Consider the following 55,526-nt stretch of genomic DNA (forward strand, 5'->3'; position numbering starts at 1 on the left):
ACCCAGGCTTCGTTATAGGTATCGCCTTTTTTGGTCGTCGAACAGGAGATGAGCAACGGCGCAATCAAAGCCAGCGCGAGATATTTTTTCATCATTCCGGGTGCGTGTTGTGTTTGTTTTTATGCAAGTTGCCGGAGGTGACCTCCGGCTCTGTTTTTATTTTTTATCTTCCGGCGTATAGCCCTCGATATGTACCTCTTTACCCTCGAACAGGAAGTTGACCATCTCCTGCTCCAGCAGCTTGCGGTGCTCAGCATTCATCATGTTGAGTTTCTTTTCATTAATCAGCATGGTTTGTTTGTGCTGCCACTGCGCCCAGGCTTCTTTGGAGATCTCGTTATAGATGCGTTTTCCCAGCTCGCCGGGGTACAGCTGAAAATCCTGACCTTCTGCTTCACGTTGCAGGAAAGTACAAAAAATCGTTCTGCTCATAAATCATCCTCTTTATCGACTCACGCGCTAAACCGGCGCGCCAGTGCGTAACTGCTGTAACAAACGCTCCACGGGAGCCGCCAGGCCAACTGACGGCGGTTGCGCTAAGTTATACCAGAGCGCATTGCCTTCATCCATGCAGCCGGTGAATGACGACACGGGAAGCCACATAGGCACAATATCTAAGTGGAAATGGCTGAAGGTATGGCGAAACGCGGTCAGCTGCGTCAGGTTATCGGCAGCAATCTGCCGTTGCGCCAGCCATTGCCGCAAACTTTCTTCATCGGCAAACTGCGGGAAACAGTATAAACCGCCCCACAATCCGCTCGGCGGACGCTGCGCCAGCAATACTTCATCTTTGTGCTGTAACAGCAGAAAGTAGCCGGTGCGCTCCGGTAGCGTCTGTTTCGGTTTTTTGCCCGGATAAAGCGACCAGCTATTGTTGGCGGCGGCAATACATCCGTTTTGTAGCGGACAGAGCGAACATTTCGGCTTCGAGCGCGTACAAATCATCGCGCCCAAATCCATCATCGCCTGGTTAAACCGTTCCACGCCAACCGCGGGCGTCACCTGCTCGCTTAAACTCCATAGTTTGTTCTCGACCTCTTTTTTCCCAGGCCAGCCGCTTACAGCATAGCAGCGCGCCAGCACCCGTTTGACGTTACCGTCGAGAATCGGAAAGTGCTTACCCAGAGAAAGCGAGAGAATCGCGCCTGCGGTGGAACGCCCGACGCCCGGTAACGCGGCAACCTCATCAAAGGTTTCCGGGAATTTACCGCCGTGTAAGGTGGCAACTTGCTGTGCCGCTTTATGTAGATTGCGCGCGCGGGCGTAATAGCCCAGTCCGGTCCACAAGTGGAGAACTTCGTCCAGCGGCGCATTGGCGAGATCGGTCACCGTTGGGAAGCGCGCCATAAAGCGTTCAAAATAGGGGATAACGGTCGCAACCTGAGTTTGTTGCAACATCACTTCTGAGAGCCATACTTTGTAGGGCGTCTTGTCAATTTGCCAGGGCAGAGTTTTTCGCCCGTATTTATCGTACCAGTCCAGAACCTGGGCTGAAAATTGCGACGCTTGCATGGTCACCGAATTCACTGTTGTTGGGGGCAAGATTGCAGCACAGCGACGGCAGGGTGTAAACCGGAACTTTCCGCAGCCACGGCCTTATCATGCTTGCATCCGGCAACTAACTTTGGATAATGCCCGTTTTCAGAACACTTTCACAAGCGACTAAATCTTTATGAAAAACGACGTCATCTCACCGGAATTTGATGAAAACGGCCGCCCACTGCGCCGTATCCGTAGTTTTGTGCGCCGCCAGGGGCGACTGACCAAAGGCCAGGAACATGCGCTGGAAAACTACTGGCCGGTGATGGGCGTTGAGTTCAGCGAAGATATGCTGGATTTCCCTGCGCTTTTTGGCCGTGAAGCGCCAGTGACGCTTGAGATTGGTTTCGGCATGGGGGCGTCGCTGGTGGCAATGGCTAAAGATCGCCCTGAGCAGGACTTCCTCGGCATTGAAGTGCATTCACCAGGCGTTGGTGCGTGCCTGGCTTCTGCGCATGAAGAGGGCTTAAGCAACCTGCGCGTGATGTGTCACGATGCGGTTGAAGTGCTACACAAAATGATTCCTGACAATTCATTGCGCATGGTACAGCTCTTTTTCCCTGACCCGTGGCACAAAGCGCGCCATAATAAACGCCGTATCGTTCAGGTGCCGTTTGCCGAACTGGTAAAAAGCAAACTGCAACTGGGGGGCGTATTCCATATGGCGACCGACTGGGAACCTTATGCGGAACATATGCTTGAAGTGATGTCTTCGATTGACGGTTATAAAAACCTGTCAGAGAGCAATGATTACGTACCGCGTCCGGCATCACGTCCGGTGACGAAATTTGAACAACGTGGTCATCGTCTTGGTCACGGAGTATGGGACTTAATGTTCGAGAGGGTGAAATAATGGCAAAGAACCGTAGCCGTCGTCTGCGTAAAAAAATGCACATCGACGAATTCCAGGAATTAGGATTTTCGGTGGCATGGCGATTCCCGGAAGGTACATCGGAAGAACAGATTGATAAAACCGTTGATGACTTTATTAACGAGGTTATCGAACCGAACAAACTGGCCTTTGACGGCAGCGGATATCTGGCCTGGGAAGGTCTGATCTGCATGCAGGAAATCGGCAAATGCACCGAAGAACATCAGGCGATTGTGCGTAAGTGGCTGGAAGAGCGCAAACTGGATGAGGTACGCACCAGCGAACTTTTCGACGTTTGGTGGGACTAAGAAAGCATACGGGCGATGACAAATGCAAAACTGTCTGATGCGCTACGCTTATCAGGCCTGGAAAGATGCACAATCGAGTAGGCCGGATAAGGCGTTTACGCCGCATCCGGCATGGATAACGTGTACTTTGTTATCAATCTGGGGCCAGCAAATGCTGGCCTGATTTGTTCTTGAGGGAAGACTATGATGCGCAAAATGCTGCTGGCGGCAGCACTTTCAGTGACGGCAATGACCGCTCACGCCGACTACCAGTGCAGCGTCACGCCGCGTGATGATGTGATTGTCAGCCCGCAAACCGTGCAGGTGAAGGGCGAAAACGGCAATCTGGTGATCACGCCAGACGGCAACGTGATGTATAACGGTAAGCAATATTCCCTGAACGCCGCCCAGCGCGAGCAGGCGAAGGATTATCAGGCTGAACTGCGTAGTACGCTGCCGTGGATTGATGAAGGCGCGAAAAGCCGCGTCGAGAAAGCCCGTATCGCGCTGGATAAAATCATCGTTCAGGAGATGGGCGAAAACAGCAAAATGCGCAGCCGTCTGACCAAACTTGATGCGCAACTGAAAGAGCAGATGAACCGCATTATCGAAACGCGCAGCGATGGCCTGACGTTTCACTATAAAGCCATTGATCAGGTTCGCGCCGAAGGCCAGCAATTAGTGAATCAGGCAATGGGCGGAATTTTACAGGACAGCATTAATGAAATGGGCGCGAAAGCGGTGCTGAAAAGCGGTGGTAACCCATTACAGAATGTGCTGGGAAGCCTGGGCGGTCTGCAATCCTCAATCCAAACCGAATGGAAAAAGCAGGAAAAAGATTTCCAACAGTTTGGCAAAGATGTTTGTAGCCGCGTTGTGACTCTGGAAGATAGTCGCAAAGCCCTGGTCGGGAATTTAAAATAATCCTCTATTTTAAGACGGCATAATACTTTTTTATGCCGTTTAATTCTTCGTTTTGTTACCTGCCTCTAACTTTGTAGATCTCCAAAATATATTCACGTTGTAAATTGTTTAACGTCAAATTTCCCATACAAAGCTAAGGGATAATGCGTAGCGTTCACGTAACTGGAGGAATGAAATGGAGTTTTTCAAAAAGACGGCACTTGCCGCACTGGTTATGGGTTTTAGTGGTGCAGCATTGGCATTACCCAATATCACCATTTTAGCAACCGGCGGGACCATTGCCGGTGGTGGTGACTCCGCAACCAAATCTAACTACACAGCGGGTAAAGTTGGCGTAGAAAATCTGGTTAATGCGGTGCCGCAACTGAAGGACATTGCGAACGTTAAAGGCGAGCAGGTAGTGAATATCGGCTCCCAGGACATGAACGATAATGTCTGGCTGACATTGGCGAAAAAAATTAACACCGACTGCGATAAAACCGACGGCTTCGTCATTACTCACGGTACCGACACGATGGAAGAAACCGCTTACTTCCTCGACCTGACGGTGAAATGCGACAAACCGGTGGTGATGGTCGGCGCAATGCGCCCGTCCACGTCCATGAGCGCAGACGGTCCATTCAACCTGTATAACGCGGTAGTGACCGCAGCTGATAAAGCCTCCGCTAATCGTGGCGTGCTGGTGGTGATGAACGACACCGTACTGGACGGTCGCGATGTCACCAAAACCAACACCACCGACGTAGCGACCTTCAAGTCTGTTAACTACGGTCCTCTGGGTTACATTCACAACGGTAAGATTGACTACCAACGTACCCCGGCACGTAAGCATACCAGCGACACGCCGTTCGATGTCTCTAAGCTGAATGAACTGCCGAAAGTCGGTATCGTTTATAACTACGCTAACGCATCCGATCTTCCGGCTAAAGCACTAGTAGATGCGGGCTATGATGGCATCGTCAGCGCTGGTGTGGGTAACGGTAACCTGTATAAATCCGTGTTCGACACTCTGGCGACCGCCGCGAAAAACGGCACTGCAGTAGTGCGTTCTTCCCGCGTACCGACGGGCGCTACCACTCAGGATGCCGAAGTGGATGATGCGAAATATGGCTTCGTGGCCTCTGGCACGCTGAACCCGCAAAAAGCGCGCGTTCTGCTGCAACTGGCTCTGACGCAAACCAAAGATCCGCAGCAGATCCAGCAGCTCTTCAATCAGTACTAATCACCTCGCCCCGGTATCGTGCCGGGGTTTTTCACTTCAGACTCACGTCCATTGCCAATTTTCATCACCCTAATGATAATCACCGGAATAAATTATTCCGCGCGAGGGTTTTCGGGTGAAAAAGCAATGGATTGTTGGCACGGCGCTGCTTATGTTGATGACTGGTAATGCCTGGGCAGATGGCGAACCGCCAACTGAAAATATCTTAAAAGATCAATTCAAAAAGCAGTATCACGGCATTCTCAAGCTTGATGCCATCAGCTTAAAAAATCTTGATGCTAAGGGTAATCAGGCCACCTGGTCAGCGGAAGGCGATGTCTCTTCCAGTGACGATCTCTATACCTGGGTCGGTCAGTTGGCAGATTACGAACTGCTCGAACAGACCTGGACGAAAGATAAACCGGTAAAATTCTCGGCGATGTTAACCAGTAAAGGAACGCCCGCGTCTGGCTGGTCGGTGAACTTTTACTCTTTTCAGGCGGCAGCCAGCGATCGTGGGCGGGTGGTCGACGATATCAAAACGAATAATAAATATCTGATCGTGAATAGCGAAGATTTCAATTATCGCTTTAGTCAGCTTGAATCAGCGTTGAATACCCAGAAGAACTCGATTCCTGCGCTGGAAAAGGAAGTGAAAGCGCTTGATAAGCAAATGGTGGCGGCGCAGAAAGCAGCGGATGCATATTGGGGAAAAGATGCAGACGGTAAGCAAATGACCCGCGAAGACGCATTTAAAAAAATTCACCAACAGCGTGATGAGTTTAATAAACAGAACGATAGCGAGGCGTTCGCGGTTAAATATGACAAAGAGGTTTATCAACCGGCGATTGCGGCATGTCATAAACAGAGTGCAGAGTGTTATGAAGTGCCGATTCAGCAGAAGCGAGATTTCGATATCAACGAACAACGGCGACAGACTTTTCTGCAATCACAAAAACTTAGCCGTAAATTGCAGGATGACTGGATAACGCTCGAAAAAGGGCAATATCCGTTAACGATGAAAGTTTCAGAAATAAACAGTAAAAAAGTCGCGATTTTGATGAAAATTGATGATATCAACCAGGCTAATGAACGCTGGAAAAAAGATACCGAACAATTGCGGCGCAATGGGGTGATTAAGTAATTTTTGCGATGACGCAAGAGTTGTAGCCGGATGTTGCGTACACGCCGCATCCGGCAATACAAATTTACTCAGCCAGAAAAAGCTCCAGCAGCGAATTTAAAAACAACTTCCCATGTTCCGTTATCTGCCAGTAATCCGCACATTCTGTGAGATAACCCTGAGCAATAGCCTCGTCTAACTGAGGGCGAATAACCTCTTCTGAAAGGCCAGTATACTGGCTAAACTCCACGCGCGGCGCGGCTTCCAGCAGACGGAAGCGATTCATAAAGAACTCAAACGGCTTATCTGCGGCTTCGACATCACGCTGGCTTTCCAGATACCGCCCCTGCATAAAACCACGCGGATGACGCGTTTTGGTGGTACGCAGAATGCGCCCATCCGGGAAGGTGACTTTGCCGTGCGCGCCGCAGCCAATACCGATGTAGTCACCAAATCGCCAGTAGTTGAGATTGTGCTGGCACTGATAACCTGGTTTGGCGTAAGCGGATGTTTCATATTGCTGATAACCCGCAGCCGTTAATAACTGATGCCCTTGCTCGAAGATATCCCACAATGCATCGTCGTCCGGCAGTACAGGAGGGCGTGAGCCAAACAACGTATTAGGTTCGATGGTCAGTTGATACCAGGAAAGGTGCGGCGGATTCAGTTCAATGGCCTGGCGTAGATCGCCAAGCGCCTCTTCCAGTGATTGATCAGGCAACCCATGCATCAAATCGAGGTTAAAACTGCGTAACCCTAAACCGCTCGCCAGCTTCGCAGCTCGTTTCGCTTCTTGCGGGCCATGAATGCGCCCAAGTCGTTTCAGCTTTTCTTCGCTAAAACTCTGCACACCAATAGAGATGCGATTCACGCCAGCACGCTGATAATCAACAAAGCGATCGGCTTCTACCGTGCCTGGGTTCGCTTCCATGGTGATTTCTGCATCCGCTGCCAGCGGCAAACGCGCACGCACGCCGTCCAGCAGCGTTTGCATCGCCGGGCCAGAAAGCAGGCTCGGCGTACCGCCGCCAATAAAGATTGTCTGCACTTCACGGCCCTGAGCGTAAGCCACATCGTTGTCCAGATCGTTAAGCAGATGCTGAACATAATCGTCGTGCGGCACTTCTCCTTTCAACGCGTGAGAGTTGAAATCGCAGTACGGGCATTTCTGCACGCACCACGGGATGTGAATGTAGAGACTCAGCGGCGGTAATTTAACCATTTCGTAAAGCGTCCAACAGCAGTTTCATTGCCTGACCACGGTGGGAAATAGCGCTCTTTTCTTCGCGGGTCAGTTCGGCAGCGGTTTTACCTTCGGAAGGCACGAAGAAGATTGGATCATAACCAAAGCCGCCAGTACCCGCCGGTTCACGAGTAATCACGCCCGGCCAGCTACCGTGGCACACCAGCGGAGTCGGATCTTCCGCGTGGCGCAGATATACCAGCACGCAGTGGAAACGCGCTTGACGTTGGTTGTCCGGTACGTCTTTTAGAGTTTCCAGCAGTTTTTGCAGATTTTTTTGATCGGTCGCGTCTTCACCGGAATAACGTGCGGAGTAAATCCCAGGCGCGCCGCCAAGCACATCTACCGCCAGACCAGAGTCGTCGGCAATTGCTGGTAAACCGGTCACTTTTGCCGCGTGTCGTGCTTTCAGAATCGCGTTTTCGATAAAGGTCAGGCCGGTTTCTTCGGCAGAATCTACGCCGAGGTCTGTTTGGGCCACGATATCAAGACCGAAGTCGCTAAGCAGCGACGCCAGCTCACGCACTTTACCGGCATTGCCGGTTGCGAGGACAACTTTTTGCATAGGATACCTAATTAATTAACGCCGCGATTTCTGGCGGGATTTGTTGCGGATTAATGATTTTAATTTGTTTGTGGCGGCCAAGTTCGCCTTTCTCAATTACCACCTGGCTTTTGGCTACCCGGAATTGCTTGCCGAGAAACTTCACCAGATGGCTGTTAGCCTGGCCGTCAACTGGCGGCGCGGTAATGGCGACTTTTACTTCGTCGCCATGTAAACCGACAATAGAATCACGGCTGGCTTTCGGCTGAATATAAAGCCGTAAAACCAGACCGTCATCGTTAACTGTTACGGCACTCATAACGCCATCCACAGCCCCGGTAGCAGCATGTTTCCGGTCGCCTGCAGTACTTCTGCGACACCCATATTAATGACATACAGCAGCAGAACGAGGATCATCGGCGAGAAATCAATCCCACCCATAGCCGGCAGCAGGCGGCGAATCGGACGCAGCAGTGGATCGGCCAGCTGAATCAGCACGTATTCAATCGGGCTACGACCCTGGCTTACCCAGCTCATAATCGCCATCACCAGCAGGACCCAGAAAATCAACAGGCCGATGGTTTTCAGCAAAATCAGTAAACCAGCAATCCAGATGATCGGCAGGAAAGTCACGACTTTAAACAGCACGATGGCTTTGATAAAACTGAGAATATAGGCAACCAGCAGCGAGGCGCTGTCAATCGGTCCCATTGCCGGAATAACGCGGCGCAGTGGCCCGATAATTGGCTGCGTTACCTTCACCACAAACTGTGAGAAGGGGTTGTAAAAATCACAATGAGCCCACTGCATCCAGATGCGTAATAACAGCACCATGGTATACAGCTCAATGACCGTTGAAAGCAGGAAAGTCAACGTATTCATGGCGTTCCTTTAATTCCTTATTTTTTAGAGTAATCACGCGCACCAAAAATTGCAGTGCCGATACGAACCATCGTGCTACCTGCCGCAATGGCGGCTTCCATATCGTCCGACATTCCCAGAGAGAGCGTGTCGATATGCGGGTAGCGCGTTTTCAGTCCGGCAAATGCTACAGCCATTTGGCGTGCAACTTCAAACTGCCTTACATATTCTGACTCAGGCGCAGGGATCGCCATCAGCCCGCGTAGACGTAAACGCGGTAGTTCAGAGACCGCTGCTGCCAGCTCGTCCAGTTCAGCCAGTTGAATCCCGGACTTACTGTTTTCATCACTAATATTAATTTGAATCAGTACGTTAAGAGGGGGAAGTTCTGCCGGGCGCTGGTCGTTCAGACGGGTAGCGATGCGCAAACGGTCGATGGTATGACACCAGTCGAAATGTTCTGCTACCAGGCGGCTTTTATTAGACTGCAACGGGCCAATAAAATGCCATTCTAATCCTGTTACGCCCAGTTCCTGAAAGTGGCGAATTTTATCTACCCCTTCCTGAACATAGTTTTCACCAAATTGACGCTGCCCGGCATCAATGGCTTCTGCGATGGCGCTCGCAGGTTTTGTTTTACTGACTGCAAGCAGCGTAATTTCTTCTGGAGAACGACCGCAACGCGTTGCAGCCGCTGAGATTTTGTCCCGGACCTGTGCCAGGTTATGCGCAATATCGTTCATTTTCCGAGGATCTTAGTATGAATATGGAAGAAATTGTGGCCCTTAGTGTAAAGCATAACGTCTCGGATCTACACCTGTGCAGCGCCTGGCCCGCACGATGGCGTATTCGCGGGAGGATGGAAGCTGCGCCGTTTGATGCGCCGGACGTGGAAGAGCTATTGCGGGAGTGGCTGGATGACGATCAGCGGGCAATATTGCTGGAGAATGGTCAGCTGGATTTTGCTGTGTCGCTGGCGGAAAACCAGCGATTGCGCGGCAGTGCGTTCGCGCAACGGCAAGGTATTTCTCTGGCATTACGGTTGTTACCTTCGCACTGTCCACAGCTCGAACAGCTTGGTGCGCCACCGGTATTGCCGGAATTACTCAAGAGCGAGAATGGCCTGATTCTGGTGACGGGGGCGACGGGGAGCGGCAAATCTACCACGCTGGCGGCGATGGTTGGCTATCTCAATCAACATGCCGATGCGCATATTCTGACGCTGGAAGATCCTGTGGAATATCTCTATGCCAGCCAGCGATGTTTGATCCAGCAGCGGGAGATTGGTTTGCACTGCATGACGTTCGCATCGGGATTGCGGGCTGCATTGCGGGAAGATCCTGATGTGATTTTGCTCGGAGAGCTGCGTGATAGCGAGACAATCCGTCTGGCGCTGACGGCGGCAGAAACCGGGCATCTGGTGCTGGCAACATTACATACGCGTGGTGCGGCGCAGGCAGTTGAGCGACTGGTGGATTCATTTCCGGCGCAGGAAAAAGATCCCGTGCGTAATCAACTGGCAGGTAGTTTACGGGCGGTGTTGTCACAAAAGCTGGAAGTGGATAAACAGGAAGGACGCGTGGCGCTGTTTGAATTGCTGGTTAACACACCCGCGGTGGGGAATTTGATTCGCGAAGGGAAAACCCACCAGTTACCGCATGTTATTCAAACTGGGCAACAAGTGGGGATGTTAACGTTTCAGCAGAGTTATCAGCAGCGGGTGGGGGAAGGGCGTTTGTAAATCGCCTTAATATCCCTGCTCGAAATAGCTTTCGAGAATAATAACCGCAGAGGCAGAGTCGACTTTGCCTTTATTAAGCGCCCGGTAGCCACCTTGTTCAAACAGACCGGAACGTGCCTCTACGGTGCTAAGACGCTCGTCATGGAGCTTTACTTCAACACCGAAACGACCATGAATACGGTTGGCAAATTTACGCGCTCTGGCAGTCAACGGCTGTTCTGTGCCGTCCATATTCAGCGGCAAACCGACGATGATTTCGTCCGGCTGCCACTCTTTCAGTAAACGTTCGATGAGATTCCAGTCCGGCGTACCGTCCTGCGCTTTAATTGCAGGCAAAGGGCGAGCGGTGCCGGTAATGCGTTGGCCGACCGCTACGCCAATGCTTTTGGTGCCGAAGTCGAAGGCGAGTAAGGTTCCACTCATCAGGCGTGCCCCGCAACGCCAGGCATGGTGAGAATATCCACACCAATCAGTTTTGCCGCCTCGCGCCAGCGGTCGGCAATTGGCGTTTTGAACAGAATATTCAGATCTGCCGGGGCCGTTAGCCACGCGTTATCGAGAATTTCTTGTTCCAGTTGACCTTTCTCCCAGGAGGCATAGCCCAGAGCCACCAATATATCAGACGGTTGTTTATCGGTGCCGAGCGTTTCCAGCACATCGCGGGAAGTGGTCATCACCGTGTTGTCTGAAATGCGAATGCTGGAAGCAAAATTGGAGGGCGGAGTATGCAAAATAAACCCGCGATCTTCAGCCAGTGGGCCGCCGAGCATAACCGGTTTATCCAGACGGATTGATTCATCACGCGGCTCCGGCGTAATCTTCAGCTTTTCCAGAATCCCTTCAATTTTGAGATTTTCCAGTGGCTTGTTGACGATGATACCCATTGCACCATTGGCATTATGTTCGCAAATGTAGACCACGGAACGACGGAAAATCGGATCCTGGAGAGCAGGCATGGCAATAAGAAAGTGATGCTGTAAATTCATTGTCAGAGGTTCTGTTTCCTGGTTCAAAAAAGCAACAGCGCCCAGTATGCGTGGAAAGAAGGGCGCTGTCACTCAGAGTCTCAACGAGATCCTTCTCGCTAAGGTGGGTTACTGCTGCTGTAAACGTGCTTCGATGGCATCCATTAACATTCCGGTGATCGACACCGGAAACTCTGCTTCAATCTCACGAATACAGGTTGGGCTGGTGACGTTAATTTCAGTCAGACGGTCGCCAATGATATCCAGACCAACAAAAATCAGCCCTTTTTCTTTCAGCGTCGGTCCGATCTGACGGGCGATTTTCCAGTCACTCTCCGTTAGCGGACGAGGTTCACCGCGACCACCGGCAGCCAGATTGCCACGGGTTTCGCCCCCCTGCGGAATACGCGCCAGGCAGTACGGCACCGGTTCGCCATCCACCACCAACACGCGTTTGTCGCCATCTTTAATGGCTGGCAGGTAATTTTGCGCCATGCAGTAGCGAGTGCCATGCTCAGTCAGGGTTTCGGCAATCACGCCGAGGTTTGGATCGCCTTCTTTCACGCGGAAAATCGACGCGCCGCCCATACCGTCAAGCGGCTTAAGAATGATGTCGCTGTGTTTCTCCCAGAACGCTTTCAGCTGTGCTTTATTGCGCGTAACCAGCGTTTCTGGCGTTAAGTCAGAGAACCAGGCGGTAAACAGTTTCTCGTTACAGTCGCGCAGGCTTTGCGGCTTGTTAACGATCAGCGTCCCTTTCTCTTCGGCACGTTCCAGAATATAGGTCGCGTAGATAAACTCGGTATCAAACGGCGGGTCTTTACGCATCAGGATCACATCGAGATCGGCCAGCGGCAGATCCTGTTCACCGACGAACGAAAACCACTCTTCGTAGTTCTGCTTCACGTTCAGCGTGCGGGTATGGGCGCGGGCTTCGCCATTGATCAGATACAGATCGCCCATCTCCATATAGTGAAGTTCGTAACCACGACGCTGTGCTTCCAGCAACATAGCGAAACTGGAATCTTTCTTGATGTTGATGTTTGCGATGGGGTCCATCACGATGCCGAGCTTGATCATTATTCTTCTCCGTTAGCCCAAATCGCCAAATCGTACTTGTAGCGCGGTAATGGCGGTGAGCGCAGTTGTCTCTGTACGCAAAACGCGAGGTCCCAACAGGATATCAGTAAATTGATAGCGAGCAGTCATGGCAATTTCATCTGCCGATAAACCGCCTTCCGGGCCAATCAGCAGGCGGACGCGTTCAACCGGTAACGGCAACGTGTTGATGCTGTTACTGGCGCGCGGGTGAAGATTCAGTTTCAGTCCTTCATCCTGCTCTGCGCACCAGGCTTCCAGATCCATCGCAGGACGGATTTCCGGTACCCGGTTACGACCACACTGCTCACAGGCAGCAATTGCAATCTTCTGCCACTGCTGGAGCTTCTTGTTCAGACGTTCACTATCCAGTTTAACGCCGCAGCGCTCAGAAAAAAGTGGCGTAATGAGGCTTACACCGAGTTCGATCGATTTCTGGATCGTAAATTCCATTTTTTCGCCACGCGACATCACCTGACCGAGGTGAATATGCAGCGGAGATTCACGATCGTCGAGTTGGCCTTCCAGCACTTTCACTTCCACGCTTTTTTTGCTGGCGCTGGTAATTTCGGCGTCAAAGACCTGGTTGCTGCCGTCAAATAATTGCAACGCCTGCCCCGGCCCCATACGCAGTACGCGCCCGATATGGTTGGCGGCATCTTCGCAAAGCGCGATGTGAGAATGGCTGGTCAGTGGTTCAGGATGATAAATGCGGGGGATACGCATAGTTAAAAATCCGCGTCGTCTCCCCACGCGGTTGTACGCGTGGGGTAGGGGTTAACAAAAAGAATCCCGCTAGTGTAGGTTAGCTCTTTCGCGCCTGGCAAGCGCGTTGCACATACGGGTTATGATTGCCCTGCACCTTCGCGATGCGTTCATCGCGCTCGCACTCCCAGTCGGTAACCGGATACATCTTGTTCCATGCGTTAAACAGCTGCGTTTGCTGGCGAGAGAGTGTCAGGTTGTATTGGTCACGCATATAGAAGTAGGTGCGCGCAATGGCACCGCGTGCACGTGCTGGTGGCTCGGCGGCTTTTTCTTTGAAATCGACCTTCATAGCGCATTGACCGTACTGGCCTTCGCCGCCATTCCACTGGCTGTACATAAAGTTGCCGCGATCGCCATTCACCTCGCCGACTGACGGTTGCAGGTTATGCATATCGCTTTCCATCTTGCGATAGACCGGATCTTTGGCACAGTTTTTACGTCCACCGTCCTGCCAGCACTGGCGCTGGTGACCGAATTGCCAGGCGGGAACAACGTGTTCCCACTCTACGCGGCTGGCGCGGTTTTCATTTTTGCGCACCTGATAGCCGCACGATTGCAGATCAACAACGCCTTTTTTGCCCTGCCAGTTAATTTTACATCCGCAATAAAACGTACCGGGCGCGTCAGCGTGGACTTTTACCGCTGCGGCTTTCGCCTGAGAAAAACTATTGATACCTTCGGCCAACGTCGGGCCGGAAAATGCTGCGCTCAGTACCACCGCAGCAATAGACAAATAACGGTACATCACTTACTCCGTGTTAAAACGAGCCAGCAACGTAGCGAAAGTTGTTTTGGTATGCAATCAGCCAGATCAGGAAAGTTCCTGATAGTTCAGGTGGTTATTTTGCAATCAGCTGTTCACCGCAATGAACACAGCGATAGACGGCCTCGCCACGAACTACGCGATTATGGCGGCGTACGGTAAGCTGATGTTCCTGGCACTTGCAGCGGTAGGGGAAGGTGTTGCGACGCACGGATTGCAGTTCAAACTGGTGCGTACGACGAGCGGGAACGCCCAGCACGCTTTCCATCATCCATTTCCACTCTTTGCCATGTGGCGCTACGCGGCCGAAATGTTTCCATACCAGCAAATGTGCCAGTTCGTGTGGCACCACTTCTTCAATAAAGGCTTCGCTGTTTTCCAACAGTAAAACCGGATTGAGGCGAATTTCATAGCTTTCAAGCCAGGCTGTTCCGGCGGAGGTTCCGCGCTGGGTGTAAGAAAGTTTTGGCTCCGGGTAGTTACGCCCCAGCTTCAGGTTGGCCTGGGCGAGCTTTTCCCGCAGGCGACGCATAACGGCCTGTTGGATGGCAATAGGGAGACGGGATGTTTTCATAGCGGCAGAGGATAGAGCGAAGAAAAGATGGCTGCAAGAGGTGGCTTCCTCCACGACGGGAGGAAGCCTGATGAGATTAATCGTGAGCGCCGATTTCGCGCAGTTTACGACCTTTCATCAGATTACGTTCAATATGTTCCAGCGAAACGTGTTTGGTTTCCGGTACCAGCCACAGTGTCAGCAGAATAAACAGTACGTTCAGAGCCGCATACACCCAGAAGGTGTTGGCGTTACCCAGCGTGTTGAGCATGGTCAGGAACGTTGCGCCAACGATCATGTTGGCAATCCAGTTGGTGGCGGTAGAGCAGGTGATGCCAAAATCGCGGCCTTTCAGCGGCTGAATTTCGGAGCACAGTACCCAAATCAGCGGACCGGCACTCATGGCAAAGCCGACAATAAACATCAGCAGCATGGCGATAGCGAAATACTGCGCCGACGGAGAGTGGATACCGATATGCATCATTGTACCGAGTATGCCCATGCCAGCAGCCATCACTAGGAAGCCCAGCGTTAGCGTTGGTTTACGTCCCCAGCGGTCAACAAGGCCTATTGCGATAAAGGTGGCGAGTACGTTGGTGAGACCGACGATCACTGTCCCCCACATTTGCTCGGTGGTGTTGGTATAACCCGCCAGTTCGAAGATTTTCGGCGCGTAATACATGATGACGTTCATCCCGGTGAATTGCTGCATTACCTGCAACAGTACGCCAAGGAACACCGCGCGGCGGAAGTTGCTGTTCTCTTTAAACAGCGCCCAGCCACTCTGTTTAACCTGCAAACTTTCACGGATTTCATCCAGTTCGCGTTTCGCTTCCGCACTGGTGTCGCGCAGGCGCAGCAGCACGCGCTCGGCATCAACAAAACGGCGTTTGGCGGCAAACCAACGTGGGCTGTCTGGCAGGAAGAAAACACCAATCAGCAGCAAAATTGCCGGGATGATAATCACACCCAGCATCCAGCGCCATGCACCGGTGTAGCTGAAGGCGGTATCAGAAAGATAAGCACCGAGGATCCCGATAGTGATCATCAACTGATACATCGAGATCATACTGCCGCGAATTTTTTCCGGCGCAATTTCAGAGAGGTAAAGAGGTGCGGTATAAGAGGCCACACCCACCGCCAGCCCCAGCAGAACGCGGGAAAGAATCAGTACTTCAACGTTTGGCGCAGCCGCAGAGAACAGTGAACCAGCAACAAACAGAATTGCGCCGATCATCAGGCTCTTTTTGCGCCCGAGTTTAAAGGAGAGCCAGCCGCTACCCACCGCACCGACTGCCGCACCGAACATCATGGAGCTTACGACCCATTCTTGTGTGTGCGAAGTAATCTGGAATTCATCAGCAATAAACGGCAGTGCGCCAGCAATTACACCGATATCCAGGCCAAAGAGTAATCCCGCCAGAGCGGCAAGGAAGCAGACGAAAAACGTCATTGCCTTGTTTGACCGCCCCTGTTTTTTAGCGTCAGGCATGATGCCCTCCAAAATGGTTATTTTTTATTGTGAATTAAGATAGGTGAGTACGACGTAAAAAGATGTGAAGCAAATCACATCAGTGTAATCGCTTACACTAACATTTATCTTAGTTATGATTTAAGTGCATGAAAATAATTGAGTTATATCATCATAGATTAAACGCAGTTATCTGCAATTAAGACTTTACTGAAAAGAAATGTAACAGCTGTGAAAACTGAATAATAATATGAAAATATTACAAATATTTGGCTGGTGTGGTGGGTGTAATCGGTTTCAGTCGTGGTGATGATTTGAGGGTAAAACGTGTTCAGGAAGAATGATGTTATTGTGCAGGCGGTTTTTTTTGCCGGATGCGGCGTGAACGCCTTATCCACTTACATGTGACAGCGGTTGTGGGCCTGATAAGCGTAGCGCATCAGGCATTTCTCTGGAAAAGAAAAAGGCCAGCGCGAGGCTGGCCTTTGAAAGCAGGTGAAGAAAGATTACTTCAGACCGGCAGCATCGCGCAGCAGCTGCGCTTTGTCGGTTTTTTCCCACGGGAAATGTTCACGACCAAAGTGACCGTATGCTGCGGTTTCTTTGTAGATCGGGTGCAGCAGATCCAGCATCTGAATCAGACCGTATGGACGCAGGTCAAAGAACTCACGTACCAGCAGAGTCAGTTGTTCAGAAGGCACTTTCTCGGTACCGAAAGTTTCCACCATGATGGAGGTCGGTTCAGCCACGCCGATTGCGTAGGAAACCTGAATTTCACAACGATCGGCCAGGCCAGCCGCAACGATGTTTTTCGCGACATAACGTGCTGCGTACGCTGCGGAACGGTCCACTTTTGATGGATCTTTACCAGAGAACGCACCGCCACCGTGACGTGCCATGCCGCCGTAGGTATCAACGATAATTTTACGACCAGTCAGACCGCAGTCACCCATCGGACCACCGATAACAAAACGACCGGTCGGGTTGATGAAGAACTTGGTTGCAGAAGTCATCCATTCAGCGGGCAGAATCGGCTTGATGATCTCTTCCATCACCGCTTCTTGCAGCGATTTCTGGTCGATCTCTTCAGAGTGCTGAGTGGAAAGCACGACAGCATCGATACCAACGATTTTGCCGTCGTCATACTGGAAAGTCACCTGGCTTTTCGCGTCCGGGCGCAGCCACGGCAGAGTGCCGTTTTTACGTACTTCAGCCTGACGCTGAACCAGACGGTGTGCATAGGTGATAGGTGCTGGCATCAGCACGTCGGTTTCATTGGTTGCGTAGCCAAACATCAGACCCTGGTCGCCCGCGCCCTGTTCCAGCGGATCGGCACGGTCAACGCCCTGGTTGATATCAGGGGACTGTTTGCCGATAGCGCTCAGAACCGCACAGGAGTTAGCGTCAAAGCCCATGTCGGAATGTACATAGCCAATTTCGCGAACGGTGTTACGGGTGATCTCTTCGATGTCTACCCAGGCGCTGGTGGTGATTTCACCGCCAACTAAAACCATGCCGGTTTTTACGTAGGTTTCGCAAGCAACTCGTGCTTTCGGATCCTGTTCGAGGATCGCGTCTAAAACGGCATCAGAGATTTGGTCAGCAATTTTGTCAGGATGCCCTTCAGAGACGGACTCGGACGTAAAAAGGTGTTTTGCCATATTTAATATCACCTAAAGAGAATTTGGTTAGCTCAAACTGTTGTGTGGATTTTCTGTGGTAGCGGATCCTACCACGACTCTGCAGGTTAAAAACACTGGCAGTCTGAGTGTTAATCGGTATGGATGGATTAACATCTGGATGGCTATTTTAGGTCAGTTCTTCACCCAATTTCCACTTTTTTTTGAATCGTGTCTCATTCTGTTAAAAACGTGGCTGGAAATTTTTCCTGACAATGCTGGCATTCTGCGTATTTATCTTTTGCAATTTTCTGCCATTGTGGGGTATAAAACGCGGCGCGCGGCTTAAATAAAAAGCACACGACGTTTCTTTCGTGTTGCCACTTCCAGCCGGGTTGAAATCAGAGTTTTGGCTTGTGGGTTCGTCTTAACAGGCGGCCGTGGAGGTGATACGAAATAATGAACCGTTGTCTGCTGCTTAACCTGTCTCACCGTTCTGGTGAAGATTCGTTCCCCGCACTCTGCATCTCTGCTTTGCATACCTGCCGATGTTATACCCATCTCGGCGCTTCTCAGGATTCAAGAGCTGGTTACAGTTACTGAGGACTGAACAAGGGCGCTCTTGTAAAAACAAGAGTTTTCTCGTGGTTTCGCCGAACTGTCACACTTACGTTCGGTTATGTGTTTAATAATGTTATGAAAAAGAAACCGGTTGCGCAGTCGGAGCGTCAGCATACTTTGCTGGAAAATCCGTGTGCTTATGGGTTGTTATCGCAGTCCCAGGCTGCGATAGTCGTTAACTGTTTTACACTTAATAAAATAATTTGAGGTTCGCTATGTCTGACGACATGTCTATGGGTTTGCCTTCGTCAGCGGGCGAACACGGTGTACTACGCTCCATGCAGGAGGTTGCAATGAGCTCCCAGGAAGCCAGCAAGATGCTGCGTACTTACAATATTGCCTGGTGGGGCAATAACTATTATGACGTTAACGAGCTGGGTCACATTAGCGTGTGCCCGGACCCGGACGTCCCGGAAGCTCGCGTCGATCTCGCGCAGTTGGTGAAAACTCGTGAAGCACAGGGCCAGCGTCTGCCTGCACTGTTCTGTTTCCCACAGATCCTGCAGCACCGTTTGCGTTCCATTAACGCCGCGTTTAAACGTGCGCGGGAATCCTACGGCTATAACGGCGATTACTTCCTCGTTTATCCGATCAAAGTTAACCAGCACCGCCGCGTGATTGAATCCCTGATTCATTCGGGCGAACCGCTGGGACTGGAAGCAGGCTCGAAAGCAGAGTTGATGGCGGTGCTTGCGCATGCTGGCATGACCCGCAGCGTCATCGTCTGTAACGGTTATAAAGACCGTGAATATATCCGCCTGGCATTAATTGGCGAGAAGATGGGGCATAAGGTCTATCTGGTCATTGAGAAGATGTCAGAAATCGCCATTGTGCTGGATGAAGCCGAACGGCTGAACGTCATCCCGCGTCTGGGTGTGCGCGCGCGTCTGGCGTCACAAGGTTCTGGCAAATGGCAGTCTTCCGGCGGGGAAAAATCGAAGTTCGGCCTGGCAGCGACTCAGGTACTGCAACTGGTTGAAACCCTGCGTGAAGCCGGACGCCTCGACAGCCTGCAATTGTTGCACTTCCACCTTGGTTCGCAGATGGCGAATATTCGCGATATCGCCACAGGCGTTCGTGAATCAGCCCGCTTCTATGTTGAGCTGCACAAGCTGGGCGTCAATATTCAGTGCTTTGATGTCGGCGGTGGTTTGGGCGTGGATTATGAAGGTACTCGTTCGCAGTCCGACTGTTCGGTGAACTACGGCCTCAATGAATATGCCAACAACATCATCTGGGCGATTGGTGATGCGTGTGAAGAAAACGGTCTGCCGCATCCGACGGTAATCACCGAATCGGGGCGTGCGGTGACTGCGCACCATACCGTGCTGGTGTCTAATATCATCGGCGTGGAACGTAACGAATACACGGTGCCGACAGCGCCAGCAGAAGACGCGCCGCGTGCGCTACAAAGCATGTGGGAAACCTGGCAGGAGATGCACGAACCGGGAACTCGCCGTTCTCTGCGTGAATGGTTACACGACAGCCAGATGGATCTGCACGACATTCATATCGGCTATTCTTCAGGCACTTACAACCTGCAAGAACGCGCGTGGGCTGAGCAGCTTTATCTGAGCATGTGTCACGAAGTGCAAAAGCAGCTGGATCCGCAAAACCGCGCACATCGCCCGATTATCGACGAATTGCAGGAACGTATGGCGGACAAAATGTACGTCAACTTCTCGCTGTTCCAGTCGATGCCGGACGCATGGGGGATCGACCAGTTGTTCCCGGTTTTGCCGCTGGAAGGGCTGAATCAAGTTCCGGAGCGGCGCGCCGTGCTGCTGGATATTACCTGTGACTCTGACGGTGCCATCGACCACTATATTGATGGTGATGGTATTGCCACAACAATGCCTATGCCGGAGTACGATCCAGAGAATCCGCCGATGCTCGGTTTCTTTATGGTCGGCGCATATCAGGAGATCCTCGGCAACATGCACAACCTGTTTGGTGATACCGAAGCGGTTGATGTGTTCGTCTTCCCTGATGGTAGCGTAGAAGTGGAACTGTCTGACGAAGGCGATACCGTGGCGGACATGCTGCAATATGTACAGCTCGATCCGAAAACGCTGTTAACCCAGTTCCGTGATCAAGTGAAGAAAACCGATCTTGATGCTGAACTGCAACAACAGTTCCTGGAAGAGTTCGAGGCAGGTTTGTACGGTTATACCTATCTTGAAGATGAATAATTAAGATTATTCCGCTATCGGGTCGATTTATTTACGTAAATCGGCCCGCTTTCTTTTTATATATTCTTAAAAATAATTTAGCTGCTTTCCTTATTGAATAATCTCCCTACAATCGCTGCATTAATTAAATGCAGAGGGAACGGTTATGAAAAAATGGAAAGTACGTAGCGCGTTGGTGGCATTAGTCGTGCTGCTGGCCGGTTGTTCCAGTAATGCGCAGTATAATAGCAGTGCATCGGGCAATGTCGGCACCGCCTGGGGTGGGGATGTGCACTCAACGGTTCAGGGCGTATCTGCTGAACGAGCCTGGCGCGATCCGGCAGAGATGATCGTTATTAGTTATTCGACTAATGTTCCTTCCGGCTACGACCGCGTTTATAGCATTCGTATTAACGAACTTGAATATGCTATTCGCGATGGTAATTTTAATTCTCTACCTATTACGCGGATTTATAATTCATCAGGTAAAGAACTACGCTATATAGTCCATGCCAGAGTAGGAATGAATTACCAATTATATGTCCGCAATTACAGTCGTAACACCAACTACGAGATCGTTGCGACAGTTGATGGCCTGGATGTTCTCAATGGTAAACAAGGTTCCCTGAATAACAACGGCTATATTGTGAATGCCGGGGATTCGTTGGCGATTAAAGGATTCCGCAAAGATAAACATACCGAAGCGGCTTTTCAGTTCGCCAACGTTGCGGATTCCTACGCAGCCAATTCGGCGCAAGGCGATGTGCGTAATACCGGTGTAATCGGCTTTGCCGCCTTTGAATTACAAGGCCCGGCGCAAAACGCGCTGCCACCGTGCTCTGGACAAGCGTTTCCGGCGGACAACAATGGCTATGCGCCGCCACCGTGTCGGAAATAGTAACCTCGCTTGATGCCTCGCCCATTTAAGGCGATAATTAGCACAAAATTGTGTTTCGCAAATCCAACCCTTCCTCGTCGGGCCTAACGACGCGGAAGGGTTTTTTTATATCGACTTTGTAATAGGAGTCCATCCATGAGCACCTTAGGTCATCAATACGATAACTCACTGGTTTCCAACGCCTTTGGTTTTTTACGCCTGCCGATGAACTTCCAGCCGTATGACAGCGATGCTGACTGGGTAATTACCGGCGTGCCGTTCGATATGGCCACTTCTGGTCGTGCGGGTGGACGCCACGGTCCGGCGGCGATCCGTCAGGTTTCAACAAATCTGGCCTGGGAACACAACCGCTTCCCGTGGAATTTCGACATGCGCGAGCGTCTGAACGTGGTGGACTGCGGTGATCTGGTATATGCCTTCGGCGATGCCCGTGAGATGAGCGAGAAACTGCAGGCACACGCAGAAAAACTGCTGGCTGCTGGTAAGCGTATGCTCTCTTTCGGTGGTGACCACTTTGTCACGCTGCCACTGCTGCGTGCTCATGCGAAGCATTTCGGCAAAATGGCGCTGGTACACTTTGACGCCCACACCGATACCTATGCGAACGGTTGTGAATTTGACCACGGCACTATGTTCTATACCGCGCCGAAAGAAGGTCTGATCGACCCGAATCACTCCGTACAGATTGGTATTCGTACCGAGTTTGATAAAGACAACGGCTTTACCGTACTGGACGCCTGCCAGGTGAACGATCGCAGCGTGGATGACGTTATCGCCCAGGTGAAACAGATTGTAGGTGATATGCCAGTTTACCTGACTTTTGATATCGACTGCCTGGATCCTGCTTTCGCGCCGGGCACCGGTACGCCGGTGATCGGCGGCCTGACCTCCGATCGCGCCATTAAACTGGTACGTGGCCTGAAAGATCTCAACATTGTTGGGATGGACGTAGTGGAAGTGGCTCCGGCATACGATCAGTCGGAAATCACCGCTCTGGCAGCAGCGACGCTGGCGCTGGAGATGCTGTATATTCAGGCGGCGAAAAAGGGCGAGTAAGCGCCAGATGCGATGTCGCCCGTAGGCCGGATAAGATGCGTCAGCATCGCATCCGGCATTGCGGACAGGGTAACAAATGTGCCATTCATGTCAGATGCGGCGTGAACGCCTTATCTGACCTACGTTCGGCACCACCAGGCTTTACTTAATCCCATCCGCGCTCATACGATCGCGAATATGCTGGGCGCGTTCGGCGGATGCCGGATGGTCGTCAAACATTGAGCTTTGGCGGCCTTCTTCCAGTTTCGCCAGTTTTTCAAAGCTGGTGGCAAGACCAGCCGGGCTGATGCCGCGTTGGCGCAGAAGATCGTAAGAATAATCATCGGCTTCTGCTTCCTGGCGCTGGGAGAATTGCGAATTGACTAATTTCTCGCCCAGATCACCAAGTTGCGATTGCGATAAACTGCCGACAATCCCGCCCGCAGAGGCTGCCGCGACTCTCACGGCGTTGGTACCTAATGCAACTTGCATCCCTTTCTTCACATGGCCTAACGCGACGTGCCCCATTTCGTGACCGATCACCGCTTCGACTTCGTTATCCGTCATCATATCCATCAGCCCGCTATAGACGCGGATACAGCCGTTTGCCATCGCAAAAGCATTCACATCCTTCGCCATATACACTTTGTAATTCACCGGCTGACCGTTGATATTGTTGCCTAGCGCATTGGCAATAGTTGTCAGACGTTTAGCGTATTCGCTATTGGCTGGCGCAATCGTCGCCTTGCTGTCCATCTCCTGGCATGCCTGATCGCTCAGGGCTTTCACCTGCGCATCACTCAAACTGTAAGCCTGAAAAGCTTCCGCTCCTGATGAGAGCAGTCCGTTGGAGTCCATATTCTGGCAACCGGTCAGTACCGTTGCCACGCTCATTGCTACCAATAAGGCGCGAATTTTCATGTTTTCTCTTCCGCACAAGGTCAGGATTATTCTAAAAATGCACCGTTTGCAGGTGAATCGACGCTCAGTCTCAGTATAAGGAAAAGCGCAGCGGACGGGCGAGCGTTTGCGCAACATGCGAGCATGATCCAGAGATTTCTGAAGCGGCAAAAGGATGTTCCATGTACATGACGCGCGGCTTGCGGTAAATTGTTGGCAAATTTTCCGGCGTAGCCCAAAACGCGCTGTCGTCAAGTCGTTAAGGGCGTGCCCTTCATCATCCGATCTGGAGTCAAAATGTCCTCACGTAAAGAGCTTGCCAATGCTATTCGTGCGCTGAGCATGGACGCAGTACAGAAAGCCAAATCCGGTCACCCGGGTGCCCCTATGGGTATGGCTGACATTGCCGAAGTCCTGTGGCGTGATTTTCTGAAACACAACCCGCAGAATCCGTCCTGGGCTGACCGTGACCGCTTCGTGCTGTCCAACGGCCACGGCTCCATGCTGATCTACAGCCTGCTGCACCTCACCGGTTACGATCTGCCGATGGAAGAACTGAAAAACTTCCGTCAACTGCATTCCAAAACTCCGGGCCACCCGGAAGTGGGTTACACCGCTGGTGTGGAAACCACTACAGGTCCGCTGGGTCAGGGTATTGCCAATGCAGTCGGTATGGCGATTGCAGAAAAAACGCTGGCGGCGCAGTTTAACCGTCCGGGCCACGACATCGTCGACCACTACACCTACGCCTTCATGGGCGACGGCTGCATGATGGAAGGCATCTCCCATGAAGTTTGCTCTCTGGCGGGTACGCTGAAGCTGGGTAAACTGATTGCGTTCTACGATGACAACGGTATCTCTATCGATGGTCACGTTGAAGGCTGGTTCACCGACGACACCGCAATGCGTTTCGAAGCTTACGGCTGGCACGTTATTCGCGGCATCGACGGTCATGACGCGGCATCCATCAAACGCGCAGTAGAAGAAGCGCGCGCAGTGACTGACAAACCGTCCCTGCTGATGTGCAAAACCATCATCGGTTTCGGTTCACCGAATAAAGCCGGTACGCACGACTCCCACGGTGCGCCGCTGGGCGACGCTGAAATTGCCCTGACCCGCGAACAGCTGGGCTGGAAATATGCACCGTTCGAAATCCCGTCTGAAATCTATGCTCAGTGGGATGCGAAAGAAGCAGGCCAGGCGAAAGAATCCGCATGGAACGAGAAATTCGCTGCTTACGCCAAAGCTTATCCGCAGGAAGCCGCTGAATTTACCCGCCGTATGAAAGGCGAAATGCCGTCTGACTTCGATGCCAAAGCGAAAGAATTCATCGCTAAACTGCAGGCTAATCCGGCGAAAATCGCCAGCCGTAAAGCGTCTCAGAATGCGATTGAAGCGTTCGGCCCGCTGTTGCCGGAATTCCTCGGCGGCTCTGCTGACCTGGCACCGTCTAACCTGACCCTGTGGTCTGGTTCTAAAGCAATCAACGAAGATGCTGCGGGTAACTACATCCACTATGGTGTTCGCGAGTTCGGTATGACCGCGATTGCTAACGGTATCTCCCTGCACGGTGGCTTCCTGCCGTACACCTCCACCTTCCTGATGTTCGTGGAATACGCACGTAACGCCGTACGTATGGCTGCGCTGATGAAACAGCGTCAGGTGATGGTTTACACCCACGACTCCATCGGTCTGGGCGAAGATGGCCCGACTCACCAGCCGGTAGAGCAGGTCGCTTCTCTGCGCGTGACCCCGAACATGTCCACATGGCGTCCGTGTGACCAGGTTGAATCCGCGGTCGCGTGGAAATACGGCGTTGAGCGTCAGGACGGCCCGACTGCGCTTATCCTCTCCCGTCAGAACCTGGCGCAGCAGGAACGTACTGAAGAGCAGCTGGCAAACATCGCGCGCGGTGGTTATGTGCTGAAAGACTGTGCCGGTCAGCCGGAACTGATCTTCATCGCTACCGGTTCTGAAGTTGAACTGGCGGTTGCTGCCTACGAAAAACTGACTGCTGAAGGCGTGAAAGCGCGCGTGGTTTCCATGCCGTCTACCGACGCATTCGACAAGCAGGATGCGGCTTACCGTGAGTCTGTACTGCCGAAAGCGGTTACTGCACGCGTTGCGGTGGAAGCTGGCATTGCTGACTACTGGTACAATTATGTTGGCCTGAACGGTGCTATCGTCGGCATGACCACCTTCGGTGAATCTGCTCCGGCAGAGCAGTTGTTCGAAGAGTTCGGCTTCACCGTTGACAACGTTGTTGCGAAAGCAAAAGCGTTGCTGTAATCGGTAAGATGCTTTGTGAGAAGGGCCGCGAAAGCGGCCCTTCAGATTATTGGCAAAGTGCGCGTTGTTCATATCGGATGCGGCGTGAACGCCTTACCCGACCTACAAGATCGTGCAAATTCAATATATTGCAGGAAGTATGTAGGCCTGATAAGCGTAGCGCATCAGGCAGTTTTGCCTTTGCCATCAGTCTCAAGGGCCGCGAAAGCGGCCCTTTTTTTACTTAGTAGAGATAAACGGAACTGTACTGCCGGGGATCATGGTATCGGGTAGCTTACCGTCCCAACGCTCAGCAGTGGTGAGGGCAACAAGTCCGGGATTATCCCGCAGAGCTTCACCGCGCAGGCGGATCGCTTCTGCTTCAGCCGCACTTTTTAAACGAATAGTTTCAGCCTCTGCCGCGCCTCTTACGCGAATAGTCTCAGCTTCTGCTTTGGCTGCCGCCAGTTTACTGTCTGCTTCTGCCTGGGCCTGAGTTACCGCTATTTGCGCCTGGATTTTCTCTGTTTCCAGATTTTGCTTACGTGTGGCAATGGCGACTTCTGCTTTCATTCGATCTTCAATCGATTTTTCATAAGCGTCAGAAAAATCAATATTTTCAATCTGGACACCATCAATCACCACCGGGCCAACAACGGCTTTACGCATTGCATTTTGCAGATCCTGAACCAGTTTTGTACGATCCTGTACCGCGCTGATGGCGGTATATTGGCCGAAAACGTTCTCCAGTTGAGTTGGCAACTGACGGACAATCAGACGATCTTTTAATGCTTCAATGGTGTTGTAGGTTGTATAAACTGCGCCAGCTTCTGAAGGCTTAATATGAAAACTAACCGACACGGTCATTTGTGCCGGTTGCTGGTCGCGGCTGTAGGCCTGTAATCCCTGATAAACCACAGCCTGATTACGCGTGGAAATTTTCTCTACGCTTTCCATAAAAGGGATCTTAAAACCCAGACCCGGCTCGGCAACTTTTACGATTTTTCCGTAGCGCAGCAAAATGCCGCGTTCACCTTCATTAACGGTGTAATACGAGAGAAATGGCAGCACAACCACGGTAAGCACGCCAATGGCGATAGCAATAGATTTTTGTGGGCGAAATGAGGTTATTGAAACAGGCGCTTTCATGAGAATCTTCCTTGAGTAAAGTGTGGGAATATGTCACATGAGGTGAGGAGAAAACAGCCAACAGGTGAGAATTCAGAATCTATAAAGGGGGAGAGCGAAAAACATCGGCTAAAAAAGTATGTTTTCGAACATTCAATAGATAAATAGAGATATGCATCACAAATACATAGGCAGATAAAACATTGGTTTTGTGATAAACATAACAAACACAAACTTGACTTTATAAGTATAAATTTCATGTTGTTGTTATTTAACATTTTATTATTTTGGTTCATGTTTTTTTTCTTCTCGCGTGCCCAATTGCTTTCATTAAATCGCACGAGTATTTTATTTTTACCGCCGGACGGTACCCTAAAAATAAAATAAGGATAATTTATGCGGCTTATTGATTATTTTCCAGAATCATCAATCTCAGTTATACATTCAGCAAAAAATTGGCAGGAAGCTATCAATTTCTCGATGGCATCATTGCTGGATAAAAACTATATCAGCGAGAATTACATTCAGGCTATTAAAGATTCCACCATTAACAATGGCCCTTATTATATTCTCGCACCAGGCGTGGCAATGCCTCATGCGCGACCGGAATGTGGGGCGCTTAAAACCGGGATGTCTTTGACGTTACTTAAACAAGGCGTTTATTTTCCGGGGAATGACGAACCGATTAAATTACTTATCGGTCTTTCTGCTGCCGATGCCGATTCGCACATTGGTGCTATTCAGGCGTTAAGTGAATTGCTGTGCGAAGAAGAAATACTTGAACAACTCTTAACTGCAACATCAGAAAAACAATTAGCGGACATTATCAGCCGCGAATAATGACTCTCTCCTCTACAGGATAATATTATGGAAAACAAGTCTGCTCGTGCAAAGGTCCAGGCTTTTGGGGGCTTTTTGACGGCAATGGTCATCCCCAATATTGGTGCTTTTATTGCCTGGGGTTTTATTACTGCATTATTTATTCCTACTGGTTGGTTGCCTAACGAACATTTCGCCAAAATTGTCGGCCCGATGATTACCTATTTATTGCCCGTAATGATTGGTTCTACCGGTGGCCATTTAGTCGGCGGTAAACGCGGCGCAGTCATGGGCGGAATAGGGACAATTGGTGTAATCGTCGGCGCAGAAATCCCGATGTTCCTTGGTTCAATGATCATGGGACCGTTAGGTGGGCTGGTCATAAAATATGTTGATAAGGCACTGGAAAAACGCATACCTGCTGGTTTTGAGATGGTTATCAATAACTTCTCATTAGGTATCACCGGGATGCTCCTTTGTCTGCTGGGTTTTGAAGTTATCGGCCCGGCGGTGTTAATTGCCAATACTTTCGTCAAAGAGTGTATTGAGGCGCTGGTACATGCGGGCTATCTGCCTTTGCTGTCAGTCATCAATGAACCGGCGAAAGTGCTTTTCCTCAATAACGCGATAGATCAGGGCGTCTATTACCCGTTGGGGATGCAACAGGCTTCAGTTAACGGTAAATCCATCTTCTTTATGGTGGCGTCCAACCCTGGGCCTGGCTTAGGACTGCTGCTGGCGTTTACTTTGTTTGGTAAAGGGATGAGTAAACGTTCTGCGCCCGGGGCGATGATTATTCACTTCCTCGGTGGGATCCACGAACTGTATTTCCCGTATGTGCTGATGAAGCCGCTGACCATTATTGCCATGATTGCCGGCGGTATGTCTGGCACCTGGATGTTTAACTTACTGGACGGTGGTCTGGTGGCTGGTCCAAGTCCGGGGTCTATCTTTGCTTACCTTGCACTGACGCCGAAAGGCTCGTTCCTGGCGACAATTGCCGGTGTTACGGTAGGTACCCTGGTGTCCTTTGCTATCACTTCCGTAATACTGAAGATGGAAAAAACGGTGGAAACGGAGAGCGAAGATGAGTTTGCGCAGTCCGCCAATGCGGTTAAGGCGATGAAACAAGAAGGTGCATTCTCGTTAAGCCGGGTTAAGCGTATCGCCTTTGTTTGCGATGCGGGAATGGGCTCCAGCGCGATGGGCGCAACCACCTTCCGTAAGCGCCTGGAAAAAGCGGGGCTGGCAATTGAAGTAAAACATTACGCGATAGAAAACGTGCCTGCGGATGTGGATATCGTCGTTACTCACGCTAGTCTGGAAGGGCGCGTGAAACGCGTGACGGATAAACCGCTGATATTGATTAATAACTATATTGGCGATCCCAAACTCGACACTTTATTTAATCAATTAACCGCTGAACATAAAAACTGATTGCCGAGGTAAAAATGAAAACCAAAGTTGCTGCTATTTATGGCAAGCGGGATGTCCGTCTGCGCGAATTTGAACTGCCCGAAATTACCGATAATGAACTGCTGGTGAGTGTAATTTCTGACAGTGTGTGTTTATCGACCTGGAAAGCGGCGTTACTCGGTAGCGAACATAAACGGGTGCCCGACGATTTAGAAAATCATCCGGTCATTACCGGGCATGAATGTGCCGGGATTATTGTTGAAGTGGGGAAAAATCTTACCGACAAATATAAAAAAGGCCAACGTTTTGTATTGCAACCGGCGATGGGGCTACCAAGCGGGTATTCTGCGGGATACAGCTACGAATATTTTGGCGGTAATGCTACCTATATGATTATTCCGGAGATCGCCATTAACCTGGGCTGCGTATTACCCTATCACGGATCTTATTTTGCTGCGGCGTCTCTGGCAGAGCCGATGTGCTGCATTATTGGCGCTTATCATGCCAATTATCACACCACGCAATATGTTTATGAGCATCGCATGGGCGTGAAACCTGGTGGCAATATTGCGCTGCTGGCGTGTGCGGGCCCGATGGGGATAGGCGCTATCGATTACGCTATTCACGGCGGCATACAACCGTCGCGGGTAGTGGTGGTCGATATCGACGACAAACGCCTGGCACAGGTGCAGAAGCTGCTGCCGGTGGAGCTGGCGGCCAGCAAAGGCATTGAGCTGATATATGTGAATACCAAAGGAATGGCCGATCCGGTACAGAAGCTGCGGGCGCTGACAGGAGATGCTGGGTTCGATGACATTTTTGTTTATGCGGCGGTGCCTGCTGTCGTTGAGATGGCTGACGAATTACTGGCGGAAGATGGCTGCCTGAACTTCTTTGCCGGGCCGACGGATAAAAACTTCAAAGTGCCGTTTAATTTCTACAACGTCCATTACAACAGCACGCACGTCGTCGGTACATCGGGTGGTTCAACGGACGATATGAAAGAGGCGATTGCCCTGAGCGCCACGGGGCAGTTGCAACCGTCGTTTATGGTGACGCATATCGGTGGTCTGGATGCAGTGCCAGAAACCGTTCTCAATTTACCGGATATCCCCGGTGGTAAAAAACTCATTTACAACGGCGTTACCATGCCGCTCACCGCCATTGCCGATTTTGCCGAAAAAGGCAAAACAGATCCGCTGTTTAAAGAGCTTGCGCGGCTGGTTGAGGAAACGCACGGCATCTGGAATGAACAGGCCGAGAAATATCTGCTGGCGCAATTTGGCGTTGATATCGGGGAGGCCGCGCAATGATGTCCCTGGCGTGGCCATTATTTCGCGTTACGGAGCAGGCAGCGTTGGCTGCCTGGCCGCAAACCGGATGTGGCAACAAAAATAAAATTGATGGCCTGGCGGTCACCGCGATGCGCCAGGCATTAAACGATGTCGCTTTTCGTGGGCGAGTGGTCATCGGCGAGGGAGAAATTGACCATGCGCCGATGCTGTGGATTGGCGAAGAGGTGGGCAAAGGCGATGGGCCAGAAGTCGATATCGCAGTTGATCCCATTGAAGGCACGCGGATGGTGGCGATGGGGCAGAGCAATGCGCTGGCGGTCATGGCTTTCGCCCCTCGAGATAGCCTGTTACACGCGCCCGATATGTATATGAAAAAACTGGTTGTTAATCGGCTGGCGGCGGGCGCGATTGATCTGTCTTTGCCTCTGGCGGACAACTTGCGCAACGTGGCGAAAGCGTTAGGCAAACCGCTGGACAAGCTGCGTATGGTTACGCTGGATAAACCGCGCCTGAGTGCCGCAATTGAGGAAGCAACACAGCTGGGCGTGAAGGTTTTTGCCCTGCCGGATGGCGATGTCGCCGCCAGCGTGCTGACCTGCTGGCAGGATAATCCTTACGATGTGATGTACACCATCGGCGGTGCGCCGGAAGGTGTTATTTCTGCCTGTGCTGTTAAAGCATTGGGCGGGGATATGCAGGCCGAGCTGATTGATTTTTGCCAGGCAAAAGGGGATTACACGGAAAATCGGCAGATTGCAGAGCAGGAGCGCAAGCGTTGCAAGGAAATGGGCGTTGACGTTAACCGTGTGTACTCGCTCGATGAACTGGTGAGGGGGAACGATATCCTCTTTAGCGCTACGGGCGTGACGGGCGGCGAGTTGGTGAATGGTATCCAACAGACGGCGAATGGGGTGCGGACGCAGACATTACTGATCGGCGGCGCGGACCAAACGTGTAATATAATAAACTCCCTGCATTGATGGTGATCTATCGGAAGACGAATGGCGACGCTGACAGAAGATGATGTGCTTGAGCAACTGGACGCACAGGACAATTTATTGTCATTTATGAAAACTGCACATGTCATTTTGCTCCAGGGGATACGCCAGTTTCTGCCGTCGCTGTTTGTCGATAACGATGAAGAGATCGTGGAATATGCAGTGAAGCCGTTACTCGCTCAAAGCGGCCCGCTTGACGATATTGATGTTGCGCTACGTTTGATTTTTGCACTGGGGAAAATGGACAAATGGCTGTACGCCGATATCACGCACTTTTCCCAGTTCTGGCATTACCTGAATGAACAGGATGAAACGCCCGGATTTGCCGATGACATTACCTGGGATTTTATCAGCAACGTCAATAGCATAACCTGCAATGCGACGCTCTATGACGCGTTAAAAGCGATGAAGTTCGCTGATTTCGCCGTCTGGTCAGAGGTGCGTTTTAGTGGGATGGTCAAAACGGCGCTGACGCTGGCAGTAACGACCACCTTAAAGGAATTAACGCCGTGAAAATTGACTTAACGGTGAATGGTCTGAAGGTACAGGCACAGTACCCGAACGAAGAGATTGAAAATGTGCATAAACCGTTGCTGCGTATGCTGGCAGCCTTACAGACGGTAAATCCGCAGCGGCGTACCGTGGTTTTTCTTTGCGCTCCGCCGGGGACGGGTAAATCTACCCTAACCACTTTCTGGGAATATCTCGCGCAACAAGACCCGGAACTGCCCGATATTCAGACGCTCCCGATGGATGGCTTTCACCATTACAATAGCTGGCTGGATGCGCATCAATTGCGCCCCTTTAAAGGCGCACCAGAGACATTCGATGTAGCGAAACTGGCGGAAAATCTGCGCCAGGTAGTGGAAGGGGATTGTACGTGGCCGCAGTACGATCGACAAAAGCATGAGCCTGTTGAAGATGCGTTGCACGTTACCGCACCACTCGTCATCGTCGAAGGAAACTGGTTGTTGCTGGATGACGAGAAGTGGCGCCAGCTTGCGCAATTTTGTGATTTCTCGATCTTTATCAACGCGCCAGCTACTGCGTTGCGGGAACGACTGGTGGGGCGCAAGCTGGCGGGAGGGTTATCGCTGGCAGACGCAGAAGCCTTTTATGACCGTACCGATGGGCCGAATGTTCGCCGGGTGCTGGAAGAGAGTCTGCCTGCAAATTTGACCTTAATGATGACCGCTACGGGTGAATATCGTCTGGTGGATTAACGTTCCTGATTACACCATCTTCCAGTCGCACCACACGAGAGAAATGACGCCGGGTAAATGCGGCGTCATGACTGATTGCTACGACGCTCGTGCCTCGCTGGCGGCACTTTTCCAGCCAGCTTTCAAACACGCTCATCCAATTTTCGTCAAAATCCCGACTCGGCTCGTCCAGCAGCAATAGCGGCGGAGAGAGTGCTTCCAGGCAGGCGACGGCGACCATCCGTCGCTGCGCACTATGCAGATCTAACGGATGCGCGCTGGCAGTGTCTGCTAACTGACAGCATTGCAGGGCAGCATTGGTACGTTGAGTGATTTCATCCGCCAGGCATTTTTGCAGTTTCAAACCAAATGCGATCTCGTCAGCGACGGTGCTGTGAAAAAGCTGGTTTTCCGCTTCCTGAAACAGTACGCCAATCTTTGCTGCACGTTGGCGGTTTTTCAGGTTTTTCATCGCCTGTTGTTGCAGTATAACCGTACCGGTTGTGGGCGTAAGAAGACCTGCCATTACTCGTAACAGCGTCGATTTTCCCGCGCCATTGTCGCCGGTCAGCGCCAACCATTCACCTTGTTTGAGTTGCAGAGAAATGTCGCAAAGACAATCCGTTGCCGCGCCAGGCCAGCGATAAGATATCTGGTTTAACGTTAACATAGTGGCTGGAGCGCTCCGTTTTGCAATTGCCACGCTTGCTGGCAGTAGTTCAGGAAAGGTGTGCGATGACGTTCAAAAAGAATAATCAGCGAACCACGTTCAAACGCCCAGTGTTGTAAGCGCTGCAACAGCATTTCGCTGGCCTGCGGCGTCAGGCGACTAAAGGCTTCATCAAGAATTAATAGTTTTGGCTGCATCGCGATGGCGCAGGCGATGACCACGCGCTGTGTCTCTCCACCGGAGAGTGTTGCCGGGTGACGATGGCGCAACGGCTGGCACTCGGTCAGAGTCAGGGCGGCATCAATCCGCGCCATAATCTCCTCTTCAGCAAGACACAGATTTTCTGGCCCAAAGGCAACTTCTTCTTCCACGCTAAAGGTACAGCCGGAGAGCTGCAAATAGGGCGATTGCTGAACGAGCTGGATGGTGGCGGATTGTTCATTAAGCGGGAGATACCCAATGGGCGTACCGAGAAGCGTCCCCGTGCCGGTTATCTCTCCTGGCAGAAAGTCCGGATACCAGCCCGCCATCAGTTGCGCCAGCGTACTTTTGCCACTGCCGTTGTCACCAAAGATGGCGACTATCCCCGGTTTGACATAGTGAAAGTCATAACAGAACGGAGGGTGCGTTGAGTGTGTCGGGCAATAGCGAAACTGTTCTAACGTAACCATATCCACGCTCCGAATTCTGCCAGCATCAGCAAGATCATGGCGTAACGTGCCACTTTTTCCAGGTTACTGTCAGGCGGTGCCCATAACGTAGTGCGCCGGTTGTGGATCCGAAATGCCCGCATATCCAGCGCCGCACCACGGATAGCCAGATCGTTTAGCGCATTGTGTGTTAGCGGAATAATTAGCGCGGGTATAGCACGTAAACGCTGATACCAGCCCTCATCCAGCGGCACCCCACGGGCGCGCTGCGCTTCATGAATAATCGCTAATTGCCGTTTTAACTGCTCAACGACCAACAAAGGCCCAGCGAACAGATAAGCGACGCCCGGCGGCAGGCGAGAAGCAAACAAAGCGCGGATAAAACGTTGCACTGGGACGAATTGCATCCACAACTGCGAGGTTGAAACAATCGCCAGAATCCGCAACCAGAGCGTAATAGCATGCGTCCACCGTTCTGGCGAGCGTGGCGTGCCGCTTAGCCATTCTGTCAGCCAGCCACCGTGTACCAGCCACAGTCCAGCCCCCAGCGAGAACATCAGCCAGACAACATATTTTACCCGCCGCCGCGTGGCCTTTAGCGCAATAAGGCAGAAAAAGGTCGCCGCGCTATAGAATGGCAGTATTGTCTGTGTGGGCAGGATAAGCGTGGTGCAGGCCGCCAGCGCCCACAGCGTTAGGGATGTAAACGGATGCATTTAGCGCACGGCAGCCATTGCCGGAAAATGGCGCGTGGTGCGAATCGGCAGCTGACGCAGTAAAAGCCAGACAATCACCGCTGTAAGAATTTTATCGACCAGGTTTGCGCCTATCACCGTAATCGCCACCGACTCCACCAGGTTTTGCCCCATAGAGTGCATCCAGGCAACGAACAAATCGGCTCCGCTACCGGTGACACCGCCGAACAGCGCAGTACGCAGCGGTACAGCGACGACCGTTACTGCAAGCGTAATAATCACGCCGCTGACAACGACTTTTGGCAGGGTGCGAAACCAACCCGCTCGCGCCAGCCAACCGGCGACCAGGCCAATAACCATCGCCACGGGGGCAAAGGCGGCGGCGATCGGGTCGGTGAGCAATCCCCAGAGTAAATTGGTCAGTAAGCCGGTCAGCATCCCGATCACCGGACCAAGCAGTACCGCGCTAATAAGTGTGCCGATGGAGTCGAGAAATATAGGTAATTTGACCATGCTGGCCAGTTGCCCGCCAATCATATTGATGGCGATAGAGATAACAATCAACACCAGTGCTTGACTGGAAAAGTGGCGACGCGCCATAAGAAAACCTCTCTGAAAGTAGTTATTTAACGGGGGAAATATGCAATTCGTCGTAACCAGAAAGCGCGCAAGGTTGGCGGCTAAACGCCAGCTCCTCAAGGCAGCCGATCACCAGTTCAAGCGTGGTCCGCACGGTACAGCCGGGCATCATATGACCGCCAAACATCGTGCCGTGTGGATCGGAAACGCAGAGATGAAGATGTTCACCACTCTGTTCCAGTGTGCCGTTCAATGCGATGACTTCGAACTTACCGCTTAGTAGGGCCGTGTTTTCTTGCCCGGCATAGCGTAAGGCGACGTCAGTCAGACTGCCGGTACAACCTGCAATCCACGCGGCGTGGAGTTGTTGTTGCTGCGCGAAGGCGCGTAATTGGGAGAGAACTTCCTGCCCTGGGAGCAGGCGCAGCGCGTAAAAGCGTGCGGAGGAAGAATATGGGTAGGGCAATGTCATCATTGGAGTACTCCGAAACTCGGACGTATTGCGGATAATATCGACGCTGCATCAGTCATATTCTGATATAAGTCAGGGTTTGTGACGGCACAACGAAAAGATTTTGCTACGCTTATTCGTGATTCTGCAAAGTGGAATAAATTCCACAGGGGCGGGGATGAAAACGTGACGTAAGTCAGATAATTGTCTTCTTTGACTGGACAATCATTCCTTTTATTCCACGTTTCGCTTATCCTAGCTGAAGCGTTTCAGTCGATTAAATGTTCGACAATTAACCAATCAGTCGCAGTTTGCGACAGGTAAGGTTTCCCCGGACGATTTGCTGGATTACTCTGTCTGGCAAATTTGCTCAGGGAAAACCTTGCAGGAGATCTATGACCGTACGCGTAGCGATAAATGGCTTCGGTCGCATCGGGCGTAATGTGGTTCGTGCTTTGTATGAATCCGGACGCCGGGCGGAAATTACCGTGGTGGCAATCAACGAACTGGCGGATGCTGCGGGCATGGCGCATTTGTTGAAATATGACACCAGTCATGGCCGTTTTGCATGGGAAGTACGACAGGAACGCGATCAACTTTTTGTTGGTGATGACGCCATCCGCGTATTGCATGAACGTTCACTGCAATCGCTCCCATGGCGTGAACTGGGCGTCGATGTGGTTCTTGACTGCACCGGCGTATATGGCTCCCGCGAGCATGGCGAAGCGCATATTGCCGCCGGGGCCAAAAAAGTGCTCTTTTCACATCCTGGTAGTAACGATCTCGACGCGACCGTGGTTTACGGCGTCAATCAGGATCAACTTCGTGCGGAACACCGCATCGTTTCTAACGCTTCCTGTACCACGAATTGCATAATTCCCGTCATCAAATTGTTAGATGATGCGTACGGTATTGAGTCCGGCACTGTGACCACAATTCACTCCGCCATGCACGATCAACAGGTTATTGATGCATACCATCCTGACCTGCGTCGCACCCGGGCAGCCAGCCAGTCGATCATTCCAGTCGATACTAAACTGGCCGCCGGTATCACACGATTTTTTCCGCAATTTAACGATCGCTTTGAAGCAATTGCGGTGCGTGTACCAACCATAAATGTGACGGCAATCGATTTAAGCGTGACGGTGAAGAAACCTGTAAAAGCCAATGAAGTCAACCTGTTGCTGCAAAAAGCAGCACAAGGTGCATTTCATGGTATAGTTGACTATACGGAATTGCCGTTGGTCTCTGTAGATTTTAACCACGATCCGCACAGTGCCATTGTCGATGGCACCCAAACCCGGGTCAGTGGCGCACACCTGATCAAAACGTTGGTCTGGTGCGATAACGAATGGGGCTTTGCTAACCGAATGCTCGACACGACGTTAGCTATGGCTACTGTTGCTTTCAGGTAAGACGCAAGCAGCGTCTGCAAAACTTTTAGAATCAACGAGAGGATTCACCATGTCTGTAATTAAGATGACCGATCTGGATCTTGCTGGGAAACGTGTATTTATCCGTGCGGATCTGAACGTACCAGTAAAAGACGGGAAAGTAACCAGCGACGCGCGTATCCGTGCTTCTCTGCCGACCATCGAACTGGCCCTGAAACAAGGCGCGAAAGTGATGGTAACTTCCCACCTGGGTCGTCCTACCGAAGGCGAGTACAACGAAGAATTCTCTCTGCTGCCGGTTGTTAACTACCTGAAAGACAAACTGTCTAACCCGGTTCGTCTGGTTAAAGATTACCTCGACGGCGTTGACGTTGCTGAAGGTGAACTGGTTGTTCTGGAAAACGTTCGCTTCAACAAAGGCGAGAAGAAAGACGACGAAACCCTGTCCAAAAAATATGCTGCACTGTGTGACGTGTTCGTAATGGACGCATTCGGTACTGCTCACCGCGCGCAGGCTTCTACTCACGGTATCGGTAAATTCGCTGATGTTGCGTGCGCAGGCCCGCTGCTGGCAGCTGAACTGGACGCGCTGGGTAAAGCACTGAAAGAACCTGCTCGCCCGATGGTGGCTATCGTTGGTGGTTCTAAAGTATCTACCAAACTGACCGTTCTGGACTCCCTGTCTAAAATCGCTGACCAGCTGATCGTGGGTGGTGGTATCGCTAACACCTTTATCGCGGCACAAGGCCACGATGTGGGTAAATCCCTGTACGAAGCTGACCTGGTTGACGAAGCAAAACGTCTGCTGACCACCTGCAACATTCCGGTTCCGTCTGACGTTCGCGTAGCAACTGAGTTCTCTGAAACTGCACCGGCTACCCTGAAATCTGTTAACGATGTGAAAGCTGACGAGCAGATCCTGGATATCGGCGATGCTTCTGCGCAGGAACTGGCTGAAATCCTGAAGAATGCGAAAACCATTCTGTGGAACGGCCCGGTTGGCGTGTTCGAATTCCCGAACTTCCGCAAAGGTACTGAAATCGTGGCTAACGCTATCGCAGACAGCGAAGCGTTCTCCATCGCTGGCGGCGGCGACACTCTGGCAGCAATCGACCTGTTCGGCATTGCTGACAAAATCTCCTACATCTCCACTGGCGGCGGCGCATTCCTCGAATTCGTGGAAGGTAAAGTACTGCCTGCAGTAGCGATGCTCGAAGAGCGCGCTAAGAAGTAAAAAATCACAGGGCAGGGAAACCTGCCCTTGTTGCAGCGCGCTTTTAGAGCACGCATTTTTTCATACTCTAAATAATTCGAGTTGCAGGAAGGCGACAAGAGAGTGAATCCCCAGGAGCTTACATAAGTAAGTGACTGGGGTGAGCGAACGCAGACGCAGCACATGCAACTTGAAGTATGACGAGTATAAGGCCCGACGATACAGGACAAGAGACATGTCTAAGATTTTTGATTTCGTAAAACCTGGCGTAATCACTGGTGATGACGTACAGAAAGTTTTCCAGGTAGCAAAAGAAAACAACTTCGCACTGCCAGCAGTAAACTGCGTCGGTACTGACTCCATCAACGCCGTACTGGAAACCGCGGCTAAAGTTAAAGCGCCGGTTATCGTTCAGTTCTCCAACGGTGGTGCTTCCTTTATCGCTGGTAAAGGCGTGAAATCTGACGTTCCGCAGGGTGCTGCTATCCTGGGTGCGATCTCTGGTGCGCATCACGTTCACCAGATGGCTGAACACTATGGTGTTCCAGTGATCCTGCACACCGACCACTGCGCGAAAAAACTGCTGCCGTGGATCGACGGTCTGCTGGACGCGGGTGAAAAACACTTCGCAGCTACCGGTAAGCCGCTGTTCTCTTCTCACATGATCGACCTGTCTGAAGAATCTCTGCAAGAGAACATCGAAATCTGCTCTAAATACCTGGAGCGCATGTCCAAAATCGGCATGACTCTGGAAATCGAACTGGGTTGCACCGGTGGTGAAGAAGACGGCGTGGACAACAGCCACATGGACGCTTCTGCACTGTACACCCAGCCGGAAGACGTTGATTACGCATACACCGAGCTGAGCAAAATCAGCCCGCGCTTCACCATCGCAGCGTCCTTCGGTAACGTACACGGCGTATACAAGCCGGGTAACGTTGTTCTGACTCCGACCATCCTGCGTGACTCTCAGGAATATGTTTCCAAGAAACACAACCTGCCGCACAACAGCCTGAACTTCGTATTCCACGGCGGTTCCGGTTCTACTGCTCAGGAAATCAAAGACTCCGTAAGCTACGGCGTAGTGAAAATGAACATCGATACCGATACCCAATGGGCAACCTGGGAAGGTGTTCTGAATTACTACAAAGCGAACGAAGCTTATCTGCAGGGTCAGTTGGGCAACCCGAAAGGCGAAGATCAGCCGAACAAGAAATACTACGATCCGCGCGTATGGCTGCGTGCCGGTCAGACTTCGATGATCGCTCGTCTGGAAAAAGCATTCCAGGAACTGAACGCGATCGACGTTCTGTAAGATATTCCTTTCTGCTTATCTCAAGGCCCGCTCTGCGGGTCTTTTTTTCGCCAAAAGCAAAATTGCCTGATGCGCTACGCTTATCAGGCCTACACGTATCCTGCAATATACTGAATTTACAGGCTTTTGTAGGTCTGGTAAGGCGTTAAAGCCGCATCCAGTATGACAAAGCGCACATTGATATCTGTCTGAGCCCCGCTCTGCGGGTCTTTTTTCGCCAAAAGCAAGGTGATGCAGATGAGAAATCTGTGATCTATTTGGCAAAATTATGCTTTATTGTTTACCCTTGTCAGACTGCCCGTCATAAGGCGGCGGAGTGTATTTCTCCATTTTGAGTCAGTTGAAAAGGAATATTGAATGGAAGATTTGAATGTTGTCGATAGCATAAACGGCGCGGGGAGCTGGCTGGTGGCTAACCAGGCGCTGCTGCTAAGTTATGCAGTAAACATCGTGGCGGCACTCGCGATCATCATCGTTGGTTTGATTATCGCGCGGATGATTTCCAACGCGGTGAATCGCCTGATGATCTCCCGTAAAATCGATGCCACCGTTGCTGATTTTCTTTCTGCATTAGTCCGTTACGGAATTATCGCCTTTACGCTAATCGCTGCACTGGGGCGCGTGGGCGTACAAACCGCGTCAGTCATTGCTGTACTCGGTGCCGCAGGCTTAGCTGTTGGTCTGGCTTTGCAGGGGTCACTGTCTAACCTGGCCGCTGGCGTGTTACTGGTCATGTTCCGCCCGTTCCGTGCCGGAGAATATGTTGACCTCGGCGGCGTAGCCGGTACTGTGCTGAGCGTGCAGATTTTCTCCACCACCATGCGTACTGCAGACGGTAAAATTATCGTTATTCCGAACGGTAAAATTATTGCCGGGAATATTATTAACTTCTCCCGCGAGCCAGTTCGCCGTAACGAATTTATTATTGGCGTGGCGTATGATTCCGATATCGATCAGGTTAAGCAGATCCTGACCAATATTATCCAGTCTGAAGACCGCATTTTGAAAGATCGCGAAATGACTGTGCGTCTGAACGAACTTGGCGCATCGTCGATTAATTTCGTGGTCCGCGTCTGGAGCAAAAGCGGCGATCTACAAAACGTGTACTGGGATGTGCTGGAGCGTATTAAACGTGAATTTGATGCCGCCGGTATCAGCTTCCCGTACCCGCAAATGGATGTGAACTTTAAGCGGGTGAAAGAAGACAAAGCTGCATAATCAACGCTGAGGCCAGATAATACTCTCTGGCCTCTCTCTTATTAGTTTTTCTGATTGCCAATTAATATTATCAATTTCCGCTAATAACAATCCCGCGATATAGTCTCTGCATCAGATACTTAATTCGGAATATCCAACGTGTTTTCTTATTATTTTCAAGGTCTTGCGATTGGGGCGGCTATGATCCTACCGCTCGGTCCACAAAATGCTTTTGTGATGAATCAGGGCATACGTCGTCAGTACCACATTATGATTGCCTTACTTTGTGCTATCAGCGATTTGGTCCTGATTTACGCCGGGATTTTTGGTGGCAGTGCGTTATTGATGCAGTCGCCGTGGTTGCTTGCGCTGGTCACCTGGGGCGGCGTAGCCTTCTTGCTGTGGTATGGTTTTGGCGCTTTTAAAACAGCAATGAGCAGTAATATTGAGTTAGCCAGTGCCGAAGTCCTGAAGCAAGGCAGATGGAAAATTATCGCCACCATGTTGGCAGTGACCTGGCTGAATCCGCATGTTTACCTGGATACTTTTGTTGTACTGGGCAGCCTTGGTGGGCAGCTTGACGTCGAACCAAAACGTTGGTTTGCGCTCGGGACAATTAGCGCCTCTTTCCTGTGGTTCTTTGGTCTGGCTCTTCTCGCAGCCTGGCTGGCACCGCGCCTGCGCACGGCAAAATCACAGCGCATTATCAATCTCGTAGTGGGATGTGTTATGTGGTTTATTGCCTTGCAGCTGGCGAGAGACGGTATTGCTCATGCACAAGCCTTGTTCAGTTAGGCGCTATCTGATGGAAAAATAAAACAGAGGCGCTAAGCTTGCCTCCAGAGGTCCTGAATTTTGGGCAAGTCAATTAACACGGAGAGACTAACGTGAAGTTCAAAGTTATCGCCCTGGCGGCATTAATGGGTATTAGCGGGATGGCAGCGCAGGCTAACGAATTGCCGGATGGACCGCATATTGTCACCTCCGGTACGGCAAGCGTGGATGCGGTGCCAGACATTGCCACTCTTGCGATTGAAGTCAACGTGGCCGCGAAGGATGCCGCTACTGCCAAGAAACAGGCGGATGAGCGCGTCGCACAATACATTTCCTTCCTTGAGCTCAATCAGATCGCGAAAAAAGATATCAGCTCAGCGAACTTACGCACCCAGCCAGATTATGATTATCAGGATGGTAAAAGTATCCTGAAAGGCTACCGTGCTGTGAGAACGGTGGAAGTCACGCTCCGTCAGTTAGACAAACTGAATTCCTTGCTGGATGGTGCGCTGAAGGCGGGTCTTAACGAAATTCGTTCTGTATCGCTGGGCGTGGCGCAGCCGGATGCCTATAAAGACAAAGCGCGTAAGGCAGCGATTGATAACGCGATTCATCAGGCGCAGGAACTGGCGAACGGCTTTCATCGTAAACTAGGGCCGGTATATAGCGTGCGCTACCATGTTTCCAACTATCAGCCCAGCCCAATGGTGCGGATGATGAAAGCCGATGCCGCGCCGGTCTCAGCCCAGGAAACTTACGAGCAGGCTGCTATTCAGTTTGATGATCAGGTCGATGTGGTCTTCCAGTTAGAACCTGTGGATCAACAACCCGCTAAAACACCTGCCGCACAATAATACTTGTAGCCCGACGTATTGGTCGGGCTAATGCCTTTACCCGATATTGCCTCCTTTTTCTGTAATTTTCTGTAAAACCATGACGTAATCACCTATCTTTGCTCGCGGTTTCATCAAGGATAGGCTGACTGAAACGGTTAAGCGGACAAGGATGCGGGGGAGCGGGGATGGACATTTTTATTTCGAAAAAGATGCGCAATTTCATTTTATTAGCGCAAACTAATAATATTGCCCGGGCGGCAGAAAAAATCCATATGACGGCTTCGCCATTTGGCAAAAGCATTGCCGCGCTGGAAGAACAAATTGGCTATACGCTATTTACCCGCAAAGATAATAATATCAGCCTCAATAAAGCCGGGCAGGAACTGTATCAAAAACTGTTCCCGGTTTATCAACGGCTTTCTGCGATTGATAATGAAATCCATAACTCAGGACGTCGTTCACGAGAAATTGTGATAGGCATAGATAATACTTATCCGACCATTATTTTTGATCAGTTGATTAGTCTCGGAGATAAGTACGAAGGCGTGACCGCCCAGCCAGTTGAGTTCAGCGAAAACGGCGTTATCGATAATCTTTTTGACCGTCAGTTAGATTTTATAATCTCCCCACAGCATGTATCTGCACGAGTTCAGGAACTGGAAAACCTGACTATCAGTGAACTACCACCGCTGCGATTGGGCTTTCTCGTTTCTCGCCGTTATGAAGAGCGACAAGAGCAAGAGTTGCTTCAGGAGCTACCCTGGCTACAAATGCGCTTTCAGAACCGGGCCAACTTCGAAGCAATGATTGATGCGAATATGCGTCCTTGTGGGATCAATCCCACCATTATTTATCGACCTTACAGTTTTATGGCCAAAATCAGCGCCGTGGAGCGCGGACATTTTCTGACGGTGATCCCGCATTTTGCCTGGCGACTGGTGAATCCGGCAACGCTGAAATATTTTGATGCGCCGCACAGGCCGATGTATATGCAGGAATATCTTTATTCAATCAGAAATCATCGTTATACCGCCACGATGCTTCAGCATATTGCTGAAGATCGTGACGGGACGAGCCATTAACCCAGCATCGAGCCGGTTGCAATTAAATTACGGTGTAAATCGAAGACGTGGCTAAGATCGTGGTGAATATGTCCGCCGGGCGCATTTTCCAGATAGCGATGCAGATAATCCCGATACATAGGATGTGCACAATTATCAATGATGGTGCGGGCGCGTTGAAGCGGGGAAAGACCACGCAGATCGGCGATCCCTTGTTCGGTGATGATCACTTTGACGCTGTGTTCGCTGTGATCAACATGGCTGCACATTGGCACGACGGTTGAGATCTTGCCTTCTTTAGCAATCGACGGGGCCATAAAGATCGACAGATACGCGTTGCGTTCAAAATCACCGCTGCCACCGATGCCGTTCATCAGATCGACCCCGGCTACGTGCGTTGAGTTGGCATGCCCGTAAATATCAAACTCCAGGCCGACGTTCAGAGCGATGACGCCCAGACGACGGATGATTTCCGGGTTATTGGAAATCTCCTGCGGACGCAACACAATGCGGCTGGCAAAGTAATCCATATTGTCGTAAATCTTGCGCAGGGAATCGGCCGAGATAGTCAGGCTGGAGGCGCTGGCCCCGCTGATTTTGCCCGTTTCCAGTAAATGCACCACCGATTCCTGTAGCACTTCCGAATACATCATGAACGGAGGAATTTCCGGGTTTTCCCCTAGTCGCGCCATGACTGCATTATTGATATTGCCCACGCCACTTTGCAGCGGCAGAAATTCCGGCGGAATACGCCCATGCGCCATTTCCTGCAACAAGAACGTGACCACGTTATCGGCAATCTGCTGGCACATGGGATTTTGCTTATCCAGCATATTACCGGCGTCGGGCAAGTTGGTTTCCACGACGGCGACAATCTTTTTCGGATCGATTTGCACATAGCGGGTACCGACGCGATCCATTGCATGGAAGATCGATACGCTATTGCGCCGCGGTGGCGCGCCAGGAATCACAATATCCGCCAGTTCTGCAACGCGCGGATCGTGATAGTGATTGAGTTCAATGATCACTTTCTTCGCCCGCAGCAGCCAGGTCGGCGCATTACCGATCCCGCTGGTTAACCAGACTCGACCATCCGGTGCCAGTGCCGATGCTTCAATGACGGCAACATCAATTTCGCCGAAGAAACCGTAATTGACCATTTGCGCCACTTCGCTCAAATGCAGGTCAACGAAACTCACCGCGCCCTGATTGATCTTTTTACGTAAACCGGACGATGTTTGATATGGCGCACGCCAGGAAACAGCATCGGCGTCAGAAAGTACATCGTCAGCGGCGGCGCTGATTGACGCCCCCGTCAGTAGGCGGATTTGATACGGCTTTTTGGCCTCATGCTGTTCGTTAGCTCTGCGGGCAATGGCGGTGGGAAGGGCTTTCGGCGAACCCGCCGGGGTAAAGCCGCTAAATGCCACCATGTCGTTATGCTGGATAATTTCTGCCGCTTCATCGGCGGTCATCCTTGTCCACTGAGTTTCCATTTTTACTCCTTCGTTCGCAGGGATTAATGACCAACGAAATTAGGTTTACGTTTTTCGAGGAAAGCGTTCATCCCTTCCTGGTAATCTTCGCTGTCATAAACCGCGCGGCGCATCCCCTGAATACGTTCAAATTCATCGGAGTTCATGGTGTGCGCTTCGCCCAGTACACGCAGTTCTTCTTTGATAACGGCAATGGCTAACGGCGCTTTCTCAGAGATGTGGTGCGCCATTTGTAAGGTGAAATCTTCCAGTTCTTCCACTTCCACAACATGATTGAGGATGCCGACAGCCAGCGCGCGCTGGGCTGTGATTGGCGAAGCGGTAAAAATCAGCTCTTTGACAATGTGGAAGCCCGCGTCGCGGGTCAGGTTGTGAATGCCGACCAGGTTATACGGGACGCCGAGGTTTACAGGCGTCATTGAGAAGGTTGAGGTACTGGCGGCGATGATCAGATCGGAACTCATGATCATTTCAAATGCGCCCCCCCAAACACTACCTTCCACCATCGAAATGATCGGTTTCGGGAATTTTTGGATCATGCGTGTGATCTGACGCAACGGATCATCATAGGAGAGCGGATCGCGACCGCCAGACGGCAGTTCGTGAATATCGTGACCTGCGGAGAAGACTTTGGATCCACTCGGCGCGCGCAAAATGATACAGCGAATTTCCGGCCGGTTGAGATCGCTTAATGCCTGCATAAGATCATCAATAAAGACTTTACTTAAGGCATTAAGTTTTCGGCCATAGTTAAACTCAATGACCGCCACTTTGTTGATAGTGACAACGTTCACATACTGATAAGACATAAAAATTCCTTTAATCAAAATATTGCGTCTGGATAAATTCACTGAGCTGTCGCAGGCCGGTGCGCGGTGAGAGCGTATTGTTTTTGACCGCTAAAAGCGTCTGGCGGTAATAGCGATCGAAATCTTCATTCGCGAACAGGTGATTCAGCACTTCTTCTTCGGTTTGTTTACGCAGCCATTCCACCGATTGTTGTTGCCGCACTTGCTGTAAACGACCACTGGCAGTTAGCGCGGTTTTGAAGTCGATGATGGCGTGCCAGATCTCATCGATTCCACGTTTTTCCAGTGCGCTACAAGTCAGAACTCGTGGCTGCCATTCGTCGTATTTACGTCGCAGAATATGCAGGGCACTCTCGTACATATGCCGGGCAATGGCGACATTGGTATGGTTATCGCCATCGTCTTTGTTGATAACGATCAGATCTGCCACTTCCATCAGCCCCTTTTTAATCCCCTGCAGATCATCGCCGCCACCGGCAATTTGCAACGAGATAAAACAGTCCACCATGCGGGCGACTTCCGTTTCCGACTGTCCGACGCCAACCGTTTCGACAATCACTACGTCATAACCCGCCGCTTCGCATAACAGCATTAATTCCCGCGCTCGCTGACTGGCACCGCCCAGATGGCCGGAGGATGGTACCGGGCGAATAAACGCCGCCTCGGCACGCGCCAGGTCATTCATGCGGGTTTTATCCCCGAGAATGCTACCGCCAGTGACCGGGCTGCTGGGATCGACCGCAATAACCGCAACCTTTAGTCCCTCACGAATCAACAACATGCCAAAGGCTTCAAGAAAGGTACTTTTCCCCGCGCCGGGTGTGCCGGTAACACCCAGTCGCAGGGCGTTACCACAGAACGGCATAATGGCATCAAGCAGTTGCGTACTTAGCGCCTGATGACGCGGGTGACGGCTTTCCACCAGCGTCATGGCCTGGGCGAGCGTGGCACGCTCACCCTGACGTAAGCGGCGAATACTTTCTGCCAGCGTGGCTTCATTAATCATGATGCTGGCTTATCAGATTCAGTACGTCGCGCACGCTGTCGAGCATAGGCGTACCTGGACCATAAATCGCCGCCACGCCGCGCTCCTGCAGGAAGGCGTAATCCTGCGGTGGAATGACGCCACCCGCGACCACGAAAATATCTTCGCGATTCCATTTCTTCAGCGCTTCGACCAGTTCCGGGATCAGCGTTTTATGACCGGCAGCCAGTGAAGATGCGCCCACTATGTGAACGTCGTTTTCTACTGCCAGGCGGGCGATCTCTTCAGGTGTAGAGAACATCGGGCTTAAATCTACGTCGAAACCGAGATCGGAATAGGCGCTGGCGATCACTTTCGCGCCGCGATCGTGCCCATCCTGGCCCATTTTGGCGATCAGAATGCGCGGGCGACGACCATTGTCGGCAAGGAACTGCTCCGTTTGCGCAACAATGGCATCGAACTCGGAGGCCGATTTCTCAGACTGATGATAGCTTTGCGCAATCACGCCGGTAACACACTGGCTTGGCACCAGATAACGGTCGAAAGCGGCTTCCAGCGCATCGGAAATTTCACCCAGGGTGGCGCGAACGCGAGCGGCATTAACAGCGGCAGCCAGCAGGTTTTCGTTATGCTGTGCGGCGTGAGTCAGGGCGTTCAACGCGGCGGTTACGGCGGCATCATCACGGGTGGCGCGAATGCATTCCAGCGAAGCAATTTGCTCGTTACGCACCATCACGTTGTCGATCTCAAGTACATCGGTTTCGTCTTCGTGATCCAGTTTGTACTTGTTGACACCAACGATGACACGTTTTCCCTGATCGATCAGCGACTGTTCACGCGCTGAGGCTTCTTCGATCATTCGTTTTGGCAGACCTGCTTCGATCGCTTTCGCCATGCCACCGGCTTCGTCGATCTGTTGGATAATGGCTCTGGCTTGTTTGACGATTTGATCGGTCAGCGATTCAACGTAATAGGATCCGGCCAGTGGATCGACGGTGCGGCAGAGTTCTGATTCTTCCTGAATGATGATCTGGGTATTGCGGGCAATGCGTGCTGAGAAATCGGTAGGCAAACCAAGCGCTTCATCAAAGGCGTTGGTATGCAGTGACTGAGTACCGCCCAGCGTTGCAGCCAGTGCTTCAATGGTGGTGCGGATAACGTTGTTATACGGATCCTGTTCAGTCAGGCTCCAGCCTGAGGTCTGGCAGTGGGTACGCAGCGCCAGTGATTTCGGATCCTGTGCGTCAAATCCACTGACCGCTTCGCTCCATAAATAACGTGCCGCACGCAACATGGCGACGTTCATAAACAGATCCATGCCAATGCCGAAGAAAAACGACAGGCGAGGAGCGAAGTCATCAATTTTCAGCCCGGCGGAGATTGCTGCTTTGATGTACTCAATCCCATCAGCGAGCGTAAATGCTACCTGCTGCACGCAGTTGGCACCCGCTTCACCCATATGGTAACCGCTGATACTGATGGTATTAAATCGCGGCATGTTGCCGGAACACCAGGCGATGATGTCAGCAATAATGCGCATTGACGGTTTCGGCGGGTAAATATAGGTGTTGCGGCAGAGATACTCTTTGAGGATATCGTTCTGAATGGTGCCTGTCAGTTTATCGGGCGTAACTCCTTGCTCTTCTGCGGCGACAATATAAAACGCCAGTACTGGTAACACTGCGCCATTCATGGTCATCGAAACCGACATTTTATCCAGCGGGATCTGGTCGAACAGGACCTTCATATCTTCCACGGTGTCGATGGCGACGCCCGCTTTGCCGACGTCACCCGCAACGCGCGGGTTATCGGAGTCGTAGCCACGGTGGGTGGCAAGGTCAAACGCAACGGAAAGACCTTTTTGCCCGGCGGCCAGGTTACGGCGATAAAAAGCGTTAGACTCTTTTGCTGTCGAGAAACCGGCATACTGACGGATAGTCCACGGTTGGGCGGTATACATAGTGGCACGCGGGCCACGAACGTAGGGTGGCAAACCAGGAAGGGTACCGGTCACTTCCAGATTATCGAGATCGGCTTCAGTATACAGCGACTTGATGGCGATCCCTTCTGCGGTTTGCTGAACCAGCGAGTCGACAGTTTTCTCCCGACGACTCAATTCCTTGTTGGCAATCTGTTGCCACTCCTGCACGTTAGACATTATTTGCTCCATAAAACGCAATCAAAATGAGGGTATTTGCGCTTACGGTGAGCTTTTTACGTGGGTTTGTCGCCAGCAAAAAAAATGCATTCAGACGTCGTTTTTTGCCGCCTGAGATTTGTCTATTTTGTGATGTGATTCAAGGAATACAAAAAGAACTGGAGGTGATGCCTGGTATGTATTACCAGGCATTATTTGATGGATTATTCCTGACGAAGAACTTTGTGACCATAATCGAGCAACGCATCAGTGACTTTACGCATCATGCGGCTTTCAGGAGCAAAGCGGTGCCAGTAGAGCATCCGGCGTTGAAATAGCCCTGGCGTTAAGTCAATCAGTTCGCCGCTGGCCAGTTCTTTCTCGATTTGCAGATGTGGGATCATACAGCAGGTGGTCCCCTGACGAGCAAGTTGCACGAACGCTTCTGAAGAATTAACGATATGGCAGGGTACGCTGCCTGGAGGCAGATCAAAGTTTTGCTGCAAAAAGGCCTGGTGCATATCATCAAGATGGTCAAACGCGACCACTGGCGCTTTCAGTAATGCCGAACGCGTTACGCCGTTAGGGAAATATTTTTCGGCGAACGGTTTTGAGCTGACGAACAGATAGTCGAGCGCACCGAGCTTATCGACAAGACAACTCGGTAGCGCCTGATGTTGAATACTCACCGCGCCGACCACTTCGCCGCGACGCAGACGTTCCTGAGTGCGGGTTTCATCTTCTACCTGCAAGTTGAGGCGGATAGGCGAATCAGCCAGTACAGGAGCCAGTGCCGGAAGCAGCCAGGTCGCCAGACTGTCAGCGTTGACCGCCAGTGAAAGCAGCAGCGGAGTTGAACCGGTTTGTTCATCGCCCAGCCACTCTTCTTCCAGTAACTCCACCTGGCGTAGCAGTGCCAGCAGTTTTTGCCCTTGTTCCGTCGGGCGCGGCGGTACGGTACGCACCAACAGCGGCTGCCCGAACATATTTTCCAGTTGCTTAATGCGCTGTGAGACGGCTGATTGTGTAATGCACAGCTTTTGTGCCGCGCGCTCAAATCCTCGTTCACGTATCACCGCATCCAGTGCCTGTAATGTTCTGTAGTCCGGGCGTTTCATTGCTGTTGTCTGCTCCTGGTAAATGCTTTTTCCTGCACTATGACACAATTTTGCGTCAGGTTGCATATACCGAAGCCGTCGGCGGGTACATTTGTATCAGTGGTTAAACACGCAGCTCAAAAGATCAGGGATTTGCGCTATTGCATTTCGCTCAGCGAGTTCGCGCCCTGGTTATGTTGAATGGCGTGGCGTTATTGCCTCTGTTCGCACCGTGGAGCGGCATACCCAGACCGTTGTATGCTTTATTTGCCGGGCGAAAGGGGATGCCCGCCATTGCGCGATATTTTATGGATGAGTTAACCACGCGGCTTGCCAACGGGGTCTGAATCGCTTTTTTTGTATATACTCGTCATACTTCAAGTTGCATGTGCTGCGTCTGCGTTCGCTCACCCCAGTCACTTACTTATGTAAGCTCCTGGGGATTCACTCTCTTGTCGCCTTCCTGCAACTCGAATTATTTAGAGTATAATGCGTGTGAAATTTCATACCACAGGCGAAACGATCATGACGCAGGATGAATTGAAAAAAGCAGTAGGATGGGCGGCACTTCAGTATGTTCAGCCCGGCACCATTGTTGGTGTAGGTACAGGTTCCACCGCCGCACACTTTATTGACGCGCTCGGCACGATGAAAGGCCAGATTGAAGGGGCCGTTTCCAGTTCGGATGCGTCCACTGAAAAACTGAAAAGCCTCGGCATTCACGTTTTTGATCTCAACGAAGTCGACAGCCTTGGCATCTACGTTGATGGTGCAGATGAAATCAACGGCCACATGCAGATGATCAAAGGCGGCGGCGCGGCGCTGACCCGTGAAAAAATCATTGCTTCGGTTGCGGAAAAATTTATCTGTATTGCAGACGCTTCTAAGCAGGTTGATATTCTGGGCAAATTCCCGCTGCCAGTAGAAGTTATCCCGATGGCACGTAGTGCAGTGGCGCGCCAGCTGGTGAAACTGGGCGGTCGTCCGGAATACCGCCAGGGCGTGGTGACCGATAACGGCAACGTGATCCTCGACGTCCACGGCATGGAAATCCTTGACCCGATAGCGATGGAAAACGCCATAAATGCGATTCCAGGCGTGGTGACTGTTGGTCTGTTTGCTAACCGTGGCGCGGACGTTGCGCTGATTGGCACACCTGACGGTGTCAAAACCATTGTGAAATGATCTGACGGGGGAACCTCCCCCGTTAAAAAAATTCTCTTCATTAAATTTGGTGACATGTGTCACGTTTTTACCTGGCTATTGTCGATTGCTCTAAATAAATCCTCTGAACCAGCATATTCATCCAAGAAATACCTTTGCGTGATATTTCCTCAACATCGCGACGCAAACGTTCATATTGCCGCAATATTATTTTTTGATATGTTGAAAGGCGGATGCAAATCCGCACACAACATTTCAAAAGACAGGATTGGGTAAATGGCAAAGGTATCGCTGGAGAAAGACAAGATTAAGTTTCTGCTGGTAGAAGGCGTGCACCAAAAGGCGCTGGAAAGCCTTCGTGCAGCGGGTTACACCAACATCGAATTTCACAAAGGCGCGCTGGATGATGAACAATTAAAAGAATCCATCCGCGATGCCCACTTCATCGGCCTGCGATCCCGTACCCATCTGACTGAAGACGTGATCAACGCCGCAGAAAAACTGGTCGCTATTGGCTGTTTCTGTATCGGAACAAACCAGGTTGATCTGGATGCAGCTGCAAAACGCGGGATCCCGGTATTTAACGCACCGTTCTCCAATACGCGCTCTGTTGCGGAGCTGGTAATTGGCGAACTTCTGCTGCTATTGCGCGGCGTACCGGAAGCCAACGCTAAAGCGCACCGTGGTGTCTGGAACAAGCTGGCAGCTGGTTCTTTTGAAGCGCGCGGCAAAAAGCTGGGTATCATCGGCTACGGTCATATTGGTACACAGTTGGGCATTCTGGCAGAATCGCTGGGAATGTATGTTTACTTTTATGATATTGAAAACAAACTACCGCTGGGCAACGCCACTCAGGTACAGCATCTTTCTGATCTGCTGAATATGAGCGATGTGGTGAGTTTGCATGTGCCAGAGAATCCGTCCACCAAAAATATGATGGGCGCGAAAGAGATTTCGCTAATGAAGCCCGGCTCGCTGCTGATTAATGCCTCGCGCGGAACGGTGGTGGATATTCCGGCGCTGTGTGACGCGCTGGCGAGCAAACACCTGGCAGGTGCGGCAATCGATGTCTTTCCGACGGAACCGGCGACCAACAGCGATCCGTTTACCTCTCCGCTGTGCGAGTTCGACAACGTCCTTCTGACGCCACATATTGGCGGTTCGACTCAGGAAGCACAGGAGAATATCGGCCTGGAAGTTGCAGGTAAATTAATCAAGTACTCTGACAATGGCTCAACGCTCTCTGCGGTGAACTTTCCGGAAGTATCGCTGCCACTGCATGGTGGGCGTCGTCTGATGCACATCCACGAAAACCGTCCGGGCGTGCTGACTGCGCTCAACAAAATCTTTGCCGAGCAGGGCGTTAACATCGCTGCACAGTATCTGCAAACCTCAGCGCAGATGGGTTATGTGGTTATTGATATTGAAGCTGACGAAGACGTTGCCGAAAAAGCGCTACAGGCAATGAAAGCTATTCCGGGTACCATTCGCGCCCGTCTGCTGTACTAAATCCCCTTCTCTGAAAATCAACGGGCAGGTCACTGACTTGCCCGTTTTTTATCCCTTCTCCACACCGTTGCCGCATTGCGCATTCTACTTTGCGAGTCTGCTCCAGAAAATAAATCAAAGTCAGATCAATGCGTTGTGTTTATTTAATGGGGATTTACGATGGCAGGGCAGCATGGGGCTGTAACGGTAAAGCCCTCACCGAAGCGAGGGCTTGAAGGAGAAGGGTTATGATGCGACTTGTCATCATACTGATTGTACTGTTACTCATAAGTTTCCCAGCTTATTAACAGTCAGTCACAGGGGAGGAGTCATCCTCCCTTACCCTTACTCACTAAATTAGGTTAAAGAATCAACGATGTCAATCAGGGCGATGCAGGTGTGTCGCCCTTACCACTCCCAGACTTTCGACGGTGTAACCACCGCAGGAAGTGGGATATCCCACTCTTCAACGGGGAGTTTTTCCACCAACTGACAATCATGCGCATAACCCACCGGTTGCATTTGATAGCGCTGCCAGTTTTGTAAGGTCCGATCATAAAAACCACCGCCCATTCCCAGGCGCTGACCGTACTCATCAAAGGCGACCAGCGGTGTGATCAACACGTCTAATCGGGAAAGGGGTAGCACGTCACGCACATCCAGTTTTGGCTCATGGATCTTCAACCTGTTCATCACCAGTTCGCTTTGCGGATGGTAATTCAGGAACAGCAAATTACCGGCACTAAAGGGATGCAAAACGGGAAGATACACGCGCTTACCGGCGCGCCAGAGTTGTTCTATGAGCGGCTGGGTGTCGAGTTCGCCATCAAAAGAGAGAAATACAGCGACCGTATGCGCCATTACCACCGGGGGGTAACTCATCATTCGCGCGGCGGCCTGTTGGCCCATATCAAGCTGTTGCTGTGGCGTTAACGCACGACGACGTTGCCGAATCATTTTGCGGATTTCTTGTCGGGATAATGTCAGTGGGAGTTCTGGTAGTTGCGTCATGGCTGGTGCCAGATAAGAAGGGAATCTCCGAGATGCCGCCGCAGGCTGTAACCCTTGAACCCTTGGTTCAAGGTGAATGTGTCGTCACAGTTTTAAGGCTTCTCGGACGGACCGAGCATGCTCACCAACCGCGGAGCGCCACATTCTTGTGGTATGAAATATCGGCTCAGGGGACTGGCCCGCTTGCGAACATCTCAGAGAAATTTTGTCTTCACGGTTACTCTACCACAGTAAACCGAAAAGTGTCATTCAAAGTTTTGGTTAGTTTTTTCGGTGATGCGACCTTGTTCAAGTAACGCTTGTTCTATGGTCTGCTGCAGCATCCGAATACGCTGTTCCATGCTTGCCGCGTAATCACGAGTCTTCGCTTTTTCTTGCGCTAACTCATAGCTGATATTCAATGCGGCAATGAAGACCAACTGTTCAGTATTTGTGACTCTAGTGCGTTCTTTCAGATCTTGCAACCGTTGGTTCAGATCGTCCGCTGCCTGATTCAACGCATCCCTTTGGTCAGGCGGGCAGTTCACACGCAGTGAACGGCCAAAAATTTGGATATCGACGGGTTGTGCAGACATGCCACCTTCCTGCTGATTGACTGCGCTGCCTTCGTCTTTAGACCCATGGTCTGCGAAGGGGCGACACTATAGCTACCCTGATGAGAAGAGACAAGCCCTTTTCTGGTCCACCAGGGCCCAAAGTGGTAGCATATCATGAATATTCCTCCCTTTGACGACGAATGCTTATGTCTATACAGAACGAAATGCCTGGTTACAACGAAATGAACCAGTATCTGAACCAACAAGGGACGGGTCTGACCCCTGCTGAGATGCATGGTTTAATCAGTGGGATGATATGTGGTGGTAACGATGACAGCTCATGGCTGCCGCTGCTTCACGACCTGACGAACGAAGGCATGGCTTTCGGTCATGAGCTGGCACAGGCATTGCGCAAAATGCACTCTGCTACCAGCGATGCCCTGCAGGATGACGGCTTCCTTTTTCAGCTTTATCTGCCTGATGGCGATGATGTCAGCGTTTTCGATCGGGCTGATGCGCTGGCAGGTTGGGTTAATCACTTCCTGCTTGGTCTTGGCGTTACGCAACCGAAGCTGGACAAAGTGACCGGCGAAACCGGTGAAGCCATCGACGATCTGCGTAACATCGCGCAGCTGGGCTACGACGAAGACGAAGATCAGGAAGAGCTGGAAATGTCGCTTGAAGAGATCATCGAGTACGTCCGTGTTGCCGCGCTGTTATGCCACGACACCTTTACTCATCCGCAACCGACCGCGCCAGAAGTACAAAAACCGACTCTACACTAAAAACAAAAAACGTAAGGAGAGTGTTATGAGTGAGATATCCCGGCAAGAATTTCAGCGTCGCCGTCAGGCCCTGGTAGAGCAAATGCAACCTGGCAGCGCCGCGCTGATTTTCGCGGCACCAGAAGTGACCCGTAGCGCCGACAGCGAATACCCCTATCGTCAGAACAGTGACTTCTGGTACTTCACCGGTTTTAACGAACCGGAAGCGGTGCTGGTGCTGATTAAAAGTGATGACACTCATAACCATAGCGTTCTGTTTAACCGCGTTCGCGACCTGACGGCAGAGATCTGGTTTGGTCGCCGTTTAGGTCAGGATGCTGCGCCGGAAAAACTGGGCGTTGATCGCGCACTGGCGTTCAGCGAAATCAATCAGCAGCTTTATCAATTGCTTAATGGTCTGGACGTGGTTTATCACGCTCAGGGCGAATATGCGTATGCTGATGAAATTGTGAATAGCGCGCTGGAAAAACTGCGTAAAGGCTCGCGACAAAATCTCACCGCACCGGCAACGATGATCGACTGGCGTCCCATTGTTCATGAAATGCGCCTGTTCAAATCACCAGAAGAGATTGCCGTACTTCGCCGCGCGGGGGAAATCACCGCCCTGGCGCATACCCGGGCGATGGAAAAATGCCGTCCGGGAATGTTCGAGTACCACCTGGAAGGCGAAATTCACCACGAATTTAACCGCCACGGTGCGCGCTATCCTTCCTATAACACCATTGTCGGCAGCGGTGAAAACGGCTGCATTCTGCACTACACCGAAAACGAGAGTGAACTGCGCGACGGTGACCTGGTGTTGATTGACGCGGGTTGTGAATACAAAGGTTACGCGGGCGATATTACCCGCACCTTCCCGGT

Annotated in this window: 62 protein-coding genes and 1 other RNA gene (2 of these 63 cut by a window edge); 32 read left to right on the plus strand and 31 right to left on the minus strand. The window is 51.4% G+C overall.

Going from position 1 to position 55,526, the window contains the following annotated elements; genetic code table 11:
- The 3 genes from mltC to mutY all read right to left on the minus strand — a co-directional run.
- Positions 1 to 92, minus strand: the 5' end (the start) of a protein-coding gene (mltC, locus tag HEN33_RS00505) for a membrane-bound lytic murein transglycosylase MltC (protein ID WP_000760323.1). Its footprint begins 988 nt before the window's first position; only the first 92 of its 1,080 coding nucleotides appear in the window; the start codon lies at positions 90 to 92; the stop codon falls past the left edge of the window.
- A 64-nt stretch (positions 93 to 156) separates the two neighbouring features.
- Positions 157 to 432, minus strand: a complete 276-nt coding sequence (locus HEN33_RS00510; RefSeq protein WP_000091700.1) for an oxidative damage protection protein — start codon at positions 430 to 432, stop codon at positions 157 to 159.
- Between the two features lie 27 nt (positions 433 to 459).
- Complete coding sequence (gene mutY, locus HEN33_RS00515) at positions 460 to 1,512, minus strand: A/G-specific adenine glycosylase (RefSeq protein ID WP_176262833.1); 1,053 nt, start codon at positions 1,510 to 1,512, stop codon at positions 460 to 462.
- 160 nt (positions 1,513 to 1,672) lie between these two features.
- Between mutY and trmB the strand changes: the two genes are divergently transcribed.
- The 5 genes from trmB to HEN33_RS00540 all read left to right on the plus strand — a co-directional run bounded on the left by trmB (position 1,673) and on the right by HEN33_RS00540 (position 5,966).
- The gene (gene trmB / locus HEN33_RS00520; protein ID WP_000786911.1) at positions 1,673 to 2,392 is read left to right on the plus strand and encodes a tRNA (guanosine(46)-N7)-methyltransferase TrmB; all 720 of its coding nucleotides are present in this window, start codon (positions 1,673 to 1,675) and stop codon (positions 2,390 to 2,392) included.
- Positions 2,392 to 2,718, plus strand: a complete 327-nt coding sequence (locus HEN33_RS00525; protein WP_001107564.1) for a YggL family protein — start codon at positions 2,392 to 2,394, stop codon at positions 2,716 to 2,718. Before trmB ends, HEN33_RS00525 begins: the two co-directional genes overlap by 1 nt.
- A 183-nt stretch (positions 2,719 to 2,901) precedes the next feature.
- Positions 2,902 to 3,621 carry a YggN family protein gene (locus HEN33_RS00530; RefSeq protein WP_000984793.1) on the plus strand — a complete coding sequence of 240 codons (720 nt, stop codon included), beginning with the start codon at positions 2,902 to 2,904 and terminating at the stop codon, positions 3,619 to 3,621.
- A gap of 175 nt (positions 3,622 to 3,796) precedes the next feature.
- Complete coding sequence (ansB, locus tag HEN33_RS00535) at positions 3,797 to 4,843, plus strand: L-asparaginase 2 (protein WP_000394126.1); 1,047 nt, start codon at positions 3,797 to 3,799, stop codon at positions 4,841 to 4,843.
- A 115-nt stretch (positions 4,844 to 4,958) separates the two neighbouring features.
- Entirely contained in the window at positions 4,959 to 5,966 is a 1,008-nt protein-coding gene (locus tag HEN33_RS00540) for a DUF1202 family protein (RefSeq protein ID WP_176262832.1), read from the plus strand.
- A 64-nt stretch (positions 5,967 to 6,030) separates the two neighbouring features.
- Here HEN33_RS00540 and hemW read toward each other — a convergent pair whose 3' ends face one another.
- Genes hemW through yggS form a run of 5 tightly spaced genes read right to left on the minus strand, consistent with a single transcriptional unit; the run spans position 6,031 to position 9,336 of the window.
- Positions 6,031 to 7,167 carry a radical SAM family heme chaperone HemW gene (gene hemW / locus HEN33_RS00545; RefSeq protein ID WP_000239964.1) on the minus strand — a complete coding sequence of 379 codons (1,137 nt, stop codon included), beginning with the start codon at positions 7,165 to 7,167 and terminating at the stop codon, positions 6,031 to 6,033.
- Positions 7,160 to 7,753, minus strand: coding sequence for an XTP/dITP diphosphatase (locus HEN33_RS00550; RefSeq protein ID WP_176262831.1), 594 nt, complete (start codon positions 7,751 to 7,753; stop codon positions 7,160 to 7,162). The genes hemW and HEN33_RS00550 overlap by 8 nt, the downstream gene beginning before the upstream one ends.
- 7 nt (positions 7,754 to 7,760) lie before the next feature.
- Positions 7,761 to 8,051 carry a DUF167 family protein YggU gene (gene yggU / locus HEN33_RS00555; protein ID WP_001277222.1) on the minus strand — a complete coding sequence of 97 codons (291 nt, stop codon included), beginning with the start codon at positions 8,049 to 8,051 and terminating at the stop codon, positions 7,761 to 7,763.
- Positions 8,048 to 8,614, minus strand: a complete 567-nt coding sequence (yggT, locus tag HEN33_RS00560) for an osmotic shock tolerance protein YggT (protein WP_001094831.1) — start codon at positions 8,612 to 8,614, stop codon at positions 8,048 to 8,050. Before yggT ends, yggU begins: the two co-directional genes overlap by 4 nt.
- Before the next feature lie 17 nt (positions 8,615 to 8,631).
- Positions 8,632 to 9,336, minus strand: coding sequence for a pyridoxal phosphate homeostasis protein (gene yggS, locus HEN33_RS00565; RefSeq protein WP_000997797.1), 705 nt, complete (start codon positions 9,334 to 9,336; stop codon positions 8,632 to 8,634).
- 17 nt (positions 9,337 to 9,353) lie between these two features.
- On the opposite strand from yggS, the gene HEN33_RS00570 reads away from it, so the two are divergent.
- Positions 9,354 to 10,334, plus strand: coding sequence for a PilT/PilU family type 4a pilus ATPase (locus HEN33_RS00570; protein WP_001598608.1), 981 nt, complete (start codon positions 9,354 to 9,356; stop codon positions 10,332 to 10,334).
- A gap of 6 nt (positions 10,335 to 10,340) precedes the next feature.
- On the opposite strand, the gene ruvX is transcribed toward HEN33_RS00570, so the two are convergent.
- The 8 genes from ruvX to metK form a co-directional block, all read right to left on the minus strand.
- Positions 10,341 to 10,757 carry a Holliday junction resolvase RuvX gene (gene ruvX / locus HEN33_RS00575; RefSeq protein WP_000017111.1) on the minus strand — a complete coding sequence of 139 codons (417 nt, stop codon included), beginning with the start codon at positions 10,755 to 10,757 and terminating at the stop codon, positions 10,341 to 10,343.
- Positions 10,757 to 11,320, minus strand: a complete 564-nt coding sequence (locus HEN33_RS00580; RefSeq protein WP_105276722.1) for a YqgE/AlgH family protein — start codon at positions 11,318 to 11,320, stop codon at positions 10,757 to 10,759. The genes ruvX and HEN33_RS00580 overlap by 1 nt, the downstream gene beginning before the upstream one ends.
- Before the next feature lie 108 nt (positions 11,321 to 11,428).
- Positions 11,429 to 12,379: a glutathione synthase gene (gene gshB, locus HEN33_RS00585; protein WP_000593273.1), complete on the minus strand. Its 951-nt coding sequence runs from the start codon at positions 12,377 to 12,379 to the stop codon at positions 11,429 to 11,431.
- Positions 12,380 to 12,391: 12 nt separating this feature from the next.
- Positions 12,392 to 13,123: a 16S rRNA (uracil(1498)-N(3))-methyltransferase gene (gene rsmE, locus HEN33_RS00590; RefSeq protein ID WP_001300912.1), complete on the minus strand. Its 732-nt coding sequence runs from the start codon at positions 13,121 to 13,123 to the stop codon at positions 12,392 to 12,394.
- A gap of 79 nt (positions 13,124 to 13,202) precedes the next feature.
- On the minus strand, positions 13,203 to 13,910 hold the full coding sequence (gene endA, locus HEN33_RS00595; protein WP_000286517.1) for a deoxyribonuclease I: 708 nt from the start codon (positions 13,908 to 13,910) through the stop codon (positions 13,203 to 13,205).
- A gap of 94 nt (positions 13,911 to 14,004) precedes the next feature.
- Positions 14,005 to 14,502, minus strand: a complete 498-nt coding sequence (locus HEN33_RS00600; protein ID WP_001296359.1) for a SprT family zinc-dependent metalloprotease — start codon at positions 14,500 to 14,502, stop codon at positions 14,005 to 14,007.
- Between the two features lie 76 nt (positions 14,503 to 14,578).
- Positions 14,579 to 15,973, minus strand: coding sequence for a galactose/proton symporter (gene galP, locus HEN33_RS00605; RefSeq protein WP_001352953.1), 1,395 nt, complete (start codon positions 15,971 to 15,973; stop codon positions 14,579 to 14,581).
- A 485-nt stretch (positions 15,974 to 16,458) separates the two neighbouring features.
- Positions 16,459 to 17,613 carry a methionine adenosyltransferase gene (gene metK / locus HEN33_RS00610; RefSeq protein ID WP_105276721.1) on the minus strand — a complete coding sequence of 385 codons (1,155 nt, stop codon included), beginning with the start codon at positions 17,611 to 17,613 and terminating at the stop codon, positions 16,459 to 16,461.
- Positions 17,614 to 17,668: 55 nt separating this feature from the next.
- Between metK and yqgD the strand changes: the two genes are divergently transcribed.
- The 6 genes from yqgD to speB all read left to right on the plus strand — a co-directional run bounded on the left by yqgD (position 17,669) and on the right by speB (position 22,317).
- A complete protein-coding gene (gene yqgD / locus HEN33_RS26765) occupies positions 17,669 to 17,920 on the plus strand; it encodes a protein YqgD (RefSeq protein WP_001305310.1) in 252 nt (83 codons plus the stop codon).
- Between the two features lie 110 nt (positions 17,921 to 18,030).
- Positions 18,031 to 18,174 carry a protein YqgG gene (yqgG, locus tag HEN33_RS26770; protein ID WP_001297404.1) on the plus strand — a complete coding sequence of 48 codons (144 nt, stop codon included), beginning with the start codon at positions 18,031 to 18,033 and terminating at the stop codon, positions 18,172 to 18,174.
- Between the two features lie 93 nt (positions 18,175 to 18,267).
- The gene (yqgB, locus tag HEN33_RS00620) at positions 18,268 to 18,399 is read left to right on the plus strand and encodes an acid stress response protein YqgB (protein ID WP_001360961.1); all 132 of its coding nucleotides are present in this window, start codon (positions 18,268 to 18,270) and stop codon (positions 18,397 to 18,399) included.
- Positions 18,400 to 18,407: 8 nt separating this feature from the next.
- Positions 18,408 to 20,384 (plus strand): biosynthetic arginine decarboxylase, encoded by a 1,977-nt coding sequence (speA, locus tag HEN33_RS00625; RefSeq protein WP_176262830.1) that lies wholly within the window; start codon positions 18,408 to 18,410, stop codon positions 20,382 to 20,384.
- Positions 20,385 to 20,529: 145 nt separating this feature from the next.
- The gene (locus tag HEN33_RS00630; protein WP_088541725.1) at positions 20,530 to 21,261 is read left to right on the plus strand and encodes a hypothetical protein; all 732 of its coding nucleotides are present in this window, start codon (positions 20,530 to 20,532) and stop codon (positions 21,259 to 21,261) included.
- 135 nt (positions 21,262 to 21,396) lie between these two features.
- The gene (gene speB, locus HEN33_RS00635; RefSeq protein ID WP_000105566.1) at positions 21,397 to 22,317 is read left to right on the plus strand and encodes an agmatinase; all 921 of its coding nucleotides are present in this window, start codon (positions 21,397 to 21,399) and stop codon (positions 22,315 to 22,317) included.
- 141 nt (positions 22,318 to 22,458) lie between these two features.
- Here the strand turns inward: speB and loiP are convergent, their stop codons facing one another.
- On the minus strand, positions 22,459 to 23,217 hold the full coding sequence (gene loiP, locus HEN33_RS00640) for a metalloprotease LoiP (protein WP_000701841.1): 759 nt from the start codon (positions 23,215 to 23,217) through the stop codon (positions 22,459 to 22,461).
- Positions 23,218 to 23,493: 276 nt separating this feature from the next.
- Between loiP and tkt the strand changes: the two genes are divergently transcribed.
- Positions 23,494 to 25,485 (plus strand): transketolase, encoded by a 1,992-nt coding sequence (gene tkt / locus HEN33_RS00645; RefSeq protein ID WP_176262829.1) that lies wholly within the window; start codon positions 23,494 to 23,496, stop codon positions 25,483 to 25,485.
- Between the two features lie 219 nt (positions 25,486 to 25,704).
- On the opposite strand, the gene HEN33_RS00650 is transcribed toward tkt, so the two are convergent.
- On the minus strand, positions 25,705 to 26,613 hold the full coding sequence (locus tag HEN33_RS00650) for a prohibitin family protein (RefSeq protein ID WP_000646925.1): 909 nt from the start codon (positions 26,611 to 26,613) through the stop codon (positions 25,705 to 25,707).
- 375 nt (positions 26,614 to 26,988) lie between these two features.
- Between HEN33_RS00650 and cmtB the strand changes: the two genes are divergently transcribed.
- Genes cmtB through HEN33_RS00680 form a run of 6 tightly spaced genes read left to right on the plus strand, consistent with a single transcriptional unit; the run spans position 26,989 to position 32,343 of the window.
- A complete protein-coding gene (cmtB, locus tag HEN33_RS00655) occupies positions 26,989 to 27,432 on the plus strand; it encodes a PTS mannitol transporter subunit IIA (RefSeq protein WP_176262828.1) in 444 nt (147 codons plus the stop codon).
- 27 nt (positions 27,433 to 27,459) lie between these two features.
- A complete protein-coding gene (gene cmtA, locus HEN33_RS00660; protein ID WP_088541722.1) occupies positions 27,460 to 28,848 on the plus strand; it encodes a PTS mannitol transporter subunit IICB in 1,389 nt (462 codons plus the stop codon).
- Between the two features lie 14 nt (positions 28,849 to 28,862).
- The gene (locus tag HEN33_RS00665) at positions 28,863 to 30,140 is read left to right on the plus strand and encodes a zinc-binding dehydrogenase (protein ID WP_000853198.1); all 1,278 of its coding nucleotides are present in this window, start codon (positions 28,863 to 28,865) and stop codon (positions 30,138 to 30,140) included.
- Positions 30,137 to 31,102 carry a class II fructose-bisphosphatase gene (gene glpX / locus HEN33_RS00670; RefSeq protein ID WP_176262827.1) on the plus strand — a complete coding sequence of 322 codons (966 nt, stop codon included), beginning with the start codon at positions 30,137 to 30,139 and terminating at the stop codon, positions 31,100 to 31,102. The genes HEN33_RS00665 and glpX overlap by 4 nt, the downstream gene beginning before the upstream one ends.
- 21 nt (positions 31,103 to 31,123) lie before the next feature.
- Positions 31,124 to 31,633, plus strand: coding sequence for a fumarase E (fumE, locus tag HEN33_RS00675; RefSeq protein ID WP_176262826.1), 510 nt, complete (start codon positions 31,124 to 31,126; stop codon positions 31,631 to 31,633).
- The gene (locus HEN33_RS00680; protein ID WP_176262825.1) at positions 31,630 to 32,343 is read left to right on the plus strand and encodes a nucleoside/nucleotide kinase family protein; all 714 of its coding nucleotides are present in this window, start codon (positions 31,630 to 31,632) and stop codon (positions 32,341 to 32,343) included. Before fumE ends, HEN33_RS00680 begins: the two co-directional genes overlap by 4 nt.
- Here the strand turns inward: HEN33_RS00680 and HEN33_RS00685 are convergent.
- From HEN33_RS00685 to HEN33_RS00705, 5 genes are read right to left on the minus strand one after another with little or no spacing between them, the layout of a single operon-like run.
- Positions 32,315 to 32,992, minus strand: coding sequence for an ABC transporter ATP-binding protein (locus HEN33_RS00685; protein WP_032185077.1), 678 nt, complete (start codon positions 32,990 to 32,992; stop codon positions 32,315 to 32,317). The two genes, HEN33_RS00680 and HEN33_RS00685, sit on opposite strands and share 29 nt — an antisense overlap.
- Positions 32,986 to 33,663, minus strand: a complete 678-nt coding sequence (locus HEN33_RS00690; RefSeq protein ID WP_032185119.1) for an ABC transporter ATP-binding protein — start codon at positions 33,661 to 33,663, stop codon at positions 32,986 to 32,988. Before HEN33_RS00690 ends, HEN33_RS00685 begins: the two co-directional genes overlap by 7 nt.
- Entirely contained in the window at positions 33,651 to 34,358 is a 708-nt protein-coding gene (locus HEN33_RS00695) for an energy-coupling factor transporter transmembrane component T (RefSeq protein ID WP_032185076.1), read from the minus strand. The genes HEN33_RS00690 and HEN33_RS00695 overlap by 13 nt, the downstream gene beginning before the upstream one ends.
- Positions 34,359 to 34,937: an ECF transporter S component gene (locus HEN33_RS00700; RefSeq protein ID WP_000113903.1), complete on the minus strand. Its 579-nt coding sequence runs from the start codon at positions 34,935 to 34,937 to the stop codon at positions 34,359 to 34,361.
- Between the two features lie 22 nt (positions 34,938 to 34,959).
- Entirely contained in the window at positions 34,960 to 35,391 is a 432-nt protein-coding gene (locus tag HEN33_RS00705; RefSeq protein ID WP_176262824.1) for a PPC domain-containing DNA-binding protein, read from the minus strand.
- 371 nt (positions 35,392 to 35,762) lie between these two features.
- Here HEN33_RS00705 and epd point away from each other — a divergent pair, with 371 nt between their 5' ends.
- The 7 genes from epd to srsR all read left to right on the plus strand — a co-directional run bounded on the left by epd (position 35,763) and on the right by srsR (position 43,178).
- Positions 35,763 to 36,782, plus strand: coding sequence for an erythrose-4-phosphate dehydrogenase (gene epd / locus HEN33_RS00710; RefSeq protein WP_000218480.1), 1,020 nt, complete (start codon positions 35,763 to 35,765; stop codon positions 36,780 to 36,782).
- Positions 36,783 to 36,831: 49 nt separating this feature from the next.
- A complete protein-coding gene (gene pgk / locus HEN33_RS00715) occupies positions 36,832 to 37,995 on the plus strand; it encodes a phosphoglycerate kinase (RefSeq protein ID WP_000111269.1) in 1,164 nt (387 codons plus the stop codon).
- Positions 37,996 to 38,209: 214 nt separating this feature from the next.
- A complete protein-coding gene (gene fbaA / locus HEN33_RS00720) occupies positions 38,210 to 39,289 on the plus strand; it encodes a class II fructose-bisphosphate aldolase (protein WP_000034372.1) in 1,080 nt (359 codons plus the stop codon).
- Positions 39,290 to 39,646: 357 nt separating this feature from the next.
- The gene (gene mscS / locus HEN33_RS00725; RefSeq protein ID WP_000389817.1) at positions 39,647 to 40,507 is read left to right on the plus strand and encodes a small-conductance mechanosensitive channel MscS; all 861 of its coding nucleotides are present in this window, start codon (positions 39,647 to 39,649) and stop codon (positions 40,505 to 40,507) included.
- 138 nt (positions 40,508 to 40,645) lie between these two features.
- Positions 40,646 to 41,281, plus strand: a complete 636-nt coding sequence (gene argO, locus HEN33_RS00730; RefSeq protein ID WP_176262823.1) for an arginine exporter ArgO — start codon at positions 40,646 to 40,648, stop codon at positions 41,279 to 41,281.
- A 92-nt stretch (positions 41,282 to 41,373) separates the two neighbouring features.
- The gene (locus HEN33_RS00735) at positions 41,374 to 42,114 is read left to right on the plus strand and encodes an oxidative stress defense protein (RefSeq protein ID WP_000669834.1); all 741 of its coding nucleotides are present in this window, start codon (positions 41,374 to 41,376) and stop codon (positions 42,112 to 42,114) included.
- Between the two features lie 167 nt (positions 42,115 to 42,281).
- Positions 42,282 to 43,178: a LysR family transcriptional regulator SrsR gene (srsR, locus tag HEN33_RS00740; RefSeq protein ID WP_000350807.1), complete on the plus strand. Its 897-nt coding sequence runs from the start codon at positions 42,282 to 42,284 to the stop codon at positions 43,176 to 43,178.
- On the opposite strand, the gene scpC is transcribed toward srsR, so the two are convergent.
- The 5 genes from scpC to argP all read right to left on the minus strand — a co-directional run bounded on the left by scpC (position 43,175) and on the right by argP (position 49,702).
- Positions 43,175 to 44,653: a propionyl-CoA:succinate CoA transferase gene (gene scpC / locus HEN33_RS00745; protein WP_000449950.1), complete on the minus strand. Its 1,479-nt coding sequence runs from the start codon at positions 44,651 to 44,653 to the stop codon at positions 43,175 to 43,177. The genes srsR and scpC overlap by 4 nt on opposite strands.
- Before the next feature lie 23 nt (positions 44,654 to 44,676).
- Entirely contained in the window at positions 44,677 to 45,462 is a 786-nt protein-coding gene (gene scpB / locus HEN33_RS00750; protein ID WP_000122080.1) for a methylmalonyl-CoA decarboxylase, read from the minus strand.
- A 10-nt stretch (positions 45,463 to 45,472) separates the two neighbouring features.
- Positions 45,473 to 46,468 (minus strand): methylmalonyl Co-A mutase-associated GTPase MeaB, encoded by a 996-nt coding sequence (gene meaB / locus HEN33_RS00755; protein ID WP_000606507.1) that lies wholly within the window; start codon positions 46,466 to 46,468, stop codon positions 45,473 to 45,475.
- Positions 46,461 to 48,605, minus strand: coding sequence for a methylmalonyl-CoA mutase (scpA, locus tag HEN33_RS00760; protein WP_176262822.1), 2,145 nt, complete (start codon positions 48,603 to 48,605; stop codon positions 46,461 to 46,463). Before scpA ends, meaB begins: the two co-directional genes overlap by 8 nt.
- Positions 48,606 to 48,808: 203 nt before the next feature.
- Entirely contained in the window at positions 48,809 to 49,702 is an 894-nt protein-coding gene (gene argP / locus HEN33_RS00765) for a DNA-binding transcriptional regulator ArgP (protein ID WP_001360955.1), read from the minus strand.
- Positions 49,703 to 49,842: 140 nt separating this feature from the next.
- Here argP and HEN33_RS00770 point away from each other — a divergent pair, with 140 nt between their 5' ends.
- The 4 genes from HEN33_RS00770 (at position 49,843) to ibsC (ending at position 52,641) form a co-directional block, all read left to right on the plus strand.
- Positions 49,843 to 50,028: a hypothetical protein gene (locus tag HEN33_RS00770; RefSeq protein ID WP_088541714.1), complete on the plus strand. Its 186-nt coding sequence runs from the start codon at positions 49,843 to 49,845 to the stop codon at positions 50,026 to 50,028.
- Positions 50,029 to 50,206: 178 nt separating this feature from the next.
- Positions 50,207 to 50,866, plus strand: a complete 660-nt coding sequence (gene rpiA / locus HEN33_RS00775; protein WP_000189743.1) for a ribose-5-phosphate isomerase RpiA — start codon at positions 50,207 to 50,209, stop codon at positions 50,864 to 50,866.
- 255 nt (positions 50,867 to 51,121) lie between these two features.
- Positions 51,122 to 52,354 carry a phosphoglycerate dehydrogenase gene (serA, locus tag HEN33_RS00780; protein ID WP_001151604.1) on the plus strand — a complete coding sequence of 411 codons (1,233 nt, stop codon included), beginning with the start codon at positions 51,122 to 51,124 and terminating at the stop codon, positions 52,352 to 52,354.
- Between the two features lie 227 nt (positions 52,355 to 52,581).
- Complete coding sequence (gene ibsC / locus HEN33_RS00785; RefSeq protein WP_071525914.1) at positions 52,582 to 52,641, plus strand: type I toxin-antitoxin system toxin IbsC; 60 nt, start codon at positions 52,582 to 52,584, stop codon at positions 52,639 to 52,641.
- A gap of 100 nt (positions 52,642 to 52,741) precedes the next feature.
- On the opposite strand, the gene HEN33_RS00790 is transcribed toward ibsC, so the two are convergent.
- The 3 genes from HEN33_RS00790 to zapA all read right to left on the minus strand — a co-directional run bounded on the left by HEN33_RS00790 (position 52,742) and on the right by zapA (position 53,919).
- The gene (locus tag HEN33_RS00790; protein ID WP_148047578.1) at positions 52,742 to 53,344 is read right to left on the minus strand and encodes a 5-formyltetrahydrofolate cyclo-ligase; all 603 of its coding nucleotides are present in this window, start codon (positions 53,342 to 53,344) and stop codon (positions 52,742 to 52,744) included.
- Positions 53,345 to 53,364: 20 nt separating this feature from the next.
- A non-coding RNA gene (gene ssrS / locus HEN33_RS00795) (6S RNA) lies at positions 53,365 to 53,548 on the minus strand.
- Between the two features lie 41 nt (positions 53,549 to 53,589).
- A complete protein-coding gene (gene zapA / locus HEN33_RS00800; protein ID WP_001276008.1) occupies positions 53,590 to 53,919 on the minus strand; it encodes a cell division protein ZapA in 330 nt (109 codons plus the stop codon).
- A 167-nt stretch (positions 53,920 to 54,086) separates the two neighbouring features.
- Here zapA and ygfB point away from each other — a divergent pair, with 167 nt between their 5' ends.
- Both ygfB and pepP read left to right on the plus strand, forming a co-directional pair.
- Positions 54,087 to 54,665, plus strand: a complete 579-nt coding sequence (ygfB, locus tag HEN33_RS00805) for a UPF0149 family protein YgfB (protein ID WP_001295378.1) — start codon at positions 54,087 to 54,089, stop codon at positions 54,663 to 54,665.
- A 25-nt stretch (positions 54,666 to 54,690) separates the two neighbouring features.
- On the plus strand, positions 54,691 to 55,526 hold the 5' portion of the coding sequence (gene pepP, locus HEN33_RS00810) for a Xaa-Pro aminopeptidase (RefSeq protein WP_087891052.1). Its footprint extends 490 nt past the window's final position; 836 of the gene's 1,326 nt are visible here — the first part of the coding sequence; the start codon lies at positions 54,691 to 54,693; its stop codon lies off the right edge, out of view.

It is taken from the genome of Escherichia sp. 94.0001 (genome assembly GCF_013369155.2).
GTDB lineage: Bacteria > Pseudomonadota > Gammaproteobacteria > Enterobacterales > Enterobacteriaceae > Escherichia > Escherichia coli_F.

What these genes read in the sequence shown, in the direction of transcription:
- HEN33_RS00510 (WP_000091700.1), bottom strand. Translation starts at nt 432, where the DNA reads ATGAGCAGAACGATTTTTTGTACTTTCCTGCAACGTGAAGCAGAAGGT.
- mutY (WP_176262833.1), bottom strand. Translation starts at nt 1,512, where the DNA reads ATGCAAGCGTCGCAATTTTCAGCCCAGGTTCTGGACTGGTACGATAAA.
- trmB (WP_000786911.1), top strand. Translation starts at nt 1,673, where the DNA reads ATGAAAAACGACGTCATCTCACCGGAATTTGATGAAAACGGCCGCCCA.
- HEN33_RS00525 (WP_001107564.1), top strand. Translation starts at nt 2,392, where the DNA reads ATGGCAAAGAACCGTAGCCGTCGTCTGCGTAAAAAAATGCACATCGAC.
- HEN33_RS00530 (WP_000984793.1), top strand. Translation starts at nt 2,902, where the DNA reads ATGATGCGCAAAATGCTGCTGGCGGCAGCACTTTCAGTGACGGCAATG.
- ansB (WP_000394126.1), top strand. Translation starts at nt 3,797, where the DNA reads ATGGAGTTTTTCAAAAAGACGGCACTTGCCGCACTGGTTATGGGTTTT.
- hemW (WP_000239964.1), bottom strand. Translation starts at nt 7,167, where the DNA reads ATGGTTAAATTACCGCCGCTGAGTCTCTACATTCACATCCCGTGGTGC.
- HEN33_RS00550 (WP_176262831.1), bottom strand. Translation starts at nt 7,753, where the DNA reads ATGCAAAAAGTTGTCCTCGCAACCGGCAATGCCGGTAAAGTGCGTGAG.
- yggU (WP_001277222.1), bottom strand. Translation starts at nt 8,051, where the DNA reads ATGAGTGCCGTAACAGTTAACGATGACGGTCTGGTTTTACGGCTTTAT.
- yggT (WP_001094831.1), bottom strand. Translation starts at nt 8,614, where the DNA reads ATGAATACGTTGACTTTCCTGCTTTCAACGGTCATTGAGCTGTATACC.
- yggS (WP_000997797.1), bottom strand. Translation starts at nt 9,336, where the DNA reads ATGAACGATATTGCGCATAACCTGGCACAGGTCCGGGACAAAATCTCA.
- HEN33_RS00570 (WP_001598608.1), top strand. Translation starts at nt 9,354, where the DNA reads ATGAATATGGAAGAAATTGTGGCCCTTAGTGTAAAGCATAACGTCTCG.
- ruvX (WP_000017111.1), bottom strand. Translation starts at nt 10,757, where the DNA reads ATGAGTGGAACCTTACTCGCCTTCGACTTCGGCACCAAAAGCATTGGC.
- HEN33_RS00580 (WP_105276722.1), bottom strand. Translation starts at nt 11,320, where the DNA reads ATGAATTTACAGCATCACTTTCTTATTGCCATGCCTGCTCTCCAGGAT.
- gshB (WP_000593273.1), bottom strand. Translation starts at nt 12,379, where the DNA reads ATGATCAAGCTCGGCATCGTGATGGACCCCATCGCAAACATCAACATC.
- rsmE (WP_001300912.1), bottom strand. Translation starts at nt 13,123, where the DNA reads ATGCGTATCCCCCGCATTTATCATCCTGAACCACTGACCAGCCATTCT.
- endA (WP_000286517.1), bottom strand. Translation starts at nt 13,910, where the DNA reads ATGTACCGTTATTTGTCTATTGCTGCGGTGGTACTGAGCGCAGCATTT.
- HEN33_RS00600 (WP_001296359.1), bottom strand. Translation starts at nt 14,502, where the DNA reads ATGAAAACATCCCGTCTCCCTATTGCCATCCAACAGGCCGTTATGCGT.
- galP (WP_001352953.1), bottom strand. Translation starts at nt 15,973, where the DNA reads ATGCCTGACGCTAAAAAACAGGGGCGGTCAAACAAGGCAATGACGTTT.
- metK (WP_105276721.1), bottom strand. Translation starts at nt 17,613, where the DNA reads ATGGCAAAACACCTTTTTACGTCCGAGTCCGTCTCTGAAGGGCATCCT.
- yqgG (WP_001297404.1), top strand. Translation starts at nt 18,031, where the DNA reads ATGAACCGTTGTCTGCTGCTTAACCTGTCTCACCGTTCTGGTGAAGAT.
- yqgB (WP_001360961.1), top strand. Translation starts at nt 18,268, where the DNA reads ATGAAAAAGAAACCGGTTGCGCAGTCGGAGCGTCAGCATACTTTGCTG.
- speA (WP_176262830.1), top strand. Translation starts at nt 18,408, where the DNA reads ATGTCTGACGACATGTCTATGGGTTTGCCTTCGTCAGCGGGCGAACAC.
- HEN33_RS00630 (WP_088541725.1), top strand. Translation starts at nt 20,530, where the DNA reads ATGAAAAAATGGAAAGTACGTAGCGCGTTGGTGGCATTAGTCGTGCTG.
- speB (WP_000105566.1), top strand. Translation starts at nt 21,397, where the DNA reads ATGAGCACCTTAGGTCATCAATACGATAACTCACTGGTTTCCAACGCC.
- loiP (WP_000701841.1), bottom strand. Translation starts at nt 23,217, where the DNA reads ATGAAAATTCGCGCCTTATTGGTAGCAATGAGCGTGGCAACGGTACTG.
- tkt (WP_176262829.1), top strand. Translation starts at nt 23,494, where the DNA reads ATGTCCTCACGTAAAGAGCTTGCCAATGCTATTCGTGCGCTGAGCATG.
- HEN33_RS00650 (WP_000646925.1), bottom strand. Translation starts at nt 26,613, where the DNA reads ATGAAAGCGCCTGTTTCAATAACCTCATTTCGCCCACAAAAATCTATT.
- cmtB (WP_176262828.1), top strand. Translation starts at nt 26,989, where the DNA reads ATGCGGCTTATTGATTATTTTCCAGAATCATCAATCTCAGTTATACAT.
- cmtA (WP_088541722.1), top strand. Translation starts at nt 27,460, where the DNA reads ATGGAAAACAAGTCTGCTCGTGCAAAGGTCCAGGCTTTTGGGGGCTTT.
- HEN33_RS00665 (WP_000853198.1), top strand. Translation starts at nt 28,863, where the DNA reads ATGAAAACCAAAGTTGCTGCTATTTATGGCAAGCGGGATGTCCGTCTG.
- glpX (WP_176262827.1), top strand. Translation starts at nt 30,137, where the DNA reads ATGATGTCCCTGGCGTGGCCATTATTTCGCGTTACGGAGCAGGCAGCG.
- fumE (WP_176262826.1), top strand. Translation starts at nt 31,124, where the DNA reads ATGGCGACGCTGACAGAAGATGATGTGCTTGAGCAACTGGACGCACAG.
- HEN33_RS00685 (WP_032185077.1), bottom strand. Translation starts at nt 32,992, where the DNA reads ATGTTAACGTTAAACCAGATATCTTATCGCTGGCCTGGCGCGGCAACG.
- HEN33_RS00690 (WP_032185119.1), bottom strand. Translation starts at nt 33,663, where the DNA reads ATGGTTACGTTAGAACAGTTTCGCTATTGCCCGACACACTCAACGCAC.
- HEN33_RS00695 (WP_032185076.1), bottom strand. Translation starts at nt 34,358, where the DNA reads ATGCATCCGTTTACATCCCTAACGCTGTGGGCGCTGGCGGCCTGCACC.
- HEN33_RS00700 (WP_000113903.1), bottom strand. Translation starts at nt 34,937, where the DNA reads ATGGCGCGTCGCCACTTTTCCAGTCAAGCACTGGTGTTGATTGTTATC.
- HEN33_RS00705 (WP_176262824.1), bottom strand. Translation starts at nt 35,391, where the DNA reads ATGATGACATTGCCCTACCCATATTCTTCCTCCGCACGCTTTTACGCG.
- epd (WP_000218480.1), top strand. Translation starts at nt 35,763, where the DNA reads ATGACCGTACGCGTAGCGATAAATGGCTTCGGTCGCATCGGGCGTAAT.
- pgk (WP_000111269.1), top strand. Translation starts at nt 36,832, where the DNA reads ATGTCTGTAATTAAGATGACCGATCTGGATCTTGCTGGGAAACGTGTA.
- fbaA (WP_000034372.1), top strand. Translation starts at nt 38,210, where the DNA reads ATGTCTAAGATTTTTGATTTCGTAAAACCTGGCGTAATCACTGGTGAT.
- mscS (WP_000389817.1), top strand. Translation starts at nt 39,647, where the DNA reads ATGGAAGATTTGAATGTTGTCGATAGCATAAACGGCGCGGGGAGCTGG.
- srsR (WP_000350807.1), top strand. Translation starts at nt 42,282, where the DNA reads ATGGACATTTTTATTTCGAAAAAGATGCGCAATTTCATTTTATTAGCG.
- scpC (WP_000449950.1), bottom strand. Translation starts at nt 44,653, where the DNA reads ATGGAAACTCAGTGGACAAGGATGACCGCCGATGAAGCGGCAGAAATT.
- scpB (WP_000122080.1), bottom strand. Translation starts at nt 45,462, where the DNA reads ATGTCTTATCAGTATGTGAACGTTGTCACTATCAACAAAGTGGCGGTC.
- meaB (WP_000606507.1), bottom strand. Translation starts at nt 46,468, where the DNA reads ATGATTAATGAAGCCACGCTGGCAGAAAGTATTCGCCGCTTACGTCAG.
- scpA (WP_176262822.1), bottom strand. Translation starts at nt 48,605, where the DNA reads ATGTCTAACGTGCAGGAGTGGCAACAGATTGCCAACAAGGAATTGAGT.
- argP (WP_001360955.1), bottom strand. Translation starts at nt 49,702, where the DNA reads ATGAAACGCCCGGACTACAGAACATTACAGGCACTGGATGCGGTGATA.
- rpiA (WP_000189743.1), top strand. Translation starts at nt 50,207, where the DNA reads ATGACGCAGGATGAATTGAAAAAAGCAGTAGGATGGGCGGCACTTCAG.
- serA (WP_001151604.1), top strand. Translation starts at nt 51,122, where the DNA reads ATGGCAAAGGTATCGCTGGAGAAAGACAAGATTAAGTTTCTGCTGGTA.
- HEN33_RS00790 (WP_148047578.1), bottom strand. Translation starts at nt 53,344, where the DNA reads ATGACGCAACTACCAGAACTCCCACTGACATTATCCCGACAAGAAATC.
- zapA (WP_001276008.1), bottom strand. Translation starts at nt 53,919, where the DNA reads ATGTCTGCACAACCCGTCGATATCCAAATTTTTGGCCGTTCACTGCGT.
- ygfB (WP_001295378.1), top strand. Translation starts at nt 54,087, where the DNA reads ATGTCTATACAGAACGAAATGCCTGGTTACAACGAAATGAACCAGTAT.